The organism is Pantoea dispersa (genome assembly GCF_035783935.1).
In the GTDB taxonomy this organism is placed as follows: Bacteria; Pseudomonadota; Gammaproteobacteria; order Enterobacterales; family Enterobacteriaceae; genus Pantoea; species Pantoea dispersa_C.
On sequence record NZ_JALKOV010000008.1, the window covers coordinates 225892 to 267416 of the forward strand.

General features: G+C 59.0%; 39 protein-coding genes, 2 tRNA genes, 1 rRNA gene and 1 pseudogene (1 of these 43 running past the window's edge). 15 read left to right on the forward strand and 28 right to left on the reverse strand.

Annotated features, from left to right (window positions below; genetic code table 11):
• On the reverse strand, positions 1-968 hold the 5' portion of the coding sequence (gene proB, locus MXF20_RS16690) for a glutamate 5-kinase (protein WP_058758012.1). It extends 136 nt beyond the left edge of the window; the window shows 968 of its 1104 coding nt (coding positions 1-968); its start codon is at positions 966-968; its stop codon lies off the left edge, out of view.
• Positions 969-1214: 246 nt separating this feature from the next.
• On the opposite strand from proB, the gene ompC reads away from it, so the two are divergent.
• Entirely contained in the window at positions 1215-2297 is a 1083-nt protein-coding gene (gene ompC / locus MXF20_RS16695) for a porin OmpC (protein WP_325970369.1), read from the forward strand.
• 82 nt (positions 2298-2379) lie between these two features.
• Here the strand turns inward: ompC and crl are convergent, their stop codons facing one another.
• The 3 genes from crl to gpt all read right to left on the reverse strand — a co-directional run bounded on the left by crl (position 2380) and on the right by gpt (position 4717).
• Entirely contained in the window at positions 2380-2781 is a 402-nt protein-coding gene (crl, locus tag MXF20_RS16700; RefSeq protein ID WP_325970370.1) for a sigma factor-binding protein Crl, read from the reverse strand.
• 109 nt (positions 2782-2890) lie between these two features.
• A complete protein-coding gene (gene frsA, locus MXF20_RS16705; RefSeq protein WP_325970371.1) occupies positions 2891-4138 on the reverse strand; it encodes an esterase FrsA in 1248 nt (415 codons plus the stop codon).
• A 120-nt stretch (positions 4139-4258) separates the two neighbouring features.
• Positions 4259-4717: a xanthine phosphoribosyltransferase gene (gene gpt / locus MXF20_RS16710; RefSeq protein ID WP_325970372.1), complete on the reverse strand. Its 459-nt coding sequence runs from the start codon at positions 4715-4717 to the stop codon at positions 4259-4261.
• 254 nt (positions 4718-4971) lie between these two features.
• On the opposite strand from gpt, the gene pepD reads away from it, so the two are divergent.
• Positions 4972-6432, forward strand: a complete 1461-nt coding sequence (pepD, locus tag MXF20_RS16715) for a beta-Ala-His dipeptidase (protein WP_325970373.1) — start codon at positions 4972-4974, stop codon at positions 6430-6432.
• Positions 6433-6538: 106 nt separating this feature from the next.
• Here pepD and dinB read toward each other — a convergent pair whose 3' ends face one another.
• Positions 6539-7594 carry a DNA polymerase IV gene (gene dinB / locus MXF20_RS16720; RefSeq protein ID WP_325970374.1) on the reverse strand — a complete coding sequence of 352 codons (1056 nt, stop codon included), beginning with the start codon at positions 7592-7594 and terminating at the stop codon, positions 6539-6541.
• A 243-nt stretch (positions 7595-7837) separates the two neighbouring features.
• Between dinB and dpaA the strand changes: the two genes are divergently transcribed.
• Positions 7838-8581 carry a peptidoglycan meso-diaminopimelic acid protein amidase gene (dpaA, locus tag MXF20_RS16725; protein WP_325970375.1) on the forward strand — a complete coding sequence of 248 codons (744 nt, stop codon included), beginning with the start codon at positions 7838-7840 and terminating at the stop codon, positions 8579-8581.
• Here dpaA and MXF20_RS16730 read toward each other — a convergent pair.
• Together MXF20_RS16730 and lpcA are read right to left on the reverse strand one after the other, a co-directional pair.
• Positions 8552-9319, reverse strand: coding sequence for a class II glutamine amidotransferase (locus tag MXF20_RS16730; RefSeq protein ID WP_325970376.1), 768 nt, complete (start codon positions 9317-9319; stop codon positions 8552-8554). The genes dpaA and MXF20_RS16730 overlap by 30 nt on opposite strands.
• 48 nt (positions 9320-9367) lie before the next feature.
• Positions 9368-9946: a D-sedoheptulose 7-phosphate isomerase gene (gene lpcA / locus MXF20_RS16735; protein ID WP_021507284.1), complete on the reverse strand. Its 579-nt coding sequence runs from the start codon at positions 9944-9946 to the stop codon at positions 9368-9370.
• Positions 9947-10175: 229 nt separating this feature from the next.
• On the opposite strand from lpcA, the gene fadE reads away from it, so the two are divergent.
• From fadE to MXF20_RS16750, 3 genes are all read left to right on the forward strand, one after another.
• Entirely contained in the window at positions 10176-12626 is a 2451-nt protein-coding gene (gene fadE, locus MXF20_RS16740) for an acyl-CoA dehydrogenase FadE (protein WP_325970377.1), read from the forward strand.
• 184 nt (positions 12627-12810) lie between these two features.
• The gene (locus MXF20_RS16745) at positions 12811-13971 is read left to right on the forward strand and encodes a pyridoxal phosphate-dependent aminotransferase (protein WP_325970378.1); all 1161 of its coding nucleotides are present in this window, start codon (positions 12811-12813) and stop codon (positions 13969-13971) included.
• Positions 13959-14732 (forward strand): amidohydrolase, encoded by a 774-nt coding sequence (locus MXF20_RS16750; RefSeq protein WP_325970380.1) that lies wholly within the window; start codon positions 13959-13961, stop codon positions 14730-14732. Before MXF20_RS16745 ends, MXF20_RS16750 begins: the two co-directional genes overlap by 13 nt.
• A gap of 44 nt (positions 14733-14776) precedes the next feature.
• Here MXF20_RS16750 and katG read toward each other — a convergent pair whose 3' ends face one another.
• The 10 genes from katG to hpxU form a co-directional block, all read right to left on the reverse strand.
• On the reverse strand, positions 14777-16975 hold the full coding sequence (gene katG / locus MXF20_RS16755; protein ID WP_325970381.1) for a catalase/peroxidase HPI: 2199 nt from the start codon (positions 16973-16975) through the stop codon (positions 14777-14779).
• A gap of 294 nt (positions 16976-17269) precedes the next feature.
• Positions 17270-17605, reverse strand: coding sequence for a hydroxyisourate hydrolase (gene uraH, locus MXF20_RS16760; protein ID WP_010616706.1), 336 nt, complete (start codon positions 17603-17605; stop codon positions 17270-17272).
• Entirely contained in the window at positions 17602-18096 is a 495-nt protein-coding gene (uraD, locus tag MXF20_RS16765; protein ID WP_325970382.1) for a 2-oxo-4-hydroxy-4-carboxy-5-ureidoimidazoline decarboxylase, read from the reverse strand. Before uraD ends, uraH begins: the two co-directional genes overlap by 4 nt.
• Before the next feature lie 12 nt (positions 18097-18108).
• On the reverse strand, positions 18109-19368 hold the full coding sequence (gene hpxK, locus MXF20_RS16770; protein ID WP_325970383.1) for an allantoate amidohydrolase: 1260 nt from the start codon (positions 19366-19368) through the stop codon (positions 18109-18111).
• On the reverse strand, positions 19365-20600 hold the full coding sequence (locus tag MXF20_RS16775; RefSeq protein WP_325970384.1) for an alanine--glyoxylate aminotransferase family protein: 1236 nt from the start codon (positions 20598-20600) through the stop codon (positions 19365-19367). Before MXF20_RS16775 ends, hpxK begins: the two co-directional genes overlap by 4 nt.
• A 21-nt stretch (positions 20601-20621) precedes the next feature.
• Positions 20622-21353: an amino acid ABC transporter ATP-binding protein gene (locus tag MXF20_RS16780; RefSeq protein WP_325970385.1), complete on the reverse strand. Its 732-nt coding sequence runs from the start codon at positions 21351-21353 to the stop codon at positions 20622-20624.
• Positions 21334-21990: an amino acid ABC transporter permease gene (locus tag MXF20_RS16785; RefSeq protein WP_021507295.1), complete on the reverse strand. Its 657-nt coding sequence runs from the start codon at positions 21988-21990 to the stop codon at positions 21334-21336. Before MXF20_RS16785 ends, MXF20_RS16780 begins: the two co-directional genes overlap by 20 nt.
• Entirely contained in the window at positions 21987-22655 is a 669-nt protein-coding gene (locus MXF20_RS16790) for an amino acid ABC transporter permease (protein ID WP_021507296.1), read from the reverse strand. The genes MXF20_RS16785 and MXF20_RS16790 overlap by 4 nt, the downstream gene beginning before the upstream one ends.
• Positions 22656-22667: 12 nt before the next feature.
• Positions 22668-23453 (reverse strand): transporter substrate-binding domain-containing protein, encoded by a 786-nt coding sequence (locus MXF20_RS16795; protein WP_282995761.1) that lies wholly within the window; start codon positions 23451-23453, stop codon positions 22668-22670.
• A gap of 194 nt (positions 23454-23647) precedes the next feature.
• On the reverse strand, positions 23648-24487 hold the full coding sequence (gene hpxU, locus MXF20_RS16800; RefSeq protein WP_211725248.1) for a MurR/RpiR family transcriptional regulator HpxU: 840 nt from the start codon (positions 24485-24487) through the stop codon (positions 23648-23650).
• 192 nt (positions 24488-24679) lie between these two features.
• On the opposite strand from hpxU, the gene MXF20_RS16805 reads away from it, so the two are divergent.
• Genes MXF20_RS16805 through hpxZ form a run of 4 tightly spaced genes read left to right on the forward strand, consistent with a single transcriptional unit; the run spans position 24680 to position 28243 of the window.
• Positions 24680-26266, forward strand: coding sequence for a gamma-glutamyltransferase family protein (locus MXF20_RS16805; protein ID WP_325970386.1), 1587 nt, complete (start codon positions 24680-24682; stop codon positions 26264-26266).
• Positions 26267-26277: 11 nt separating this feature from the next.
• On the forward strand, positions 26278-26463 hold the full coding sequence (hpxX, locus tag MXF20_RS16810; RefSeq protein ID WP_325970387.1) for an oxalurate catabolism protein HpxX: 186 nt from the start codon (positions 26278-26280) through the stop codon (positions 26461-26463).
• Positions 26460-27857, forward strand: coding sequence for an AtzE family amidohydrolase (locus MXF20_RS16815; RefSeq protein ID WP_325970388.1), 1398 nt, complete (start codon positions 26460-26462; stop codon positions 27855-27857). Before hpxX ends, MXF20_RS16815 begins: the two co-directional genes overlap by 4 nt.
• Before the next feature lie 2 nt (positions 27858-27859).
• Positions 27860-28243 carry an oxalurate catabolism protein HpxZ gene (gene hpxZ, locus MXF20_RS16820; protein ID WP_058758028.1) on the forward strand — a complete coding sequence of 128 codons (384 nt, stop codon included), beginning with the start codon at positions 27860-27862 and terminating at the stop codon, positions 28241-28243.
• 73 nt (positions 28244-28316) lie between these two features.
• Here the strand turns inward: hpxZ and puuE are convergent, their stop codons facing one another.
• From puuE to MXF20_RS16835, 3 genes are read right to left on the reverse strand one after another with little or no spacing between them, the layout of a single operon-like run.
• Positions 28317-29270, reverse strand: a complete 954-nt coding sequence (puuE, locus tag MXF20_RS16825; RefSeq protein ID WP_021507302.1) for an allantoinase PuuE — start codon at positions 29268-29270, stop codon at positions 28317-28319.
• A gap of 35 nt (positions 29271-29305) precedes the next feature.
• Positions 29306-30037, reverse strand: coding sequence for an allantoin racemase (gene hpxA / locus MXF20_RS16830; RefSeq protein ID WP_325970389.1), 732 nt, complete (start codon positions 30035-30037; stop codon positions 29306-29308).
• On the reverse strand, positions 30034-30756 hold the full coding sequence (locus tag MXF20_RS16835; protein WP_325970390.1) for a GntR family transcriptional regulator: 723 nt from the start codon (positions 30754-30756) through the stop codon (positions 30034-30036). The genes hpxA and MXF20_RS16835 overlap by 4 nt, the downstream gene beginning before the upstream one ends.
• 144 nt (positions 30757-30900) lie before the next feature.
• Here MXF20_RS16835 and MXF20_RS16840 point away from each other — a divergent pair, with 144 nt between their 5' ends.
• On the forward strand, positions 30901-32394 hold the full coding sequence (locus MXF20_RS16840) for an NCS1 family nucleobase:cation symporter-1 (protein ID WP_021507305.1): 1494 nt from the start codon (positions 30901-30903) through the stop codon (positions 32392-32394).
• Between the two features lie 100 nt (positions 32395-32494).
• Here MXF20_RS16840 and MXF20_RS16845 read toward each other — a convergent pair.
• Together MXF20_RS16845 and dnaQ are read right to left on the reverse strand one after the other, a co-directional pair.
• Positions 32495-32571, reverse strand: a tRNA-Asp gene (locus MXF20_RS16845).
• 134 nt (positions 32572-32705) lie between these two features.
• Positions 32706-33437 carry a DNA polymerase III subunit epsilon gene (dnaQ, locus tag MXF20_RS16850; protein ID WP_211725254.1) on the reverse strand — a complete coding sequence of 244 codons (732 nt, stop codon included), beginning with the start codon at positions 33435-33437 and terminating at the stop codon, positions 32706-32708.
• Here dnaQ and rnhA point away from each other — a divergent pair.
• A pseudogene (rnhA, locus tag MXF20_RS16855) lies at positions 33391-33958 on the forward strand (ribonuclease HI). The gene dnaQ and the pseudogene rnhA overlap by 47 nt on opposite strands.
• Here the strand turns inward: rnhA and MXF20_RS16860 are convergent.
• Positions 33943-34677: a class I SAM-dependent methyltransferase gene (locus MXF20_RS16860; protein WP_211725256.1), complete on the reverse strand. Its 735-nt coding sequence runs from the start codon at positions 34675-34677 to the stop codon at positions 33943-33945. The pseudogene rnhA and the gene MXF20_RS16860 overlap by 16 nt on opposite strands.
• A 40-nt stretch (positions 34678-34717) precedes the next feature.
• On the opposite strand from MXF20_RS16860, the gene gloB reads away from it, so the two are divergent.
• Positions 34718-35473: a hydroxyacylglutathione hydrolase gene (gene gloB / locus MXF20_RS16865; RefSeq protein ID WP_325970391.1), complete on the forward strand. Its 756-nt coding sequence runs from the start codon at positions 34718-34720 to the stop codon at positions 35471-35473.
• Between the two features lie 71 nt (positions 35474-35544).
• Positions 35545-36921, forward strand: coding sequence for a murein transglycosylase D (gene mltD / locus MXF20_RS16870; protein WP_325970392.1), 1377 nt, complete (start codon positions 35545-35547; stop codon positions 36919-36921).
• A 182-nt stretch (positions 36922-37103) separates the two neighbouring features.
• On the opposite strand, the gene MXF20_RS16875 is transcribed toward mltD, so the two are convergent.
• Positions 37104-37904, reverse strand: a complete 801-nt coding sequence (locus MXF20_RS16875; RefSeq protein ID WP_031279675.1) for an endonuclease/exonuclease/phosphatase family protein — start codon at positions 37902-37904, stop codon at positions 37104-37106.
• Positions 37905-38052: 148 nt separating this feature from the next.
• The gene (locus MXF20_RS16880) at positions 38053-39231 is read right to left on the reverse strand and encodes an MFS transporter (protein WP_325970393.1); all 1179 of its coding nucleotides are present in this window, start codon (positions 39229-39231) and stop codon (positions 38053-38055) included.
• A 100-nt stretch (positions 39232-39331) separates the two neighbouring features.
• Between MXF20_RS16880 and yafC the strand changes: the two genes are divergently transcribed.
• Positions 39332-40240: a DNA-binding transcriptional regulator YafC gene (gene yafC / locus MXF20_RS16885; protein WP_325970394.1), complete on the forward strand. Its 909-nt coding sequence runs from the start codon at positions 39332-39334 to the stop codon at positions 40238-40240.
• 12 nt (positions 40241-40252) lie between these two features.
• Here the strand turns inward: yafC and dkgB are convergent, their stop codons facing one another.
• The 3 genes from dkgB to rrf all read right to left on the reverse strand — a co-directional run bounded on the left by dkgB (position 40253) and on the right by rrf (position 41519).
• On the reverse strand, positions 40253-41056 hold the full coding sequence (gene dkgB, locus MXF20_RS16890) for a 2,5-didehydrogluconate reductase DkgB (protein ID WP_325970395.1): 804 nt from the start codon (positions 41054-41056) through the stop codon (positions 40253-40255).
• 170 nt (positions 41057-41226) lie between these two features.
• Positions 41227-41303, reverse strand: a tRNA-Asp gene (locus tag MXF20_RS16895).
• Between the two features lie 100 nt (positions 41304-41403).
• Positions 41404-41519 (reverse strand): 5S ribosomal RNA (rrf, locus tag MXF20_RS16900).
• Positions 41520-41525 lie beyond the last annotated feature (6 nt).

The window sequence follows — 41525 nt, forward strand, 5'->3', positions numbered from 1 at the left end:
ATATCGCGCCCCTGCAGGTTACGAATGCGGATCACTTCGCCGCGTGAGAAATTGCCCTGCACCTCGCGGACGCCTTTCGGCAGCAGCGAGCTGCCGCGCTCCAGCACCGCCGCCAGCGCGCCGTCGTCGATGGTGATCTCGCCCGCCGGTGGCGCGCCAAAGATCCAGCGCTTGCGGTTTTCCAGCGGTGACTGCTGCGCGTGGAAGCGCGTCCCGACCGGTTTGCCGTGCAGCACATCGCCGATCACATCAGGGCGGCTGCCCGCCGCAATGATGACGTCAATGCCGGCGCGGCAGGCGACATCCGCCGCCTGCAGTTTGGTGGCCATGCCGCCGGTGCCGAGACCGGAGACGCTGCCGCCAGCCAGCGTGCGCAGCGCGTCGTCAATCTGATGCACATCGCTGATCAGTTCTGCTTCGGGATTGGTGCGCGGATCGGCGGTAAATAGGCCCGGCTGATCGGTCAGCAGCAGCAGTTTATCGGCACCGCCGAGCATCGCCGCCAGCGCGGACAGGTTGTCATTGTCGCCAACCTTGATTTCCGCAGTTGCCACCGCGTCGTTCTCGTTAATCACCGGCACGATATGGTTGTCGAGCAGCGCACGCAGCATATCGCGCGCGTAGAGGAAGCGTTCACGGTCTTCCATGTCGGCGCGCGTCAGCAGCATCTGTCCGATATGGATACCGTAGATGGAGAACAGCTGCTCCCACAGCTGGATTAAACGGCTCTGCCCCACCGCAGCCAGCAGCTGCTTTGAGGCGATGGTCGGTGGCAGTTCCGGGTAACCAAGGTGTTCGCGACCGGCGGCAATTGCGCCTGAGGTGACGATGATAATGCGATGACCGGCAGCGTGCAGTTGTGCACACTGTCGAACCAGCTCCACCATGTGCGCCCGGTTCAGCCGGCGCGATCCGCCGGTGAGGACGCTGGTACCCAATTTGACCACCAGGGTCTGACTGCCACTCATGTTTTTCCTGCCATGTAAGAAAAAAATCTGCGAAGGGACGTTTTAACAGGAGTCAGCAAGGAAGCCAACAGCAGCAAGGGGAAAAGCACAAAAAACGCCTGACAAGCGGGTAGACCAAAAGTTCGCGATTAACAAGAAATCAGAAAAAATGTCATAAAACGTTCATCGCCAGTCGGTAAAACGTCCCGTGTTTTACAAACCCTTTCACGGGTACAACAAATTTTACTCATTGGGATTGATAGCAAAATGAAGAAAAGCACACTGGCACTCGTCGTTTCCGCGCTGGCTCTGGCCTCCACCGCACAAGCCGCAGAAGTGTATAACAAAGACGGTAACAAACTGGATCTGTACGGTCGTGTGAAAGGCATGCACTACTTCAGCGACAACGCAGCCGCTGACGGCGACAAAACTTACATCCGTCTGGGCTTCAAAGGGCAGACGCAGATTAATGACCTGATGACCGGCTACGGTCAGTGGGAATATCAGTTCCAGGGTAACCGTGCGGAAACCAACACCGACGCGAACATCGGTAACAAAACCCGTCTGGGCTTTGCCGGTCTGAAGTTCGGTAACTACGGCTCTGTTGATTACGGCCGTAACTACGGCGTGGTTTACGATGTGCTGGCATGGACCGACGTGCTGCCAGAATTCGGTGGCGACAGCGCCTACACCGACACCTACATGCTGGGCCGTACGTCTGGCGTCGCCACTTATCGCAACAGCAATTTCTTTGGTCTGGTTGATGGCCTGCGTTTCGCGGTGCAGTATCAGGGCAAGAACGATTCCACCAGCGCCAACGGCCGTTCAGAGATTCCTAAGCAGAACGGCGACGGTTACGGTGCGTCACTGGGTTACACCCTTGGCGATAGCGGCGTCAGCCTGATGAGTGCCATCTCCTCTGCTGACCGCACCAACTCACAGGACGTGGCGACGCGTCTGGGTCGTGGTGACAAAGCGGAAGCCTGGGGCGCGGGTATTAAATATGACGCCAACAGCATCTACCTGGCATCGACCTACTCAGAAACCCGCAACATGACGCCAATCACCGGCGGCGTGGCGAACAAAGCCCAGAACTTCGAAGTGGTAGCGCAGTATCAGTTTGACTTCGGTCTGCGTCCATCCCTGGGCTACGTGCAAAGCAAAGGCAAGGACATTGAAGGCATTGGCGATGCGGACATCGTGAAATACGTTGACGTGGCAATGACGTACTACTTCAACAAAAACATGTCAGCCATGGTTGACTACAAAATCAACCAGCTGGATGACAACAACCCACTGGGCATCAACAGCGATGACGTGGTGGCAGTTGGTCTGACCTACCAGTTCTAAGCTTCAGCATTACCCTTATTGTGTCTGTAAAAAAAGAGCCGGCTCATCACCGGCTCTTTCCTGTTTTCAGTCTCACTCAGGTTCAGGCGCTGAGTTTAACCGGCTCTTCTTTGAATCCCGCTGCGGGCCGGAGATCGAGCTTCTGCTCGTGCAGCGTGGCTTTCAGGCGCTCGTGGAAGTTGCGCAGCGTGCTTTCCACTTTCTCATTGTTCTCTTTGCCTTTGATCGTTGCCACGCTCCAGTCGCCGTCTTTATCGAACAGACCGAAGTGGTATTCGTAAGTGAAGTGATCTTCGTGCGCGTTCAGCGTCATCCACCAGCCCCAGAACTCGCGGCTTTCTGGTGCCGGCTTGACGTTGACGCACGCCGCCAGGCAATCAAAGAAGAAACGCGTCTCTTCACATTTTCCTTCGCGGATGTACGGCCCCAATTCGGTGAAGCGCTTAAGCAGGCGACTACGGGGGTGACCACTCGGTAACGTCATGCTAATTCTCTCCCTCAAATAAACCGTATAAAACGCAGCGCGGCGGCAAAACGCCACCGCACGTATTTTCCCGAAGATAAGTTGTAGCAGAGTCTGCGCATTTCGCCAGTTAGCGCTGCAACTGTTTTGCCAGCCAGTCGCAAATTTGATTGAGCGCCTTATCGAAGCTGGCGAACACCGGCGTGGCCGGAATTGCCAGCGCTTTGCCCTGTGCCGAGGAGTTGACGATCAGCTGCGCCTCCTCTTCCGGGCTGAACAGATCGCCGGGCCAGTAAGCGGCCAGCATCGGCACCGGCGTCCGGCGTCCCAGCAGGCCCTGCACTTTGAGCGAATAGCGGTTGAGCTCGGTGCGCAGATTGCTGTCCGAGGTCGACGACATGCCCAGCCGGCTGGCCAGCATATCCATATACATATCCGGCAGCTGCTGCTGGCGCTGCGCATCGACAAACACGTTATGCACCATTGGCCCGAGCGATGCCACCGCTCGCAGGCGCGGCACTTCAAGGTAAGCCAGCCGCGTCGCCACGTTAGCGCCAAAGCGATAGCCGAACAGCGCCACACGCGTGTGGTCAATCCACGGCACGTTGCTCAGCTCGCGCAGCACCTGTTGATGCAGCTGGCTGGTGTCCTGATTGAGCGTCCATTTGCTGCTGAAACCCACCGACGGCATATCCAGCGTCAGCATGGCGATGCCGCGCGGTGCCAGATAATCGTGAAACAGCCGGTAGTGATCGCTCTGCAGCGAGTCGAGGCCGCCGCACAGCAGTACCGTGGGATACGGCGCGCTGGCCTGAGCCGGCATATGCAGGAAGCCGGTGACCGGGCTGCCGCCGCTGATGGGAAACGTCAGTGATTTCAGCTCGCCAGGCAGGCGCTGGGTGGCCTCTTCATATGCGCGATTCGCCAGCACCTGCGCCTGATCGGCCAGCTCGTCACCTTTAATGTAGGGATACGCGGCCAGGCTGTAGAGACTGGCGGCATGTAGCCACTGCTGGCCGGCCTCATCATGCTCGGCGTTCTGCATCGCGCGCTGCTGCCACAGCGCCGCCTGCTTCGACCACTCATAGTTCCAGTTGCCGCCGCGATAGCCAATCACCGTGTCCAGCAGCGTTTCGTCAGTGTGCTCAAGCTTGCTGACGGCAATGCGCGCCAGCACTTCACTGATCTCCTGCGGTGCCAGCCCGCGCCACGTCCACAGCAGCTTATTCAGCATGCGATACCAGCCGCGCTGAGTATCGCCTTCCAGGGCGTTGTGCACCTGCGCCGTCGGGTGGTGCTGGCGATGCACCAGCGAGGAGGTTTCCGGGTGTTTGAAGCGGGGTTTGAACAGTTCTTCGCTGAGGTTTTTCTCGGCCATCGTAAGCTTCTCCTGCGGCAGTCGCATAGATGGCTAAGAGTGTACTGCACCCGCCGCGCGCGCGCGAGGCGCAGAAAGCACAACGCCCGGCATAACCGGGCGTTGTTTGCGTTGCATCAATCAGCTTTTCACAATCGGCGGAATGTACACCACGCCCATGTCCCACGGCTGCTCGATCCAGGTGTCCTGCGGAATATCGACAATGTAGTCGTCCACCAGCGCACGGCCGGCCGGCTTAGCAAAGATGGTGCAGAAACGCGCTTTCGGGTACATGTCACGAATCGCCTGCGCGGTACCGCCGGTATCCACCAGGTCGTCGATCACCACGAAACCTTCACCGTCGCCTTCCGCGCGCTTCAGCACTTTCATTTCACGCTGGTGATCGTGATCGTAGCTGGAGATGCACACGGTATCGACGTAGCGAATCCCCAGTTCACGCGCCAGCAGCGATGCCGGAACCAGACCACCGCGGCTGACCGCGATGATGCCTTTCCACTGTTCCACAGGAAGCAGGCGCTGGGCCAGTTTACGGGCATGAATCTGCAGCATGTCCCAGGTAACGACGTATTTTTCGCTCATAAAAGGAATCCCGGCCAATGAAATTGGCTTAAAAATATGCAAGGGGGAAAAGGTTGCGCGAGATTATAAGGATCTGACGCGTTAAAAACCAGCACCCGTCACATCGGTTGCAGGTTTTTAGCGCGCCTGATGGCGCACCCGGCAGGAAACAGTGATATTCTCTGGCCCATCACGTCAGATGTGCTGACGGCGATCTTTCACTGGAAACCCGCGTGCGAGCGGTATGTCCGCCGCGCTGACACAGGAGACGCGTTGTGTCTGAATTGTCTCAACTTTCCCCGCAGCCGCTGTGGGATATCTTCGCAAAAATCTGCTCGATTCCGCACCCTTCTTATCATGAAGAAGCGCTGGCCGAATACGTTGTTGGCTGGGCTAAAGAGCAAGGTTTCTGGGTTGAACGCGATCAGGTCGGTAATATCCTGATTCGTAAACCTGCTACCGCAGGTATGGAAAACCGTACCCCGGTGGCGCTGCAGGCGCACCTCGATATGGTGCCGCAGAAGAACAATGACACGGTACACGACTTCACCAAAGATCCGATTCAGCCGTACGTTGATGGCGAATGGGTGAAAGCGCGCGGCACCACGCTGGGTGCGGATAACGGTATCGGTATGGCTTCCGCGCTGGCGGTGCTGGCTGACAACAGCCTGACCCACGGTCCGCTGGAAGTGCTGCTGACCATGACCGAAGAGTCCGGCATGGACGGCGCTTTTGGTCTGCAACCGAACTGGCTACAGGCGGACATCCTGATCAACACCGACTCGGAAGAGGAAGGTGAGATCTACATGGGCTGCGCCGGGGGCATCGACTTTATCACTACCCTGCCGCTGAGCCGCGAAGCCGTGCCTGCCGGTTTCGAAACCCTGAAGCTGACGCTGAAAGGCCTGAAAGGCGGCCACTCCGGCGCGGATATTCACCTCGGTCTCGGCAATGCCAACAAGCTGCTGGCGCGCTTCCTCGCCGTGCACGCTGCCGAGCTGGATATCCGCCTGATTGAGTTTACCGGCGGTACGCTGCGCAATGCGATTCCGCGCGAAGCGTTCGCCACGCTGGCCATCGACAGCCATAAAGTGGATGCGCTGAAGTCTGCTGCTGCTCACTTCCAGGCCACGCTGCAGAATGAGCTGGGCATTAAAGAGAAGAACGTCGCCGTACTGAGCGAGCCGCTGGCGCATCAGGGCCAGGCGCTGACCGCAGACAGCCGCGATCGCTTCATTAACCTGCTGAACAGCACGCCAAACGGCGTGATTCGCAACTCGGACGTGGCGAAAGGCGTGGTCGAAACCTCGCTCAACGTCGGTGTGGTCACCATGGAGCAGGACAGCGCCGAGATCATCTGCCTGATTCGCTCGCTGATCGACACCGGTAAAGACTGGGTGGTCGAAACCCTGACCTCGCTGGGTGCGCTGGCCGGCGCGAAAACTGCGCCGAAAGGCGGCTACCCGGGCTGGCAGCCGGATGCCGACTCGCCCATCATGGCGCTGACGCGTAAGACCTATGAAGCGCTGTTTGGCAAGACGCCAAACATTCAGGTAATTCACGCCGGTCTGGAGTGCGGTCTGTTCAAAAAACCGTATCCGAATATGGATATGGTATCGATTGGGCCAACCATCACCGGTCCGCATTCGCCGGACGAGCAGGTGCACATCGACAGCGTAGGTCTGTACTGGAAGCTGCTGACCGCGCTGCTAAACGTGGTACCAGAAAAAGCGTAAGGCTGTTGCGATAAAAAAATCCTGCCCCCGGCAGGATTTTTTATTTACGGCACCGCGGCTGCATCAGGCGACCGCGCTGTAGCGCTCTTCCAGGGCAGCTCAGCCGTTACAACCCCAGCACCAGCTGGCGCTCCAGCTGCGGGTTCACCAGTGTGACGTGCAGGCCCACCAGCCGCACACCGCGTCCGGCGCGGCGCTCGTCCCAGGCCTGACGCGCTACGGCAATCATGTCGTCTTTATTCAGCACCGGCCAGACATGCTCCTGAGTGGTGAGCTGGAAATCGTTGAACTTCAGCTTTACGCCTTGACGTGCAATCTGCTTATCCGGGCGGATCGCACTGAGACGGCGATCGAGCTCGGCGTAGAGAAAATCAATAATCTCCAGGCACTGCTCCCAGTGATGAATATCCTCGCCCAGCGTGCGCTCGACGCCGAGCGATTTGCGCTCGCGCTCCACCACCACATCGCGATCGTCAATGCCGTTGCTGCGCTCCCACAGCACGCGGCCAAATTTACCAAAGCGCTTCAGCAGCTGCGCCAGATCGGCCTGCTGCACGTCGGCGCAGGTGCGCAGTCCCATCTCTTCAAGCTTTTTGGTGGCCACTTTACCGACGCCGGGAATCTTGCTCAGCGGCAGCGTCAGCAGGAAATCCGGCATCACCTGCGGCGTGATCACATACTGGCCGTCGGGCTTGTTCATGTCTGAGGCGATTTTGGCGAGAAACTTGATCGGCGCAATGCCGGCGGACGCGGTCAGGCCGGTTTCACGCAGGATATCGGCGCGAATCGCCTGCGCCATCAGCGTGGCCGATCCCTGACAGTGGTCGCTATCAGTAACGTCCAGATAGGCTTCATCCAGCGACAATGGTTCAATCAGCGGCGTGTAGCGGGTAAAGATGGCGCGAATCTGCTGCGAGGCTTCTTTATAAGCATCAAAGCGGCCGGGCAACAGTTTCAGATGGGGACAGAGACGCAGCGCCGTGGCGGTCGGCATCGCGCTGCGCACGCCGTATTTCCGCGCCGGATAGTTGGCGGTGCTGATTACCCCGCGCTGCACGCGGCTGCCGCCGATGGCAATCGGGATATCACGTAATGAAGGATCGTCGCGCATTTCCACTGCCGCGAAAAAGCAGTCCATATCGACATGAATGATTTTGCGCATACGCCCTCCGGATACTGGATAAGTATACAGCAGAGAAAAACAACGGCAATATTTGTGGCGCGTGCGATTAAAGTTTACAAATTTATGGTCGTATTCCCTTTAAGATTGCACCATTTTCTCGGACATCGGCTTGATTAAACGCCAGACAATGATAATGTTGCGCTGCGGTAGCGGATATTTCCGATAATGCAATACAGTGACGCGCTGCGTCAGCGTTCCTCTTCACTTCAAGGTACACACAGAATGGGCAGAATCGCATTATTGTTTGCGATGATTCTTATGCCGCTCCTGAGCTGGGCAATAACGCCTGAGCCAATGCAGCCGCTGGCTCCGGTGAGCAAAGAGTTAAAGAAACAATTACTGGGTACACCGGTATTTATTCAGATCTTCAAGGAAGAGCGTACGCTGGAACTGTACGGCAAAATCGGTAATGAATATCGTCTGCTGGACAGCTATCGCATCTGTAACTTCTCCGGCGGCCTCGGGCCAAAACGTCGTCAGGGCGATTTTAAAAGTCCAGAAGGCTTTTATAACGTGAAGATGAATCAGCTCAAGCCGGACAGCCGTTTTTATCGCGCCATCAATACCGGATTCCCGAATCAGTACGATCGCGCCAAGGGCTATAACGGTAACTATCTGATGATTCACGGCGATTGCGTGTCGGTGGGCTGCTATGCCATGACCAACGCGTCGATGGATGAGATCTTCACTTACGTGAACGCCGCGCTGCGCAACGGTCAGCAGGATGTGCAGGTCAACATCTTCCCGTTCCGCATGACCGACAGCAACATGCAGCGTCATCGTTACTCGACCTACATCAGCTTCTGGCGTGAACTGCAGCCGGGCTATGCATACTTCGCCAAATACCACGTGCCGCCAACGGTCAACGTGACGGCAACCGGTCAGTATGCGGTGAACAACACGCCGGTCATGAACACGCCGGAAGCGGCGTCGAAATCATTCCTGGCGCTCACCCATGTAAAATAATGCCCACTCACCTGGCACGATGCGGTGCCAGGTTTCATTACCGGTCAGCGGCTGCGTCGCAATCACCGTCACCACGTCTTGCGGCGTGGTCTGTTGCAGAAAATCAATCTCCACATCCTGATCGAGCAGCTTCGCTTTGCCAAACGGCGCCCGGCGCGTAATCCAGTACAGATTGGTTGAGCAGAAGGCCATCAGATAGCGTCCGTCAGACAGCAGCATATTGAACACGCCCTTCTCACGCAGTTCCGTCGCCAGCTCCGCCACATAGCGAAACACCGCCGGCCAGTTGCCCGGCGTGCGCGGATAGCGCTCAGCCAGCTTATGCAGAATCCAGCAAAACGCCTTCTCGCTGTCGGTTTCGCCCACTGGACGGAAATGTCCGGTCTCCAGCTGGCGATAGCCCTTTAGCTGGCCGTTATGCGCGTAAGTCCAGTTGCGGCCCCATAGTTCGCGGGTAAACGGATGGGTATTTTCCAGTGACACCTGGCCGCGATTGGCCTGACGAATATGCGCCACCACCGAGTGCGACTTGATCGGATACTCCTGCACCAGGCGGGCAATCGGTGAGTTGTAGCTCGGCAGCGGATCTTTAAAGGTGCGGCAGCCTTTATCTTCGTAAAAGGTGATGCCCCAGCCATCTTTGTGCGGCCCGGTTCCACCGCCACGCTGCACCAGACCGGTAAAACTGAAACAGATATCCGTGGGGACATTGGCGCTCATCCCGAGCAATTCGCACATAGCAACCGCCTTATCAGAACCTCCCGCGGGCGCGGGAGGAGCACGTCATCACTTAACCATCTCTTTTTCGATTAACAGCATCAGGATGTGGATCACTTTGATGTGAATCTCCTGAATGCGATCGGCATATCCAAAGTGCGGCACGCGAATTTCGATATCGGCCGTACCGGCCATTTTGCCACCGTCTTTGCCGGTCAGGGTAATCACTTTCATGCCTTTGGCGCGCGCGGCTTCTACGGCTTTGATGATATTCGCCGAGTTACCCGAAGTGGACAGCCCCAGCAGCACATCGCCCTCGCGCCCGACCGCCTCGATGTAGCGGGAGAACACATAGTCGTAGCCAAAATCGTTGCTGACGCAGGAGAGATGGCTGACATCCGAAATAGCGATGGCCGGATAGCCAGGACGATTTTCGCGGTAGCGCCCGGTCAGCTCTTCAGCGAAGTGCATGGCATCGCAGTGCGAGCCGCCGTTGCCGCAGGAGAGCACTTTGCCACCGGCTTTGAAGCTATCGGCCAGCAGCACGGCTGCGCGCTGAATGGCGTGAATGTTGGCTTCATCACTCAGGAACTTATTGAGCGTATCGGCGGCTTCATTGAGTTCTGAGCGAATAATGTCCTGATACATAGGGATGTCCTTTAGAGGAAAATTGACCCAGCAAGTTTAACGGAATGGGCCAGAGCCGCAAAGCGCCCGCAGCAGGGAAAAGCGCGACGCCGCATCGACGTCCGCTTGCCGGCGTGATTTTGTGAGTTCGGTTGTAATTGCGATGTAAACAGATTGATAAATTTCGTCCGCTGCTCTAAACCTGATTACTAACAGGTCAGACCTCTTACAACTTACGGAGCGGTTCATTATGTTGCTTGCCTCGATCATCGCGACGCTGGTGTTAATTAGCGCCCTCTTCTACCATCAGGTTTCACTGCGGCTCAGCAGTGCGATTGTGCTGCTGTGGACCGCGGCACTGGCCGCCACCGGCCTGTGGACGCCGTGGCTGCTACTGCCACTGGCGATTATTCTGCTGCCTTTCAACCTGCCGGCGATGCGCCGCAGCATGTTCTCTAAACCGGCGCTGCACAGCTTCCAGAAGGTGATGCCGCCGATGTCGCGCACCGAAAAAGAAGCGATCGACGCCGGTACCACCTGGTGGGAAGGCGATCTGTTTCGCGGTAAGCCGGACTGGCAGAAACTGCACAACTATCCGCAGCCGCGCCTGACCGAAGAGGAGCAGGCGTTTCTGGATGGCCCGGTGGAAGAAGCCTGCCGCATGGCTAACGACTTCGAGATCACCCACGAACTGGCCGATCTGCCACCGGAGCTGTGGGCATATCTCAAGCAGCACCGCTTCTTTGCCATGATCATCAAAAAAGAGTACGGCGGTCTGGAGTTTTCCGCTTATGCGCAGGCTCGCGTGCTGCAGAAGCTGGCGGGCGTGTCCGGGATTCTGGCGATTACCGTCGGCGTGCCGAACTCGCTGGGCCCGGGTGAACTGCTGCAGCATTACGGTACCGATGAGCAGAAAGATCACTATTTGCCACGTCTGGCGCGCGGCGATGAGATCCCCTGCTTTGCGCTGACCAGCCCGGAAGCGGGTTCCGACGCCGGTGCCATCCCCGATACCGGTGTGGTGTGCATGGGCGACTGGCAGGGCCAGCAGGTGCTGGGCATGCGCCTGACCTGGAACAAGCGCTACATCACCCTGGCACCGATTGCCACCGTGCTCGGCCTCGCCTTCAAGCTCTCCGACCCGGATCATCTGCTGGGCGAAACCGAAGAGCTGGGCATTACCTGTGCGCTGATCCCGACCCACACGCCAGGCGTTGAGATTGGCCGTCGCCACTTCCCGCTCAACGTGCCGTTCCAGAACGGTCCGACGCGCGGTAAAGATATCTTTGTGCCGATCGATTACATCATCGGCGGTCCGGCGATGGCCGGTCAGGGCTGGCGCATGCTGGTTGAGTGCCTGTCGGTAGGACGCGGCATTACTCTGCCGTCTAACGCGACCGGCAGCCTGAAAAGCCTGGCGCTGGCGACCGGTGCCTACGCGCACATTCGCCGCCAGTTCAAAGTCTCTATCGGGAAAATGGAAGGCATTGAGGAGCCGCTGGCGCGCATCGCCGGTAACGCTTACGTGATGGACGCGGCGGCGACGCTGATCACCAGCGGCATCATGCTGGGCGAAAAACCGGCGGTGCTGTCAGCGATTGTTAAATACCACTGCACCCATCGCGGCCAGCGCGCGATTATTGATGCGATGGATATCGCCGGCGGTAAAGGCATTATGCTCGGTGAGAACAACTTCCTGGCGCGTGCCTATCAGGGCGCCCCGATTGCCATTACCGTTGAGGGCGCGAACATCCTGACGCGCAGCATGATTATCTTTGGCCAGGGGGCGATCCGCTGCCATCCGTGGGTGCTGGAGGAGATGAATGCCGCCGCGAAGAACGATCTGGTCGCCTTTGACCGCGCGCTGTTCAGCCATATCGGCCACGTCGGCAGCAACAAAGTGCGCAGCCTGTGGCTTGGCCTGACCGGCGGTCGCACCAGCGCCACGCCAACCCGTGACGTCACCCGCCGCTACTATCAGCAGCTGAATCGCCTGAGCGCCAACCTTGCGCTGCTGTCGGATGTGTCGATGGCAGTGCTGGGCGGCAGCCTGAAACGTCGCGAACGTATTTCGGCACGCCTCGGCGATGTGCTGAGCCAGATGTATCTGGCGTCAGCCACGCTGAAACGCTATGACGATGAAGGCCGTAACGAAGCGGATCTGCCGCTGGTGCACTGGGGCGTGCAGGATGCGCTGCATCAGGCGGAAGTGGCGATGGACGATCTGCTGCGCAACTTCCCGAACCGCCTGGTTGCGGGTGCACTGCGGCTGGTGATTTTCGCCGGCGGCAAACACTGCCCGGCACCGTCCGATAAGCTCGATCACAAGCTGGCCAAAATGCTGCAGTTGCCGTCCGCCACCCGCACCCGTCTGGGCCGCGGCCAGTATCTGACGCCGGGCGAGCATAATCCGGCCGGTCAGCTGGAACAGGCGCTGCAGGATGTGATGGCGGCGGAAGTGATTCACGATCGTCTGTGTCAGCAGCAGAAAAAACACTTCTCCTTCACCCGGCTGGATGCGCTGGCCCAGCGCGCGCTGAAAGAGGGCTGGATTGACGAGAGCGAGGCGAAGGTGCTGACACGTGCCGAAACCAGCCGGCTGAAAGCCATCAACGTGGACGATTTTGCGCCCGAAGCGCTGGCGGTGGCGAAACCGGACAGCAAACCCAAACCGAACGCCCGCCCCAGCGAAGCGGCGTAACCCTGAAAAGCCTCCAGCCGGAGGCTTTTTTTATGCCCTGCGGCGCGGGCTAAGCGCACTCAGCGCCTGTGCCAGACGCGTTTAGACGTCTAAGCGTCTCGATTGCCAAGTGTTAACATCCTGTTTATAGTGGCTGCAGCACAAGGTTACTCCGCAACGACATTCGCGCTTAAGGCACCCGATAATGACGCAGCCCAACCTGATCCCCGAGAGCAAACTACCGGCGCTCGGCACCACCATTTTCACCCAAATGAGCGCCCTCGCCGCGCAGCACAACGCCATCAACCTGTCGCAGGGCTTTCCCGATTTCGACGGCCCGCGCTATTTGCAGCAGCGCCTGGCACATCACGTCAGTGAAGGCGCCAACCAGTACGCGCCGATGATTGGCACCCTGCCACTGCGCGAGGCGATCGCCGATAAAACCGCAGACATCTACGGTCATCGGCCGGATATCAACAGCGACATCACCGTGACGGCGGGTGCGACCGAAGCGCTGTACGCCGCGATCACCGCGCTGGTGCGGCCGGGCGATGAAGTGATCTGCTTCGATCCCAGCTACGACAGCTATGCGCCAGCGGTTCAGCTGGCTGGCGGCGTGCTGAAACGCATCGCGCTGCAGCCGCCCGCTTTTCAGGTCGACTGGCAGGCCTTCAGCAGTCTGCTGAGCGCGCGCACCCGGCTGGTGATCGTCAACACGCCGCATAATCCCTCCGCCACCGTATGGCACGCCAGCGACTACGCCGCGCTGTGGCAGGCAATCGCCGGACAGGAAATTTATGTGCTCAGCGATGAAGTCTATGAGCACATCTGTTTTGATGAGCAGGGCCATGCCAGCGTGCTGGCGCATGCCGACCTGCGTCAGCGCGCCATTGCGGTCTCCTCCTTCGGCAAAACCTTTCATATGACCGGCTGGAAAGTGGGTTACTGCATCGCTCCGGCGGCGATCAGCGCCGAAATCCGCAAAGTGCATCAGTATCTCACTTTTTCAGTGAATACCCCGGCGCAGCTGGCGATTGCCGATATGCTGCGCCAGCAGCCGGAACATATTGATGAGCTGCCGGCCTTCTACCGCGCCCGGCGTGACCGCCTGACGCAGGCGCTGGCCGCCAGCCGGTTTAAGGTGCTGCCCTGTGCCGGCACCTATTTCCTGCTGGTGGATTACAGCGCGATTTCCGATTTGGATGATGTCAGTTTCTGCCAGTGGTTAACCCGCGAAGTCGGCGTGGCGGCGATTCCGCTGTCGGTATTCTGCGCAGACCCTTTCCCGCACAGGCTGATTCGCCTGTGCTTTGCTAAACAGGAAGCGACGCTCGACGCCGCTGCGGAGCGTTTATGTCAGCTTTAAAACTTACCGTATTACAGGAAACCCTGAGCTGGATGGATGGCGCGGCCAACCTGCGCCATTTTGATGCCGTGCTGCAGGGCTTGACGGGCCGCGATGTCATCCTGCTGCCGGAAATGTTTACCACCGGCTTCGCCATGGAGGCGGCGGCCAGTTCGCTGCCGCAGGATCAGGTGGTGGCGTGGCTGCACGGCCATGCCAAAGCCCTCAATGCCCTGATCGGCGGCAGTGCGGCGATTCAGAGCGACCAGGGCGCGGTAAACCGCTTCCTGCTGGTGGAGCCGGACGGCACGCTGCATCAGTACGACAAGCGCCATCTGTTCCGCATGGCCAGTGAGCATCAGCACTATGTGCCCGGTGAAACGCGCGAGGTATTTCACTGGCGCGGCTGGCGTATTCTGCCGCAGATTTGCTACGACCTGCGCTTCCCGGTGTTTTCACGCAACCAGAATGATTACGATCTGGCACTGTACGTCGCCAACTGGCCGGCTCCGCGCGCGCTGCACTGGCAGGCGCTGCTGCTGGCGCGCGCCATCGAAAATCAGGCCTATGTAGCCGGTTGCAACCGCGTCGGCAGTGACGGCAATCAGCATCAATACAGCGGCGACAGCCGGATTATCTCGCCGCAGGGTGAGATCCTCGCGGCCGCGGAGCCCTTTGCCCGCGCGCGCCTTGACGCCGAGCTGTCGCTGGAAGCGCTGCAAGACTATCGCGAACGCTTCCCGGCCTGGCGCGACGCCGATGAATATACGCTGAACCAATAAAAAACCCCGGCCAGGCCGGGGTTCGCGATATTCACGTCAGTTGCTTACAGATCGAACCGGTCGAGGTTCATCACTTTGGTCCAGGCGGCCACGAAGTCGTTAACGAACTTCTGCTTCGCATCGCTGCTGGCGTAAACTTCCGCCAGCGCGCGCAGGATGGCGTTAGAACCAAACACCAGATCGGCGCGGGTGCCGCTGTACTTCACTTCTCCGCTCTGACGATCGCGGCCTTCGAACAGCTCGGCGCTCTCATCGGTGGCGCGCCACGCGGTGCGCATGTCCAGCAGATTGATGAAAAAGTCGTTGCTCAGCACGCCCACGCGATCGGTAAACACGCCGTGCGCGCTGCCGTCGAAGTTGGTGCCCAGCACGCGCAGACCACCCAGCAGTACCGTCAGCTCTGGCGCGCTCAGCGTCAGCTGTTGCGCTTTGTCCAGCAGCAGGGTTTCGGTGGAAGAACCGCCCTGCACGCGGCGATAGTTACGGAAACCATCGGCCAGCGGCTGCAATACGTTGAATGACTCGACATCCGTCTGGTCCTGACGCGCATCCACGCGGCCTGGCGTGAACGGCACCTGCACCGCGACGCCTGCCGCTGCTGCCGCCTGCTCAATCCCGACGCTGCCCGCCAGCACAATCACATCCGCCAGCGATGCTTTACCTGACTCCTGCTGAATCTTTTGCAGCACCGGCAGCACATCACGGGTGACGCTGGCGTTGACCGCCCAGCCGTTCTGTGGCGCCAGCGCCAGACGGGCACCGTTCGCGCCGCCGCGTTTATCGCCGCCACGGAAGGTGGAAGCGGATGCCCAGGCCGCAGAGACCAGCTGGCTGACGCTCAGACCCGAAGCGGCAATTTTCGCTTTCAGATCGGTGATGTCATCCGGCGTTGGCTGATGCGTGGCCTGCGGTAACGGATCCTGCCACAGCAGATCTTCCTTCGGCACTTCCGGACCGATGTAACGCGCTTTTGGCCCCATATCGCGGTGCGTCAGTTTGAACCAGGCACGGGCGAAGGCTTCGTTAAACGCCTGCGGATCGTTGAGGAAACGACGCGAAATCTTCTCGAATTCCGGATCGAAACGCAGCGTCAGGTCGGTGACCAGCATGGTCGGCTTGCGTTTTTTCTCTGGATCGAACGGATCGGGGATAATCGCTTCGGCATCAACCGCTTCGAACTGAATCGCGCCCGCCGGGCTGTGCGTCTGCACCCACTCATATTTGAACAGGTTCTCGAAGAAGTAGTTGCTCCACTGCGTTGGCGTTTGCGTCCATACCACTTCCAGACCAGAAGTGATGGCATCCGCACCGGCACCGCTGCCGTAGCTGCTGTGCCAGCCCAGGCCCTGCGCTTCCAGCGGTGAGGCTTCCGGATCGACGCCCACGTGGCTGGCTGCCGCTGCACCGTGGGTTTTACCCAGCGTGTGGCCGCCGGCAATCAGCGCGACGATCTCTTCATCGTTCATGCCCATGTTGCCAAAGGTGGCACGAATCGCCGGTGCCGCCGAGCGCGGATCGCCGCTGGCTTCCGGACCTTCCGGGTTGACATAAATCAGACCCATTTCTGTTGCGCCGAGCGGCGCGTTTGCCAGGCTTTCCGGATGGCGGTGCGCCAGCCATTCGGTCTCATGTCCCCAGTCCACGTCCATGTCCGGTTCCCAGACGTCTTCACGACCGGCACCAAAGCCGAAGGTACGGAAGCCGGCGTTTTCCAGCGACACGTTACCGGCAAGAATGTAGAGATCGGCCCAGGAAATTTTCTGGCCGTACTTCTGTTTTACCGGCCACAGCAGACGACGCGCTTTGTCGAGGCTGACGTTATCCGGCCAGGAGTTAAGCGGCGCAAAGCGCTGCTGACCACGCCCGGAACCGCCGCGCCCGTCGATGGTGCGATAGGTACCGGCGCTGTGCCACGCCATACGAATGAACAGCCCAATGTAGCTGCCCCAGTCGGCAGGCCACCAGGATTGTGAATCGGTCAGCAGTGCACGAATATCGGCTTTCAGCGCGGCGTAATCCAGCTTGCTGAACTCTTCACGGTAGTTGAAATTGTCACTGAGGGGGTTAGAACGGCTGGAATGCTGGTTTAACAGATCGACGCGCAGCATGTTTGGCCACCAGTCGCGGTTAGTGGTCCCGCTACCGGCGCCACGCGCTAAAACGCTTTTCTCTTCCGATGCTCCATGATGAAAGGGGCATTTTCCTGAGGCGGCTGCATTATCATTATTTTCGGGCGTGCTCATTTCTCGGCTCCATTGGCTTCACGTTGTCCGGTTAAGATAACCGCACCGTGTTGCAGAATATATTTGGATGGACCGAAGGTTTTGATAGTTACTGGCTTTCAAGCGCGAGGTTTGTGATAGAGAGCACGCATTTCAGCGGGCCGGGGAGGGTGTGAAACCGGCACTGCAAGTCGCACACTATTCGTAGCGGCGCGATTTATCGCGCAATAAATTGCGCCGCTACCAAAACACAACCGTTGTTAAGCGGATTTACAATTTAACTGACAGGCATTGCGCCATTGATGGCGACCAGGATTAACTCCCGCGGTAGGTCGACCACGACCACGGTGAAATGAGGAACGGCAGGTGATAATGGCTGCCGGCGGCGCCAATTACGAAATCAATCTGCGCGCTGACATACAGCGCATCACGCCCGTCGGCAGCAAAATAGTCACCGATCTCCGCGGTTAAGCGATAGTGGCCCGGCGCCAGCGGCTCAGGCGTGAGATCTTTAATGCGCCCGTCGCTGTCGGTTTCGCCCTCAGCCACCGGCAGCCAGCCTTCCGGGCTGTTCTGCTCCAGCGACATCGCGACGCCAATCGCTGGTTTGCCCAGCGCGGTGTCGAGAATATGGGTGGTAATGGTGCTCATGTGATGCTCTCCTTAAGCCGTAACAGGGTAATTTCCCGCAGCTGCGCCAGCGCTTCCTGCTGCTCAGTCTCTTCATCATTGTTGAGCCTGCGCTGTAATTCCGCCAGCATCTGCTCGCCGCTGCGCCCTTTGGCGCGAATCAGAAACACCCGGCCAAAGCGCTGCTCGTAACGTTCGTTACCGGCCAGCATCGCCAGCTGCAGCGCACCGTTGGCCTGCTGCATCGCCGCCTGCTCCTGCCGCGACAGCGCGGCTTCTTTATTCGCGCCCTGCGCTTTTTCGCCGATGCGCGGATGGGCGCTCAGCGCCTGTTGCAAGGCGTCGCCCTGCCACGCCAGCGCCAGCTGTTGCGCCGTGGTGTACAGCGCCGTCAGGCTGGCGAACGGCCGCGCCGCCACCAGCGCCTGCTGCCAGGCGGGAATCGCCACACAGTGGGCAATCGCCGCCTGCGCCTGGGCAGTGCTCGCCTGATTAAAATCGTTCAGATCCATTTCGCCGCTCCTTTAGCTGCGCGCCAGATCGCACACCGCCTGCAGATAGGCTTGCACGCCGAGCGCCACATCGTCAGCCTGCACCGATTCCGCCGGATGATGGCTGATGCCGCGATGGTTGCGCACAAACAGCATGCCCACCGGCCAGCGCTCAGCGATAGCAATCGCGTCATGACCGGCACCGCTCGGCAGCGCCAGACTGCGCCCCTGCACGGTTTCTACCGCATGGCTCAGCGCCTGCTGCAGCCGCGCATCGCAGGCGGTGGCCGCGATGCGATAGTATTCGTTAGCGCTGAAGCTGAGACCGCGCCGCAGCGCGATCGCCTCCGCCTGGGTCAGCAGGCTGGAGAGCAGACGCTCCAGCGGCTCATCCTGCGGTCCGCGCACGTCCAGCGACAGCTGCACTTCGCCAGGAATAACGTTGACGGCCCCCGGCAGGCAGCTCAGCGTGCCCACTGTGGCCACCAGCTGCGCATCCTGATCCTGCGTGGCCTGTTCAACAAACACCATCCACTCGGCTGCCGCTGCCAGCGCGTCTTTGCGGTGGGTCATCGGTACCGTGCCGGCATGACCCGCCTCACCCGTGAAGCGGCAGTTGAGACGGCGCGCGCCATTAATTGCCGTCACCACACCGAGCGCCAGATTTTCCTGTTCGAGGCATGGTCCCTGCTCAATGTGCAGTTCGAGATAAGCCACAATGTCGCTCACCTCACGTGCCGCCTGCGGGATCAGCGCCGCGTCCAGGCCGAGGTCCTGCATCGCCTGCGCCACCGTAATGCCGTTGCCGTCCGGATGCGACACCCAGCTTTCCGGCCAGCTGCCGGTGAGGCCACGGCTGCCGAGCAGCGTGATGCCAAAGCGCGTGCCCTCTTCGTCGCCGAAGCCGACGATTTCAATCGCCAGCGGCAGGCGCTGCTGATGATCGTGCAGCCACTGTACGGTTTCGATGGCGCTCAGCACGCCCAGCATGCCGTCGTAACGTCCGGCGTTGCGCACGGTATCGAGGTGTGAGCCGAGCAGCAGCGCCGGTGCGCCCGGCTCTGCCGCTTCATAGCGACCGCAGATATTGCCGACCGCATCCTGCCACGTGTGCATGCCTGCCGCCTGCATCCACTCAGCCACGCGCGCGTTGGCGCGCACCTGCTCCGGCGACAGATAGACGCGGGTCAGTCCCTCTTCGCTCTCACTGATTGCTGCCAGCGCGTCACAGCGCGCCATCACCCGCGCCGCCGCTGACTGCGCCTCACCGGCGCTCATCAGGCTATGACTCATGCGTGGCTCCCGTAGTGGTCCCAGGCGGCCTGCAGCGCCGCGCCCTGAGTGGTGCGGAAACCGACGTGATTCAGCACGGACTCCAGCGCGCTCAGCGTCAGCATCACGCAATCTTTGCGCGCGTTATAGCCCATGGTGCCGATGCGCCACACTTTGCCGTGCAGCGGACCGAACGAGGTGCCAATCTCAATGCCGAAATCGTCCAGCATCAATTTGCGTACCTGGTCGCCGTTGATGCCCTGCGGGATCACCACGCCAAGCACGTTGTTCATCTTATGTTTGAGATCGCCAAAGGTTTGCAGCCCCATGCCCTGAATGCCTTTCAGCAGCGCATCACCGTGCAGTTTGTGGCGTGCGATGCCGTTATCCAGTCCTTCCTGCAGGATCAGGCGGGCACATTCACGTGCGCCAAATAGCGCCGAGGTGGCTTCGGTATGGTGGTTGAGCCGCTCCGGTCCCCAGTAATCCATGATCATGCCGAGATCGAAGTAATTGGAATAGATCATCTCGTCGTCGCCATCCTGATGCGCATCGGTGCGGATGCCCTGCTCCACGCACTTACGCTGGCGGATCACCGCTTCCATCTGCGGACTCAGGGTGATCGGCGAGGTGCCGGACGGACCGCCGAGGCATTTCTGCATGCCGGCAGAGACCGCATCCAGCCCCCAGGCATCGGTTTCCAGCGGATTGCCGCCCAGTGACGCGGTGGCATCGGTGTATAACAGCACACCGTACTGGCGGCAAATCGCGCCGAGCTGCTCCAGCGGCTGCAGCATGGTGGTTGAAGTATCGCCCTGCACCGTCAGCAGCAGGCGCGGTTTGACTTTTTTGATCGCATCTTCGATCTGGTCCGGCGTAAACACCTCGCCCCACGGTACCTCAATGGTGTGCACGTCCGCGCGGCAGCGACGGGCGATTTCGCACAGCAGATGGCCGAAGCGGCCGAACACCGGTACCAGCACTTTATCGCCCGGGCGAATCGCCGACAGCAGGATGGCTTCGATCCCGGCGCGTGAGGTGCCATCAATCAGCAGGGTCCAGCGGTTTTCGGTGCGGAATACGCCACGGTACAGCGCCATCACTTCATTCATGTAGTGCGTCATCGCCGGATCGTACTGCCCCAGCAGCTGGCTCGACATGGCGCGCAGCACGCGCGGATCGGCGTTGATCGGGCCCGGTCCCATCAGCAGACGCTGCGGCGGATTGATTTGTGAAAACTGGCTGATATCCATGAGGGTTTCCTTATTGTTCGGTTACAGACGCACGGTCGAAATAAACTGCCTCAGCTCGGCGGTTTGTGGGTTAGCAAACAGCGTTTTGCTGTCGCCCTGCTCCCACACGCGCCCCTGATGCATAAACACCACGCGATCGCCCACGTCACGGGCGAAGTTCATTTCATGGGTGACGAGGATCAGCGTCATGCCTTCGGCAGCCAGCTGCTCCAGCACTTTCAGCACTTCACCCACCAGTTCCGGATCGAGCGCCGAGGTGATTTCGTCACAGAGTAAAACTTTTGGCTGCATCGCCAGCGCGCGGGCAATCGCCACGCGCTGCTGCTGACCGCCCGACAGGTTGGCCGGGTAATAATTGAGGCGCTCGCCGAGCCCGACTTTTTCCAGCATCTGCGTCGCCAGCGTGCGGCACTCCGCCTCGCTCTTTTTCAGTACGCGGCGCGGTGCCAGCATCACGTTTTCCAGCGCCGTCATGTGCGGGAACAGGTTGAAGTTCTGGAACACCATGCCCACCGAGCGGCTGATTTCACGCGCCTGCGATTCACGATCGGTAATCGTCATGCCGCCCAGTTTGATGCTGCCTTCCTGATAGCCTTCCAGCCCGTTCATGCAGCGCAGCAGGGTACTTTTGCCGGAGCCGCTGCGGCCGATGATGGAGATCACTTCGCCGTTGTCGATATCCAGATCGACCCCTTTCAGTACGTGGTTATCACCGTAGTACTTCTGGACCTGATTAATGGTGATGAGCGGCATTGAATTTTTTCTCCAGGTACTGGCTGTAACGCGACAGCGGATAACACATCAGGAAGTAACCGAGCGCCACCAGGCCAAACACCTTGAAGGGCTGATACGTCACATTGTTAAGAATGGTGCCGGCTTTGGTCAGCTCGACAAAACCGATAATCGACGCCAGCGCGGTGCCCTTGATCACCTGCACGGCAAAGCCAACGGTTGGCGCAATGGCGATGCGGATTGCCTGCGGTGCCACCACGCGATACAGCGTCTGGCCAAAGTTCAGGCCGAGGCAGCGCGACGCTTCCCACTGCCCTTTTGGCAGCGCGCGAATACTGCCGTACCAGATATCCAGCAAAAACGCGCTGGTATACAGCGTCAGCGCCAGCGACGCCGCCGTCCAGGGCGCAACGTCGATGCCGAACAGGCCGACGCCGAAGAAGGCGAGAAACAGCTGCATCAGCAGCGGCGTGCCCTGAAACAGCTCGGTGTAGCAGCGAATCAGGCGGGTGAGCCAGCGCCGCTGCAGCAGACGCAGAAACAGCAGCGGCAGCGTCACCAGCGTGCCGCCGAAAAAGGCCACCAGCGACAGCAAAATCGTCCAGCGCGCCGCCAGCAGCAGGTTGCGCAGGATGTCCCAGTCAGTAAACGTTGTCATGCCGGCTGCGCTCCAAACCATTTGCGACCCAGCGCCAGCAGCAGCTGACGCATGGCAATCGACAACGCCAGATAAATCAGCGTGGTCACCAGATAGACTTCAAAACTCAAAAAGGTGCGCGACTGAATCAGGTTGGCGGCAAACGTCAGCTCTTCATACGAGACCTGCGACACCACCGACGAGCCGAGCATCACAATGATGCACTGGCTGACCAGCGCCGGATAAATACGCTGCAGCGAGGGCGGCAGCACCACGCGGATAAAGGTTTGCGTGCGGCTGAGTCCGAGCACGCGCCCGGCTTCCCACTGCCCGCGCGGCGTCACCTGGATGCCGGCACGGATGATTTCAGTGCTGTAGGCGCCAAGGTTAATCAGCATCGCCAGCAATGCCGCTTCACCCGCCGTCAGTTTCAGACCGAGATTGGGCAGACCAAACACGATAAAAAACAGCTGCACCACGAACGGCGTATTGCGAATCAGCTCGACGTAGATGCCCCACAGGCGGCTGGCCCAGCCCGGTTTGCCGCTGCGCAGCGCCGCGCCGAGAATGCCCAGCCCGACGCCGCCCACTGTCGCCAGTACCGTAAGCTGCACCGTGACCCACAGCCCGGCCAGCAGCTCTGGCCAGTGCGGCCAGAGATCTGCAAAGTTAAGTTGCCCAATCATTGGCCGTTCCTGTTATGCGCCGAGGTTGGCAGGCAGCGGCGCTTTCAGCCACTCTTCCGACAGCTTGTTCAGCGTGCCGTCTTTGATGCCCTGCTCAATCAGCGCGTTCACTTTCTCTTTCAGCGCCGGCTCATTCTTTTTCAGGCCGATAAAGCACGGTGAATCTTTCAGCATAAACTGCGGCACCGGCGCTTTTTCCGCGTTCTGCCGCGCAATCGCCGCGACCACCAGGTTACCGGTAGCGACGTACTGCACCTGACCGGAGAGATAGGCGGACAGCGTGGTGTTGTTATCTTCGTAGCGCTTCACCTGAGCATCTTTCGGGGCAACATCGCTCAGCACCATGTCTTCTACCGCACCGCGCGTCACGCCAATCGATTTCCCGCTCAGGGCTGCCGCATCTTTCAGCGTCTCGCCTTTCGGGCCAAACACGCCGAGGAAGAACGGCGCATAGGCGCGACTGAAGTCGATCACTTTTTCGCGCTCGGCGTTTTTGCCCATGCTGGAGATCACCAGATCGACTTTATCGGTCTGCAGATACGGTACGCGGTTAGCGCTGGTCACCGGCACCAGCTGCAACTTCAGTTTCATCTGCTTCGCGAGGTATTTCGCCATGTCGATGTCATAACCCTGCGGCTGTAAATCGGTGCCGACTGAACCAAACGGCGGGAAGTCCTGCGGTACCGCGACGCGAATCACGCCGCGCTTCTGGATATCCTGCAGCTGATCGGCCATCGCGCTGCCAGCCTGCGCTATCAGTAATGCTGCACCTGCTACTGCCAGTAAAACTTTGTTCATTATGCACCCCGGTGAGTTAATGGTGAAACAAAAGATTCTTGATAAATCGATTTGCAACTAATGTGCCAATCACGGCGGGCAACAAACGCAGCGGCTAAATAGAGGATTTACTGCGGATAATGGCGCACCATAACGGCGTTCACCCCGTTAGCGGTTGCGATCAAAAAAGGTGCAAAGCACCAAAACGGTGCCCTTTAGCGGTGTTCCAGCTCGTCGAGCTGCTGGTAAAGATCGGCAATCTGATGGATGCGCTGCCGCCCCTGCGACAGCATTTCGTGCAGCAGCGCGTTAGCCAGCAGGTTGATCAGGCTCATTGCCGAGGCGTAGCTGTCAAAGGCGGAAACGCTGTCGAGCGGTGCGCACAGCTGCCAGCGCGCCAGATTGAGGATGCCCTGCGCCTGCGGTTCACACAGCGCCAGCACCGGGATACCGCTCTGCTGCAGCTGCTGCATCAGCGGACGAATGATGCGCGGCCGGCGACGAAACGCCATCACCACCACCACATCTTCTGGCGTCATGTCCACCAGCTCTTCGCCCAGCGTCTGGCCTGGCTGCGGTAACACCTGCACCTGAGCGCGCGCCTGCAGCAGCTGCTGACGCAGGTGCAGCGCCACCGGATACGCGTTGCGCATCCCAATGATAAATACCCGCCGTGCCGCACCCAGCGCGGCAATTACCTCGCTAAACTGCCGGGCGTCAATGCTGTTGACCCACTGCGTCAGGTTCGCCATCTCCTGCTTGTAATGACGCGACAGCAGCGTGTTGCCCTGCACCGCATCGCGGTTATCGGTGAGCGGCATTCCGCTCTGGCGCAGGGTGCGCAGTTCGTCACGCATGTCTTTGTATTTTTCATAGCCGAGGCGTTTGAACAGCCGGCTCACCGTGGCCTTTGATACACCGCTGAGCCGCGCCAGCTCGGCGCTGTTATAGCTAATCAGGTCATCAAAATGGTCAAACACGAAATCGGCAATGCGCTGCTCCTGCGGCGACAGTTGCGGATAGTGACTGCGAAGGCGTTCATCGAGCTGTTTCATCATCGGTCCTGTAACTTTCGTTTCATCACAAGCTAGCATAAATCGATCCAGGCTGGCGTAACACCAAAACTGGAACGGCTCTTGCTTTACCAATGGTACAGACAGGTAGCGGCACAATTTATTGCGCTTGTTTTCCCTATCCAGCGCGATAAACCGCGCCGCTACAAAAGAATAATCCGGGAACAGTTCACTATGATTCAGAGCAATATGGCCCCGATGGGCATGGCGGTGACGCCGCATCACCTTGCCAGCGAAAGCGCATTGGCGGTTCTGCGTGAAGGCGGCAACGCGCTGGAAGCGATGGTGGCGGCCGCGGCGACCATTGCGGTGGTCTATCCGCACATGAATGGCCTTGGCGGCGACGGCTTCTGGCTGGTGGTGCCGCCCAGCGGCGATCCGATTGCCATCGATGCCAGCGGTGCTGCCGGCTCGCTGGCGCACCCCGACTTCTACCACGGCGAAAGCCATATCCCGCATCGCGGCCCCAAAGCGGCACTGACGGTCGCCGGCACCGTCAGCGGCTGGCAGGAAGCGCTGACGCTGGCGCAGGAGCTGGGCGCGACGCCGCTGCCGCTGAGCCGTTTGCTGCGCGACGCGATTCGCTATGCGGCTGATGGCATTCCGGTCACCGCCTCCCAGGCGGCGGCGACCGCGGCAAAACAGCATGAGCTGCAGCATCAGCCCGGTTTTGCTGCCACCTTTTTGCCAGACGGCGCACCGCCTGCCGCCGGCAGTCGTTTTACCCAGCCGGCGCTGGCGCAGACGCTGAGCGTGCTGAGCGAACAGGGGCTGGAGAGTTTCTATCGCGGCGAACTGGCGCAGCATCTGGCGCGCGAAATGGGCGCCCTCGGCATGCCAGTCACGCTGGACGATTTACACCGGCAGCGCGCCCGACGCTGTACGCCGCTGCACCTCGCGCACAGCGAAGGCGATATCTGGAACATGACGCCGCCGACGCAGGGGCTGGTGTCGCTGGCGATCCTCGGTATCACCGATCGTCTGGCGATGCCCGACGCGAACGAAGCACAGACGGTGCACCGCATCGTCGAAGCCACCAAACAGGCCTTTGCACTGCGCGACCAGCACATCACCGATCCGCGTCACATGGCGATTGATGTGCAGTCGCTGCTGGATGCGGATCATCTCGGCACGCTGGCCGCGCAGGTGCGGGACGATCGCGCCGCGCCCTGGGGCACCGGACGCGGACCGGGCGATACCGTGTGGATGGGGGTGATGGACAGCAGCGGCCTGGCCGTCTCCTTTATCCAGAGCATTTACCACGAATTTGGCAGCGGCGTCGTGCTGCCCGGCACCGGCATTACCTGGCAAAACCGCGGTGCGGCGTTCAGCCTGCAGCCGGATCACCTGCTGACGCTGGCACCGGGTAAACAGCCGTTCCATACGCTCAATCCGGCAGCGGCGCGCCTGAAGGATGGCCGCACGATGGTGTACGGCTCGATGGGCGGTGACGGCCAGCCGCAAACCCAGGCGGCGATCTTTACCCGCCATGTGATTCAGGGCCAGCCGCTGCAGCAGGCGGTCAGCGCACCGCGCTGGCTGCTCGGCCGTACCTGGGGCCAATCCTCAGACTCCCTCAAGCTGGAGGCGCGCATCGCACCTGAAACCGTGCAGCAGCTGCGCGCGCTGGGTCATGAGGTTGAGCTGCTGCCTGAATACAGTGAAGTGGTGGGTCACGCGGGCGCCATCGTCAGACACAACAATGGCATGCTGGAAGGCGCGTTTGATCCGCGTAGCAACGGCAGTGCTGCCGGCTTTTAACGGAGATCATCATGAGTGCACAACCGGACTGGGCAGCCTATATCGCCCAAATGGAACAGATTCTGGCGCTGGAGCTGGACGACACGCGCCGCGCTGAACTGCGGACGCAGTTTAACCGTATCGCCGCAATGGCGCAGCCGCTGATGGCGCTGCCGCTCGACGATCGCCTGGAAGTGGCGGGAGTGTTTCATCCATGACGCTGGCAGCCTTATCGATTAGCCAGCTGCAGCAGGCGCTGGCGCAGGGCGATCTCAGCGCGCGCGACATCGCGCAACAGACGCTGGCCGCCATTGAACAGTATAACCCGGCGATCAACGCCTGGACGGCCGTGACCGCACAGCGCATGCTGCGTGAGGCCGACCGGCTGGATCAGCAGCGTCAGCGCGGTGAGGCACTGCCGCCGCTGGCTGGCATTCCCTATGCGGTTAAAAACCTGTTTGACGTCGCCGGACACAGCACGCTTGCCGGGGCCAGCCTGTTCAGCGAACGGCCGGTAGCGCAGCAGGATGCATGGGCGGTCACGAAGCTGCAGCAGAGCGGCGCGCTGCTCTCCGGCATGCTGAATATGGACGCTTACGCCTACGGCTTTACCACCGAGAACACCCACTATGGCGCGACGCGCAACCCGCGCGATCTGTCGCGCGTGGCCGGCGGCTCGTCCGGCGGTTCCGCAGCGGCCGTCGCCGCCGGACTGGTGCACTTTTCACTCGGCACCGACACCAACGGCTCGATTCGCGTGCCTGCTTCGCTGTGCGGCATTTTCGGCCTGAAACCCACTTTTGGTCGCCTGTCGCGTAGCGGCAGCCATCCGTTTGTCGCCAGCCTCGATCACATCGGTCCGTTTGCCCGCTCGGTGGAGGATTTAAGCCTGGTTTATGACGCGCTGCAGGGCGGTGACGCCACCGATGCGTTTCAGGCGGCGCGGCCTGCGGAACCGGTCAGTGACAAGTTATCTGCAGGCAGCGCAACGCTGCGCAGCGCGGTACTGGGCGGCTTTTTTGCCGACTGGTGCAGCGATGATGCGCGCGCGGCGGTGGCCGTAGCGGCAACGGCACTGGGCGCGGCAGAGGAAGTGACGCTGCCGCAGGCCGAACTGGCACGATCGGCCGCGTTTATCATGACCGCAGCGGAAGGCGGCAATCACTATTTGCCGGCTCTGCGCACCCAGCCAGAACGCTTTGAGCCGAATTCGCGCGAACGCCTGCTGGCTGGCGCGATGCTGCCCGCCGCGTGGTATGTGCAGGCCCAGCGTTTTCGCCGTCACTTCCAGCAGCAGGTGCTGCCGCTGTTCGACCGTTATGACGTGCTGATCGCCCCGGCGACGCCCTGTACCGCCACCCTCATCGGCCAGGAAACCATTCATATTAACGGTCAGGATTTGCCGACACGCGCCAGCATGGGCATGCTGACGCAGCCGATTTCGTTCCTCGGCCTGCCGGTGTGTAGCGTACCGCTGCTCACCGCCAGCGGCTTACCGATTGGCCTGCAGCTGATTGCTGCGCCGTTTAACGAACACCTGGCGCTGCGCGCCGCCTGGGCGCTGCAGCAGCAGGGGCTGACGCTACCACAAACCACTCTGATGGATGCCTGAACATGACACCTGAACATATCGATCGTCCGGCGATACTGGCTGAAGTCACCGCCGCGTTTTACCGCTACGAGCAGGCGCTGGTGAGCAATGATGTCGCGGTGCTGGATGAGCTGTTCTGGCACGATGCGCGCACGGTGCGACTCGGTGCCGGAGAGAATCTGTACGGGATTGAGGAGATTCGTGCCTTTCGCGCGGCGCGTCCGTCAAAGGGGCTCGATCGCACGCTGCGCAATACGGTGATCACCACCTTTGGCGATGACTATGCGGTATGCAGCACCGAGTTCACCCGCGAGGGCGTGGAGAAGATAGGCCGTCAGCAGCAGACCTGGGTGCGGCTGCCGTGCGGCTGGCGCATCGTGGCGGCGCAGGTGAGTTTAATGAGCTGACGCAGGCACGAGTGTTGCCCTCTCTGGCAAGAGAGGGCAAAAACGACCTGACATCCGTGAAAGGTAAGGCCGCTTACGCCGCCGGATGCGTCTTCATCCAGTGATCGGCAATCTGCTGACGCGTGCACACCCATACTTTGTCGTGCTGCTGGATATGGTCGAGGAAACGCTGCAGCGCGCGGAATTTCCCCGGACGCCCCAGCAGACGGCAGTGCATGCCAATCGACATCATCTTCGGCGCAGTCGCGCCCTCTTCATACAGCACGTCAAAGGTATCGCGCAGATAGGTATAGAACTGCTCGGCGGTGTTGAATCCCTGCGGCGTGGCGAAGCGCATGTCGTTGCACTCCAGCGTGTAGGGAATGATCAGATGCGGCTTCACCGTGCCGTCCTGACAGGTGACCTGCGTCCAGAACGGCAGATCGTCGCCGTAGTAATCGCTGTCGTAGCTGAAGCCGCCCTGCTCGACCACCAGCCGGCGCGTATTGGGGCTGTCGCGCCCGGTATACCAGCCGGTGGGCGCTTTACCGAATAACTCGGTGAGCACGTCCACTGCCTGCTGCATGTGCTGACGCTCGGTTTTGGCATCCATTCCCTGATAGTGGATCCAGCGCCAGCCGTGGCTGACCACATCGTAATCGGCGGCTTTGATCGCCTCGACAATCTGCGGATGACGCGCCAGCGCCATTGCCACGCCAAAGATGGTCAGCGGCAGGCCGCGCTGCTGAAACTCCTGATGGATGCGCCAGAAACCGGCACGCGAGCCATATTCATACAGCGAATCCATCGACATGTGCCGATCGGCATAGCTGGCGGCGCCGATGATGTCGGAGAGAAACTGCTCAGAGCCCGCGTCACCGTGCAGCACGTTGTTTTCAGCGCCCTCTTCGTAGTTCAGCACAAACTGCACCGCGACCCGCGCCTCGCCCGGCCACTGCGCGTGCGGCGGCTGACCGGCGTAGCCAATCAGGTCACGCGGATAATTTTTGTTGAAGCTGTACTCTTTCTTTTCAGATACATCACTCATTCTGCAAGTTCCTGTCATCAGTCCTCAACCAGCCCTTAGTTTAGGTGCTGAAATGCCGCGCTGAGCGGTTTTTTAATCGGGTAGGCCAGATCGCCGTGTTTGCTGGTGCCAAAGCCCAGCGCCAGTAATGACTCGACCATTTTCACCGCCGCGCTGACGCCGTCGATCACCGGCAGGCCCAGCTCTTTGGTCAGATCCTGCGCCAGCGACGCCATGCCGCCACAGCCCAGCACAATCGCTCCGCTGCCATCTTCACGTTTCGCCTGCAGGCAGCGCTCGCGCACTTTCTCCTGCGCGATGCCACTGCCATCCTCAAGCGCCAGCACCGGCAGGTCGATGGCGTGCAGCGCGGCACAGTGATGGCTGAATCCGTACTGCTGCAGCAGATGACGGGCGATCACCAGCGTGCGCGGCAGCGTGGTGACAATCGAAAAACGCGTCGCCACCAGCGTTGCGGTGTGCATCGCCGCCTCGGCAATGCCGATCACCGGTCCGCTCGCCAGTTCGCGCGCCGCCAGCAGACCCGGATCGCCAAAACAGGCAATGATGTGGCCGCTGACGCCCTGCTCTTTGCCGCGTTTTACCTGTTCCAGCACACCTATGGCGGCAATGGCTTCGTCAAAGTGCCCTTCAATCGATGGCACGCCCTCACTCGGGCACACCGCCACGATCTCCGTGCCTGGCGCGGCCACGGCACGCGCTGCAGCACCGATGGTGGCCGTCATGGCGGCGCTGGTATTGGGGTTGATCACCTGGATCAGACTCATGATGCAGTTCCTTTATGACCGGCAAATAACCGGGTGAAATCGGGCAGGGTTTCGCCGCTGCGCTCAAAGTGCAGGCTGGCGACAATGTGTTCAAAGTGATGCTGCAGCGCCGTAGTCAGCGCCGGCAGATCCTTTTGCCGCAGCAGATCCACCAGCCGATCGTGATGATCGCAACGACAGCCGCGCTGCCACGGTGCACCGTAGGCGGCGATCACCAGCGAGGAGCGCTGCGTCAGCCGCGTCACCATGTCAGTCAGCACCAGGTTGCCGGAAATCGCCTGCAGCTGAATATGAAAAGCCGCGGACAGGCGGATGGCGGCCGCCCCATCGTGCTGCTGGTGCGCCTGCTGCTCGTCGGCAATTAAGCCACTGAGCGCGGCGAGATGCGGCGGCTGCAGATGCGTCAGCACCGCCGGCAGGTTGGCGCACTCCAGCAGGCTGCGCGTGGCGAAGATGTCGCGCGCTTCCTCCACGCCCGGCGTCGCCACCTGTGCACCACGTCTGGGCGACAGGGTGATCATTTGCACCGCCGCGAGGCGCTGCAGCACCTTACGAATGCCGGTGCGGCTGACGCCAAATACCTCCGATAGCGCCTCTTCCGGCAATTTGCTGCCCGGCGGCAGCTGGTGCTCCACGATGGCGTTCAGCAACGCCTGATAGATAGGTTCGTCTCTGTCATTCAGATCGGCAGCCGTTTTCAGGCCTGTTTCACTCTTCATTACCCGCTCCGGCAAGTGACTGTATGCAGACATCGTATACGTGAAATTCATTTTTTGTATACAAGAAATCAATTCTGGCCTGGATCCTGCAATACCGTTTCACACTGTCATTATTTTTCCATGAAGTTATGAGGAGCAGGTTTCATGCCAAATCATTCTGAAGTGACCTCTGCGGTGGCCTCTGAAGCCAACGCCCATTACAGCCCGCGTCTGTGTAACGACGACCTGGCGCCGACCCGCAACCAGAGCTGGTCGTGGTACAACATTTTTTCTTTCTGGATGTCAGACGTGCACAGTATGGGGGGCTATGTGGTGGCGGCCAGCTTCTTCACCCTCGGTCTGGCCAGCTGGCAGGTGCTGCTGTGTCTGCTGGTGGGGATCTGCATAGTGCAGCTGTGCGCTAACCTGGTGGCGAAGCCGAGCCAGATGGCCGGCGTGCCTTATGCGGTGATTTCACGCCAGGCGTTTGGCGTGTTCGGTGCTAACATTCCGGCGGTGATTCGCGGGCTGATCGCCTTCGCCTGGTACGGTATTCAGACCTACCTGGCGGCGAATGCCCTGATGCTGGTGCTGCTGAAATTCTACCCGTCGTTAAGCAGCATGACGCAGAGCAGCTGGCTCGGCCTGTCGCAGCTTGGCTGGTGCTGTTTTGGTGTGATGTGGCTGCTGCAGGCAATGGTGTTCTGGCACGGCATGAGCGCGATCAAACGCTTTATTGATATCGCCGGTCCGGCGGTGTACGTGGTGATGGTGGCGCTGGCGGGCTGGATTGTATACAAAACCGGTTTTGACGGCATCTCCTTCACCCTCGCCAGTAAGTCTCTGAGCGCGGGTGAGCAAACCTGGCAGATGATTACCGCGACTGCGCTGGTGGTCTCCTACTTCTCCGGTCCGCTGCTCAACTTTGGTGACTTCTCGCGTTACGGCAAAAGCATGGGTGAGATTCGCCGCGGCAACCGCTGGGGCCTGCCGTTCAACTTCCTGCTGTTTTCGATTGTGACCGTGGTGATTGTTTCGGGTACTCAGTCGCTGTTTGGCAAAATGATCACCGACCCGATCGAAACCGTGAGCATGGTAGGCAACGATGTGGCGGTCGCTATCGGTCTGCTGACGATGATTACTGCCACCATCGGCATCAATATCGTGGCGAACTTCGTTTCACCGGCATTTGATTTCTCTAACTGCTCACCGCAGAAGATCAGCTTCCGCGCCGGTGGCATGATTGCCGCCGTGGGTTCAGTGCTGCTGACGCCGTGGAATCTGTTCCAGTCGCCGGAGCTGATTCACTACACGCTGGATGTGCTGGGATCGTTTATCGGGCCGCTGTTTGGCATCCTGATCGCCGATTTCTACCTGATCAAACGCAGCAAAGTGTACGTAGACGATCTGTTCAACGACACGCCGAAGGGCCGCTACTGGTATCGCGGCGGTTTCAATCCGAAAGCCATTGCTGCGCTGCTGCCTTCCGTGGGTATTTGCCTGGTGATTAGCTTTATTCCTTCCCTGCACGCAGTGGCAAACTTCAGCTGGTTCATCGGCGTGGCGCTGGGCGCTGGCTGCTATCGCTGGCTGGCGCGCGCCGAACGTGAGGTGCCGCAAGCCACCTATCGTGCGGAAGTGGCGGTACAGAAGGATTAATGCGGTGAGGGTCGCCATGAATGGCGACCTTACGCCGGATCGGGATGATTTAGAAAAGCAAAAAGCCGATGCATTGCTGCATCGGCTTCTTTAAAGAGATTGGCGGAACGGACGGGGCTCGAACCCGCGACCCCCTGCGTGACAGGCAGGTATTCTAACCAACTGAACTACCGCTCCGCGCTTTGTTCCCCGTCGGGAACGAGGCGCATATTAATGGCAGCCTCATCCCTCGTCAACGCTTTTTGCGGGCGAATGTTTCGTTTGCCGCTTTTTTCAGCTTAAAGACGCTTTTCCACGCAAAATCAGCGGCTTCAGGCGCGCCACAGGCAGCTGCCGCCCTTCTTCTGCACCAGATCGAGTCGGCTCTCATGCGCCATGATTTCCTCATCGCTGGCGCTGACAACGCGCAGGCCAGAGCCCCGGCGGACGATGCGCTGAATGTTCTCGCCTTCCGCCTGATTGCTCTGCTCGCCTTCCATCGAGAACGCCAGCGAGGTCTGGCCGCCGGTCATGGTGAGGAACACTTCGGCCAGAATCTCGGCATCGAGCAATGCGCCGTGCAGCGTACGCTTACTGTTGTCGATCTCGAAACGGTTGCACAGTGCATCCAGACTGTTGCGCTTGCCCGGGAACATTTTACGCGCCATTGCCAGGCTATCGGTGATCTGACAGAAGGTTTCTGTCTTGCCGATGTCGCGCTGCAGCATAGCAAATTCGTAATCCATGAAGCCGATATCAAACGATGCGTTATGGATCACCAGCTCCGCGCCGCGAATGTAATCGAGGAATTCGTCGGCAATTTGCGCGAAGGTCGGCTTATCAGCGAGAAACTCATCGGCAATACCATGAACGCCGAACGCTTCCGGATCCACCAACCGATCGGGCTTGAGATACATGTGGAAGTTGTTGCCGGTCAGGCGACGGTTGATCACCTCAACCGCACCGATTTCAATGATGCGATGTCCTTCGTAATGCACCCCGATCATGTTCATGCCGGTGGTTTCGGTATCGAGGACGATCTGGCGGTTATTTGCAGTGCTCATAGGACTCGTTTTATGTCAGACTTGGCGTTTTGTCAGAAGGAAGTCTACCAGAGATGCGCAAACAGGTAGAAATATTCACCGATGGATCCTGCCTCGGCAATCCCGGCCCCGGCGGCTATGGCGCCATTCTTCGCTATCGTCAGCACGAAAAATTATTCAGCGCCGGTTATCACCTGACCACCAACAATCGCATGGAGCTGATGGCGGCCATTGTGGCACTGGAAGCGCTGACTCAGCCGTGTGAAGTGGTGATCAGCACCGACAGCCAGTATGTGCGCCAGGGTATCACCAGCTGGATTCACAACTGGAAAAAGCGCGGCTGGAAAACCGCAGAAAAGAAGCCGGTGAAAAACGTTGATCTGTGGCAGCGGCTGGACGCGGCGCTCAGTACCCATCAGATTCAGTGGGAGTGGGTAAAAGGCCACGCCGGTCATCCTGAGAATGAACGCTGCGATGAACTGGCCCGCAGCGCTGCCAGCAATCCCTCACTGGACGATATTGGCTATCAGGTTGCGTCCTGATCGCTGGCCTCACGAAACTGGCGCGTGGCATTGACTGCCGGCCGTAACTGGGTTTTGCCGGGCATCATTTTTACTTTGCCCGGCGTCAGCGGGAAGGTGCGCTTCCGGGCTACCACGATATTCAGACAGCCGAGCGCCGGCAGATGGGTGCTGATCATTTTGCCGCCCTGCCGGTGCCACGGCACCACCTGAAAGCGCGTGCGATAAACCACTTCGTAGTTGAGTAAGCTCAGCCAGTCGAGCAGGCGCACCTGGCTGAACATCCGTCCACTCCACGGCGCACGGCGCTGCAATCCGGGCAGGCCTTTACTGATGCCCAGCAGGCTGAAGGGATTGAAGCCGCTGATAATCATCCAGCCGTCGTCAATCAGTACGCGATCCACTTCGCGCAATACGCGGTGCGGATCCTGACTCCAGGCCAGCGTGTGCGCCAGCAAGCAGGCATCAATTGATTTGGCTTCAAACGGCAACTGCGTCGCGCTGGCAATCACCTGCAGTCCATCGCCCTCCTCGCCCACATTGACCTGATGCGATATGGCACACTGGCGGGTATTGATTTCTGCGCTGAGGCTGCCAATTTTAAGCATATGGAAGCCGTACAGCTTGCCGAGATACGGTTGCAGTTGCTGTGTTAACGCGTCGCGAAAATAGTCGCCCCAGGGCATGTCCTGCCAGGAGCGCGGCGCAGTCAGGATTTGGCGTGTTTTCGCTGGCTTCATGCTCTACCATTTTCCTTTTTCTACGACCTGAGAGGTGGTTATGAATCTTACCAGTATTCCCGCATTGCAGGATAACTACATCTGGACACTGAACGATGAACAGGGACGCTGTCTGATTGTCGATCCGGGTGAAGCCCGGCCGGTGCTGGAAAAAATTCGCGCCAATCGCTGGCAGCCAGTGGCCATTTTGCTGACCCATCATCATCACGATCACGTGGGCGGCGTCTCCGAACTGCTGGAGCACTATCCGCAACTTGAGGTCTATGGTCCGCAGGAAACCGCTGATAAAGGTGCGCGCACCCTTCTCGGTGACGGTGATGAATTTACCCTGCTCGGGCTAAATTTCCGTGTCATCGCCACGCCCGGACACACTTTAGGACATATCTCATATTTCAGCTCACCTTATCTTTTTTGTGGCGATACCCTGTTTTCGGGTGGCTGCGGACGTCTGTTCGAAGGTACTGCGCAGCAAATGTATGAATCGTTTCAGGCGCTTAATCAGCTGCCTGCCGATACGCTTATTTGCTGTGCGCATGAATACACTTTATCCAACATGAAGTTTGCTGCGGCTATTCTGCCTCAGGACCCGAAAATTTTGGCAAGGTATCAGCAAATTAAGGACTTACGCGCAGAAAATCGCATTACTTTGCCCACAAAACTGGCGCTGGAGCGAGAAATAAATTTATTCCTGCGTACGCAAGACGCTGATTTGCAAAAGGCTTTAGGCACTAATGTGTCGTCGGCTCCGTTATGGCAGACTTTTGCCGATCTACGCGAGAAGAAAGACCGCTTCTGATATTTCTGGTTGTGTTGTGGCAGTCGCTAACGTATAGTTGCTCGTCTTTTAAGCGAACTATTGACACACACATGAAGGCTAAAGCGATATTACTCGCCTCAGTCTTGCTGGTTGGATGTCAGGCATCAAGGAATGACGCCAGTATCCCGGTACAGCATGCACAGAGTCTGTCTTCAGCTGGTCAAGGTGAAAATGGAAAGTACGGAGATCGCTTGTTGTCGCCGCGCTGGCAAGATGATGGAACCAGCCTCGCAGAAGACACTGATCTCTGGAATCACATTAGTGACGAGTTGAAGATGGGGATTCCGGAAAACCCGAGAATCCGCGAACAAAAAAGTAAGTATTTAAAAAATAAGAGCTATCTCCACGATGTAACATTACGGGCAGAGCCGTACATGTACTGGATTGTCGAGCAGATACAGAAACGTAAAATGCCGATGGAACTGGTACTGCTACCCATAGTGGAGAGCGCTTTTGACCCACACGCAACCTCTTCTGCGAATGCCGCTGGCATCTGGCAGATCGTTGCGCAAACGGGCAAAAACTATGGTTTGAAACAGAACCAATGGTACGACGGACGCCGCGATGTGGTGGCCTCAACCAAAGTTGCGCTGGATATGATGCAGCGTCTGAACGGTATGTTTGACGGCGACTGGTTACTGACCGTCGCCGCCTATAACAGCGGTGAAGGACGTGTGCTGAAAGCGATGAAGCAGAACAAGGCGCGCGGTAAGCCGACCGACTTCTGGCATTTATCGCTGCCACGCGAGACCACGGTTTACGTACCTAAAATGCTGGCCCTGAGTGATATTCTCAAGAACAGCAAGCGTTACGGTATCAAGCTGCCGACCGCCAACGAGAGCCGTGCACTGGCGCGCGTTGAAGTCGGACAGCAGATGGAACTGACGCAGGCCGCAGATATGGCCGGTATGTCGCTCAGCAAGCTGAAGACATTCAATGCCGGGTATAAAAACGGCACCACCGCGCCAAACGGACCGCACTATATTATGGTGCCTAAGTCCAACGTGGCTCAGCTGCGCAACTCACTGGCTTCCGGTGATATTGCTGCGGTTCAGCCCAGCGAGTTGGCGAAAGTCAGCGCTGCAGGCAACAGCTATAAGGTCCGCAAAGGCGACACCTTATCCGGCATTGCCAGCAAGCTTGGTGTGAGCGTCAGCGCACTGAAACAGCAGAACAACCTGCGCAGTGCGTCAGTACGCATCGGTCAGACGCTGACCGTTGGCGGCAAAGCTGGCGCGTCGCAGCTGGCGGATAACGGCAACAGCATCACCTATCGTGTACGTAAGGGTGATTCTTTTGCCAGTATCGCCAAACGTCATGGTGTTAACACCAAAGACGTGATGCGCTGGAACAGTGACGCTAAAGACATTCAGCCCGGCGACAAGCTGACGCTGTTTGTGAAGAATAGCGCAACACCCGATACCTGATGCACCGAAAAGGCCGACTTTTGTTGGCCTTTTTCATTTTTACCGCAGCTCTTCCCCTTCCCGACGAACTGACGCGCCGAATCCAGCTCCGCTGCCGCCGTCCGGTTCCTGATAAAATTAATGTGAGCGTGTTGAGCTGAGTGCGGCATTCGTAGCGTGCATACGCGGCCTGGCGGCAGCGTTTAGCGTTTGGCTGCGCCGGGACTGAATTCGACCAGCAACGGGTTGTGGTCAGAGGCTCGCGTCACCAGCACCGATGCCTCGCTGACTTTCATATCGCGGTAAAAGACAAAATCCAGCGGGCGGCCAAAGGCTTTGCGTCGATGATCGTCCGTGAAGTTTACCTCGCGCAGCGCCATCTCACGGGCAAAACGGTAAAGCGCGTTCATGCGCTGGCGGCTCCAGGCATTGAAGTCGCCGGCCATGATCACCGGGCCACGATGATGCTGGATCTGCTCACCGATCGGTCCCAGCTGTTTGCTGTACACGTCAACGCCGAGACTGAAATTAACTGCGTGAATGTTCACCACCATCAGCATTTCACCGGTGGGAAGCGGATAGGCGGTAACCAGAGCGGATTTAGACAGCCGGAGCAGCGGCTCACGCTCACGCAGCGGGCAACAATAGACCGGATGGGCAGAGGCCAGCGTCATGACGCCAGAAGGGTGCTGAGGCAGCACAAAGGCCGGCACCTGATCGGCGGCCAGGTAGTTACTGGTGGCGAACTGCACCAGTTCCGGCGTGGTCTGCGCTTCCTGCAGTAACACCAGATGGGCATCTTTGCCGAAGCCCTGCAGTACTGACATCCAGTCTGCCCGCTGCTGTTTGAAGATATTCCACACCAGCACGCGCAGGGTTGGGTCGGCTGGCAGCGGTGCACCGGGCGGTAACGCCTGCCCAAGATGCAGCATCGCCCCTGGCGGAAAAATCCGCTCAGCAGGCTGACCTGCTACATACCGCATTGCATAAGTTTTTTTTCGCACTGTCCCGCCTGGCTGATTTACGACTACAACTTCACCTGACTGTTATAGGGATTTTAGCGCGGGGTTTCAATTGCTGTTGTTGATTGTCGGAATTCGCCTCACAGCCAGCAACGGCAACAGCCCGCCATACGGCAGGCTGTTGTGCGGCTTATTCAATGATGGCTGCCGCGCGCGGCTTATCCAGCTGGCCGCTGAGACGGACCAGCAGCAGAGCCGCAAACACGATGACGGCCCCCACCCATGGCGTTTGCGCCAGACCGTAATGTTGCACGATATGGCCGCCGATGGTTGAACCCAGCGCGATGCCGATATTAAATGCCGCGATATTCAGCCCGGATGCCACGTCAACTGCGCCTGGCGCATAGTGTTCCGCCTTCTGCACCACGTAAACCTGCAGGCCCGGCACGTTGGCAAAGGCAAAGATGCCCATCACCAGTACGGTGAGCAGTGCGAGGTAATGCATGCTGGCGGTGAACTGGAATACCAGTAACAGAATGGCCAGCGCGATGAAAATCAGCGTCAGCGCCGGCACCGCTCCGCGGCGATCGGCCAGCCTGCCGCCCCAGATATTGCCAATTGCCACTGCAATACCGTACCCCAGCAGTACGCCGCTCACGGCAGTCGGCGAGAAACCGGCCAGCGATTGCATCATCGGGGCCAGGAAGGTGAAAGTGGTGAAGATGCCACCGTAGCCAAGCGCCGTAATTGCATAGATCAGCAACAGTCGCGGATTGACCATCACCGCCGCCTGCTGTGCCAGGGAGGTGGCAGGCGGCTGTGCGATGTTACGCGGTACCAATATCATGCTGCTGACCAGCGCAACCACGCCCAGCAGAGAGACCGCCAGAAAGCTTTCACGCCAGCCAAAGTGCTGGCCAATCAGCGTGCCAAGCGGTACCCCGGTAACCAGCGCCACGGTTAAGCCGCCAAACATGATGGCTATCGCACTGGCGGCCTTCTCTTTGCTCACCAGGCTGGTGGCAATGGTTGAACCCACCGAGAAGAATACGCCGTGCGCCAGTCCGGTCAGCAGACGCGCTATCACCAGCGTTTCATAGTTTGGTGCCAGCCAGGCTACCAGATTACCGACGGTAAACAGCGCCATCAGCCCCATCAGCAACTGCTTGCGCGGCAGCTTGCCGGTTAAGGCGGTCAGCACTGGCGCGCCGACGGCTACGCCAAGCGCATAGATGGACACCAGCATCCCGGCAGAAGGTAACGTAATGCTGAGCTGTTCAGCGATGGTCGGAATCAGCCCGACGATAACAAACTCGGTGGTTCCGATGGCGAAGGCGCTGATGGTCAGCGCCCAGAGTGCAAGTGGCATGGTTGACTCCCAATAATGTTTTGTTGGGTGCCATTATCGACTCGTGCTTTAATAACAAAAAGAAGCAAAGTAACAATAAACTTTTGCCTGGGGAGGCATAATGAAGGCATCTTCAGAAGAGTTGAAAGTGTTCATCGCTGTGGTAGAAAGCGGCAGTTTTAGCCGTGCAGCAGAGCAGTTACAGATGGCCAATTCGGCGGTGAGCCGTACGGTGAAAAAGCTGGAGAACAAGCTTGGCGTGTCGCTACTGACGCGCACCACCCGTCAGCTGGCGCTCACTTATGAAGGCGAGCTCTATTTCCGGCGCGTGCAGAAGCTGATCCTTGAGATGGCAACGGCAGAGAATGAACTGATTGAACGCCAGCAGGCGCCACAGGGCGTGCTGCGCATCGACGCGGCAACGCCGGTGATCCTTAATTTGCTGATGCCAATGATTAAACCGTTTCGCGAGCGCTATCCGGCGGTTACGCTATCGCTGATCTCCTCCGAAAGCTTTATTAACCTGATCGATCGTAAAGTGGACGTCGCTATCCGCGCGGGGGATTTAACCGACTCCACGCTGCGCGCCCGATTGCTGTTCACCAGCTACCGTAAAATGGTCGCGACGCCGGCTTATCTGGCGAAATATGGTCTGCCGGATTCCGTCGACGCGCTGGCGCAGCATCAGTGTCTTGGTTTTGTCGAGACGCCCCGGCTTAATCGCTGGCCCGTTTCGGCCAATGGCAGCGATCTGTATGAAATCGAAGCGGCTATGTCATCAAACAGCGGTGAGACGATCAAGCAGCTGTGCCTGAACGATCAGGGTATCGCCTGCCTGTCGGACTTTATGGTGAATGCGGAAATTGCAGCGGGCACGTTTGTTGAGGTGCTGGCGCACCAGTCGGTAGCGGTTGAGATGCCTTTTAATGCGGTGTATTACAGCGATTTAGGCGTAAGCCAGCGCGTGCGGGCGTTTATCGATTTTCTCAGCGAGTGGGTCAGAGATCAGCCCTGGCGGGTGCAGGGCTGATGCACGGGAGAATTAATCCCAGTCTGGTGCCAGGCCTTCCGGGCTGACCAGACGCTGCTGGCGATCCAGCGCGGCGATCTGCGCCATATCGTCCGCATCCAGTTTCAGATCCTGCGCTGCCATATTGCTGGCCAGGTTCTCACGTTTGGTTGAGGATGGGATCACGGCATAACCCAGTGCCAGTGCCCACGCCAGAACGACCTGCGCTGGTGTGGCCTGATGTTTCTGCGCAATCTGCTTTATCGCATGTTCTTTTAACGCTTCGCCATACGCCAGCGTCATGTATGAAGTGATGTGAATGCCCTGCTGTTTCGCGAATTCCACGACCTGGCGATTCTGCAGGAACGGGTGCAGTTCAATCTGGTTGGTCGCAATGTTCTCTGCGCCCACTGTGGCAATCGCCTCTTTCATCAGGGCAATCGGGAAGTTGGAGATACCAATCTGACGCGTCAGACCCGCCTCTTTCGCCGCCATCAATGCCTGCATGCTCTCTTCGACCGATACTGCTGCACCCGGCGATGGCCAGTGGATCAGCGTCAAATCGACATAGTCGGTACGCAGTTTCGCCAGGCTCTGCTGCAGGCTGGGAATCAGTTTGTCGGCGGCAAGATTCTCAATCCAGATTTTAGTGGTGATAAACAGCGCATCACGCGCCACGCCGCTTTCGGCAATGGCCTGCCCTACGGCAGCTTCGTTTTCATAAATTTGTGCGGTATCAATCGTGCGGTAGCCAAGCTCCAGTGCGGTTTTCACTGAATGAATAACGACGTCGTCCTGCAGACGAAAAGTACCTAAGCCAAAAGCGGGGATTGTCATGTTTTCCTCATCATATCGTTGAATGCTGCGATGAGGGGTATTGTGGCAGGATTATTGTTGCTGAAAAATCCGCTGATAAGCAGAGGAATTTTGCGTTTTACTCAATAATAGCGGATTTTTAGCAGGCATGAAAAAGCCCTGACTTCACAGTCAGGGCTTCTCAATTTAAGTGGCGGAACGGACGGGGCTCGAACCCGCGACCCCCTGCGTGACAGGCAGGTATTCTAACCAACTGAACTACCGCTCCACCGATTCTGTACTGATATCAGACTGTCGCTGATTTCAGGTGTTTCGCCCTTTCCGCGTCACCGGGAAGGTCACGACCCGATTACGGGTCTTAAATTGATGCCTGGCAGTTCCCTACTCTCGCATGGGGAGACCCCACACTACCATCGGCGCTACGGCGTTTCACTTCTGAGTTCGGCATGGGGTCAGGTGGGACCACCGCGCTGTTGCCGCCAGGCAAATT

Coding starts and splice junctions, on each gene's coding strand:
- ompC (WP_325970369.1), top strand. CDS start 1,215: ATGAAGAAAAGCACACTGGCACTCGTCGTTTCCGCGCTGGCTCTGGCC.
- crl (WP_325970370.1), bottom strand. CDS start 2,781: ATGACGTTACCGAGTGGTCACCCCCGTAGTCGCCTGCTTAAGCGCTTC.
- frsA (WP_325970371.1), bottom strand. CDS start 4,138: ATGGCCGAGAAAAACCTCAGCGAAGAACTGTTCAAACCCCGCTTCAAA.
- gpt (WP_325970372.1), bottom strand. CDS start 4,717: ATGAGCGAAAAATACGTCGTTACCTGGGACATGCTGCAGATTCATGCC.
- dinB (WP_325970374.1), bottom strand. CDS start 7,594: ATGCGCAAAATCATTCATGTCGATATGGACTGCTTTTTCGCGGCAGTG.
- dpaA (WP_325970375.1), top strand. CDS start 7,838: ATGGGCAGAATCGCATTATTGTTTGCGATGATTCTTATGCCGCTCCTG.
- MXF20_RS16730 (WP_325970376.1), bottom strand. CDS start 9,319: ATGTGCGAATTGCTCGGGATGAGCGCCAATGTCCCCACGGATATCTGT.
- lpcA (WP_021507284.1), bottom strand. CDS start 9,946: ATGTATCAGGACATTATTCGCTCAGAACTCAATGAAGCCGCCGATACG.
- fadE (WP_325970377.1), top strand. CDS start 10,176: ATGTTGCTTGCCTCGATCATCGCGACGCTGGTGTTAATTAGCGCCCTC.
- MXF20_RS16745 (WP_325970378.1), top strand. CDS start 12,811: ATGACGCAGCCCAACCTGATCCCCGAGAGCAAACTACCGGCGCTCGGC.
- MXF20_RS16750 (WP_325970380.1), top strand. CDS start 13,959: ATGTCAGCTTTAAAACTTACCGTATTACAGGAAACCCTGAGCTGGATG.
- katG (WP_325970381.1), bottom strand. CDS start 16,975: ATGAGCACGCCCGAAAATAATGATAATGCAGCCGCCTCAGGAAAATGC.
- uraH (WP_010616706.1), bottom strand. CDS start 17,605: ATGAGCACCATTACCACCCATATTCTCGACACCGCGCTGGGCAAACCA.
- uraD (WP_325970382.1), bottom strand. CDS start 18,096: ATGGATCTGAACGATTTTAATCAGGCGAGCACTGCCCAGGCGCAGGCG.
- hpxK (WP_325970383.1), bottom strand. CDS start 19,368: ATGAGTCATAGCCTGATGAGCGCCGGTGAGGCGCAGTCAGCGGCGGCG.
- MXF20_RS16775 (WP_325970384.1), bottom strand. CDS start 20,600: ATGGATATCAGCCAGTTTTCACAAATCAATCCGCCGCAGCGTCTGCTG.
- MXF20_RS16780 (WP_325970385.1), bottom strand. CDS start 21,353: ATGCCGCTCATCACCATTAATCAGGTCCAGAAGTACTACGGTGATAAC.
- MXF20_RS16785 (WP_021507295.1), bottom strand. CDS start 21,990: ATGACAACGTTTACTGACTGGGACATCCTGCGCAACCTGCTGCTGGCG.
- MXF20_RS16790 (WP_021507296.1), bottom strand. CDS start 22,655: ATGATTGGGCAACTTAACTTTGCAGATCTCTGGCCGCACTGGCCAGAG.
- MXF20_RS16795 (WP_282995761.1), bottom strand. CDS start 23,453: ATGAACAAAGTTTTACTGGCAGTAGCAGGTGCAGCATTACTGATAGCG.
- hpxU (WP_211725248.1), bottom strand. CDS start 24,487: ATGAAACAGCTCGATGAACGCCTTCGCAGTCACTATCCGCAACTGTCG.
- MXF20_RS16805 (WP_325970386.1), top strand. CDS start 24,680: ATGATTCAGAGCAATATGGCCCCGATGGGCATGGCGGTGACGCCGCAT.
- hpxX (WP_325970387.1), top strand. CDS start 26,278: ATGAGTGCACAACCGGACTGGGCAGCCTATATCGCCCAAATGGAACAG.
- MXF20_RS16815 (WP_325970388.1), top strand. CDS start 26,460: ATGACGCTGGCAGCCTTATCGATTAGCCAGCTGCAGCAGGCGCTGGCG.
- hpxZ (WP_058758028.1), top strand. CDS start 27,860: ATGACACCTGAACATATCGATCGTCCGGCGATACTGGCTGAAGTCACC.
- puuE (WP_021507302.1), bottom strand. CDS start 29,270: ATGAGTGATGTATCTGAAAAGAAAGAGTACAGCTTCAACAAAAATTAT.
- hpxA (WP_325970389.1), bottom strand. CDS start 30,037: ATGAGTCTGATCCAGGTGATCAACCCCAATACCAGCGCCGCCATGACG.
- MXF20_RS16835 (WP_325970390.1), bottom strand. CDS start 30,756: ATGAAGAGTGAAACAGGCCTGAAAACGGCTGCCGATCTGAATGACAGA.
- MXF20_RS16840 (WP_021507305.1), top strand. CDS start 30,901: ATGCCAAATCATTCTGAAGTGACCTCTGCGGTGGCCTCTGAAGCCAAC.
- dnaQ (WP_211725254.1), bottom strand. CDS start 33,437: ATGAGCACTGCAAATAACCGCCAGATCGTCCTCGATACCGAAACCACC.
- MXF20_RS16860 (WP_211725256.1), bottom strand. CDS start 34,677: ATGAAGCCAGCGAAAACACGCCAAATCCTGACTGCGCCGCGCTCCTGG.
- gloB (WP_325970391.1), top strand. CDS start 34,718: ATGAATCTTACCAGTATTCCCGCATTGCAGGATAACTACATCTGGACA.
- mltD (WP_325970392.1), top strand. CDS start 35,545: ATGAAGGCTAAAGCGATATTACTCGCCTCAGTCTTGCTGGTTGGATGT.
- MXF20_RS16880 (WP_325970393.1), bottom strand. CDS start 39,231: ATGCCACTTGCACTCTGGGCGCTGACCATCAGCGCCTTCGCCATCGGA.
- yafC (WP_325970394.1), top strand. CDS start 39,332: ATGAAGGCATCTTCAGAAGAGTTGAAAGTGTTCATCGCTGTGGTAGAA.
- dkgB (WP_325970395.1), bottom strand. CDS start 41,056: ATGACAATCCCCGCTTTTGGCTTAGGTACTTTTCGTCTGCAGGACGAC.